Below are 57,671 nucleotides of genomic sequence, written 5' to 3' on the forward strand. Positions count from 1 at the left end.
GGTTCACACCAACGGTAAAGTCAGATTCGGTATAGCGGATTTCAGTGGTGCCGATTTCTTGAGTGATTGCCTCAAGTACCAGATTCATATCACCACTGAAATCTCTTGGCGGCATAATCACTAAGTTATCCAACTGGCTTGGATCTAATTGCCACTCATAGGTAGGGTTTCCATTGAACGTGCCGCCATCTGCGCCATTGTTTGGAACCAACTCATAAGAGTCTCCCACTTTTATCGCAACCACGGCACCTTCAGGTACACCTTTTAATGCCAAAGACATGTTCTCAGAGCCATCCTGGTCAATGAGCTCTGCACTGAGTGAGGACAATGAAATGTAAGTGTCTTCATCACCGATAATGTCTTGTGTGACCAAATTAGCCTCATCCGCGACTGGCTCAACCGTGATAGTCACAACCGTGGTTTTATCTTGCGTATCGGTTTCAGTGACACAATCCGCTTCATCAGTAATATTGGCTGTCACAGTCAGGGTTATCTCACCACTGTAATGTTCGGGAGGCGTGACTAACACATCGCTCAATCGGCTAGGGTCTGTAACCGTCCATGTACCGTTACCATTATCAACCAACAAACCTGTATCTGAAGGACTTTCAGACAGCGTACCGCCGTTTGATACCGTGATGGTCAAAGAATTAACGGTCTCTTTACCAGTCGCACTATTACCCTCACCAGTGATTAGCTGACCGTCTTCGACACTGTCACTTAACACAAGCTCGAGATTAAGGTCTGTCGCTGTGTCTTCTTGAATTGTCGTGGAGTCAGCTTCCACCGTAATGTCATCAACAACAGGTAGAACTTGAATACTAATTGTCTGCTCTGTGGTGACGGTTTGACCGTTACACGGCGAGGTTTCAATGGTCTCTATCGTAAAGTCGATACAACCAGCAAAGTCTTCATCCAATCCGGTTAGGGTTAGCTTTGACAAGCCATCAGCAGTTATCGAGTAACCAACAATTTCACCTGATGCATCGTATTCTGCAATCACACCATCACCAGAAATCTCTACGCCTTCTGGTAGTGAATCTGCTGGAATATAGAAAGAATTTTCGTTGTCAGGTTCACTCGCTACATCGGTATTTAGCAAGCCCGTTAAGTCGATATCTTCACCTTCGGGAGTCTTAATCTCTCCATCAGGTTGGATTGGGCTAGGTGGTCCCACAGGGTCACAAGAGCCTCCACCGCCATCATGTCCGGTGATCTGAATTTGAAATGAGGTATTAATGTACTTCGAGTCTTCGCCATCAATAACTCGAGCTCGAACAACGATATCTAAAACTGGTGTATCATTCGGGCTAGAGATTGTCATACCACTCAGGATTTCTTGAGCCAGTTCTTGAATAGAATCACTCGTCAGCCCATTGGCCGAAATAATCCAGTTCCCTGAACCGTCTTGGGCTGAACCATTAGGATGATCGATAATCAAAGAATAGCCATCAGGCACGTCGATCAAGATATAATCTAAGTACTCTGAACCATCGATATCAGCATCCACAAAAGTGACTGCGTCCGATACATTAACTGGAGAGCCATCATCGCTGATGTATATTTGCCCAGAACTTTCTAAACGAGTATCTAATTCAACTCTCGCATCGACAGTGACACTGATTGTGCCTGAAATGTCTTTTACATCCGTTGCCCCTGTTGGCGAAGTGTCAGTCACTTCATAGGTAATTGGTATTGTGAACGTGCCACTCAAATCTTCGGTTGCGGTTACCGATAATCTGCCACTGTTTAAAAGCTCTGAAAGTGTTGGCGTTGTACTATCTAATAGGCTCTGTAAATCTAAACCTGAAGCAGGCACTTCAATCACACTGCCATCAAAGTAAAGAGTCAGCTCAGCAGGAAGACTGTCAATCACATATCCTGTCAAGGACTCACTGCCGTCTACATCCTGATTCACCGATGGCTCTAGGTTCAAACCTATTTGGCTGTCTTCGATGCCTTGACTGCTAACGACTTGACCATCTTCTTGATCAACGACAGGTGCTAGCTCGACCTTTAAGGTCATCGGAAATTCACCCGAATCACCATCAGGTTCCGTTGAGATAGCAATGACTGTAATCTCTAATTCACCACTGAAGTCAGGTACTGGCTTGAGGTACAAGTCATTGAGTTGAGCATTAGAAACTTGGAAGACTGGCCCTGTAATATCATCAATGTACGCAATCGTCAGCGATACTGGCTTTCCCGAAGCATCCACCAGCAAAGTGCCTTCAGGGATGTTAGTAAGCAGTATGTTCATCTCTTCTGAAACATCGTCGTCCGAAGTTTGGACCACAAAATCCAGTCGAATTAAACCATCTTCGTTAAGCACCGATTGATTGCTGATAACTTTAGTTTCGCTATCGTATTCCCAGTGTGCGTTGCCCCCGTCTACAACGATCGGCTCATCTACCACACCTTTAAGAAAAATATTGATGGTTTTAGTGTCGCTAACCGCCGTCACATTAATAGGCGCTAGCGAGTCAATCGTCGATTCATAAGAGACGGCCGTTACCTTAATGTATAGGTCTTCTGTAAATGAACTGATGTCTTCTTTTGGTATTAGATAAGCAGTACCGTTCTCGATCGCTTCAGCGGATACCAGGTATGTGTTGGGACCAATTAGATCAAATAACCCACCTTGAATTGACCAACCGTCTTGTACTTCAATTTGATAGCTTAAGGACTCGGAACCATCGGTATCAGTCAGCGCACCACTGATTACGTTCTTCAGGAAAATGTTCTCATCTTCGAGACCTTTGTAATCTTTGAGGGATAGAATTGGTTTATCCGCATCAGGAGAAATCTCTACGATGACAGTATGAACATTATCAGCCGTTTTATCGGCAGGGTCAGCGAAGGAGTTTCCGGATTCAGTGGCAATCGCAGTAATTTCAAATTCAAATCGACCCGCTAAGTTTTCATCAGCTCTGATTTCCATTTTGTCGATTTGATTCTGAGTGTACTCCTTCCCCTCTTTAACGGCATTTCCGTTCAAGGTGATATTCAGACCATCTGGAATACCACTTATCGTATAAGTTAGTGTTTCCGACGAATCTTGGTCAACGAGTTGAGCGGTAATATCAAGCTTGATAGGGTCAGCGTCATCTTCTACAGATTGATAGGTGAAGACCGAGTCAGACCAATCAGGTGCGTCAGCTACAGGCAAAACAGAAACCGAAATATCGGCGGTGAGCTCTTTTGGTACCGTGCCGGTACTAATGATAGCATTGATTGCCAATATAACCGTCGACGTAGTATTGGATTCATGAAGCGCAGGGCGATAGGTTAACTGCCCATTCGGCCCCGTAAACTGACTATCAATCATCGTCAGTTGGCTTCCAGATAAGGTGACCTTGCCATCAACAACTTGAAGCAATACCCCATCAAGATACAAGCTACCGCCATTTAATGATACTTCGGAGAACTCGATAGCGGTAACGGTTTCACTTTGGTCAATATCACCGGTTGAAACACTAACGACAATTATTGCATCGTTATCTTCCGTGGTTTCTGAGTCTTCATAACGAATGAAACCTTCGTTATCGTCCAAGACAAGCTCTGCGTTACTGGTGACTTCATCGCCATCCGCATCTCGCACCAAATAATCAATGTCATCAACGATCTTTGGATCAACTGGATTAGTCGTTACGTTAGGATTCGTAGTGAGTTGGTAGCTACCATCAGGTGAAAGCGTAAACTGTCCGTAAGTCGACCCACCATCATAATCATTAATCAGGTTGATCGTGATTGGCGTGACTGCGTTATCAAACGTATAAGTGACATTGCGATAAGTGAAGCTAATGATTTCTGCACCGTCGGCGCCTGCGAATTCTTCGGTTAAGAATTGCCCAGTAAGGTTATCACCCTCAACCATTTCAATAGACCCATCTCGAGCAGTCGGCACATCATCTTTTACGTTGACGGAATAAGTAGCAGGATCTGAGCTGTCTCCATCCGCATCGTTCACCACTAACTCAAAATTAAGAGCTAAGTTATTCTCACCATTATTACCATATGCATGATCTAGTGGCGCATAGAGATCAAATTCAGTGGTCCCGTCAGTATTAAAGCGAATCCTAAATACGTTATTGGCGTCAGTGTCTTGCCCGTAATACCAACCATCAGAATCAACAGCTTGAAGAGAGATCGCTTTCCCAGCGCTAGTGTAGCTTAGTGCATCAAATGCAGCGGTGTTAACAGTGACAGAGACAACATCATCAGAGCCCTCAATAATACCCAAAGATGGGCTGCTATCTTCTACTCCAACTTGCTGACCATCCCCTAACAAGCCATCTTCATCAACTGAGATGCTTCCAGTCACCGAGATTTCAGGATCTTTACCGTCATAGATTTTTATATCAGACGCTTGCGTGTCTCTCGAGCCATCGGAGTCAATGGTGACGATAGAAGCAGGAATCGTCAGCTCCGTGTCTTTAGAACCAGAGCCATGATCAACGGACTGATAAAGCTCAATAACGACATCAACGTTTGTGGAACCATTGGCTTCAAGGCTGAAGCTATCTGGTAATTTGATTCTGAAAACAGCATCGCCATTACCAAGAACCGCATCAAAGGTACCATTACCATTATCACGCCAAGTCAGCGCTTCACCATTGCTGGTGACTGCTACACCATCGCTATCAAGAACAGCTTGGTCCGTGGTCACATCCAAACCTAAGAAAACCAGCGGGTCATTACCTGCGGTAACGGCTAAGCTCACCTTTGCTGTTGACCCAACTCCCGATTGAGTACTATCAGCAACAGGAATTTCACTCAATTCAACCATTCCAGAACCAATCGTGGGCTCGCCGCCATCAGTCACTAATACATTCAGGGTTAACTTGGTTTCATCGTTGTCATCATCTCTGGCGGTAACAACGAATGGAAGTTCATCTGTAATGTTATCTTGGTCGAGTCCCTTAAAGAGTTCAAAGGTATAAGTAACATCACTATCTGCTTCACCTGAAGGAGAGGTAAAGCTCAGGGTGAATGCTTTATTGTCAGCACTTTCAGAACCAACGTAGCCAATAAGTTCACTTCCATCCGCAGAGACCACATAAATGATCTGTACACCGCCACTAAATAACTGCGGCTGATCTGCAGAATCGAAAAATACGGACTCGACAAAGTCACTCCCGACGTTGAGATTAAACATACCAGTATCAGAAACACTACCATTAATAAGATCAGATTCGTCCACAACAGCATTGCTAGTTGAAGTTAGCATCGGATCGACCCCATCCTGGATAATCCAATCAAACTGTCCTTGTTCTAAAGCAGTACCATCTAAGTCTTCTCCATCAATGATAAGCGGCAGGGTAATAGAATCGTTGCTGATCAGGTGGTTTACAGGCTGCTCTAGGACTAATGTGACATCTGCGAGAACATCAATACCACTAGCAACTGCACTCAACGTTAGTGTGAATATCGTTTCACCATTTGCTTGTGCGGCCATCGTTTTACCATCATTGGCTAACGTGTAAGTTAGAGGAAACTCCTCGTCGCCAGTCGTGAAGCCCAAAGCGTCTAGCTGCACAAGGGTATTGGCATTAAATACAATCGAGGCGGGATCTGGATTGTCTGAACCTGCGGAAACAGTAAACTGACCTACTACAGTTTGGACTCCATCAGATATGTCACCTTCCGTACTGGTCGTTGTTCCATCTACCACTAATCCCGGATCACCATCGAAAATATCGATAACCGCGGTGCCATTTCCGAAGTCGTTACTGCTATCGCCAGCGACATAGTTGAAAGTGATGTTTTGAGCTACTGTGTGATCTAAGTTTCTGTTGGCGACAAACGTCCAGTGACCATTTGCAAAGACGGTTAAAACACCTTCATCAAGAGTAAATGAAACTGGAGCGCTGCCTGATATTGTTTGTGTCGCCCCATCAACTTCAACGCTTCTTATAGTTAACTGGGTATCAAGATCGATGTCGTTATTGAGTACATTGCCAGATACCACTTCACCTTCAATAACTTCATAAGATTCATCAAAAATGAGTGGTTCAGAATCTTTAATAACAATAGGTAGGTGGCCAATAACGAGCTCTGTAGTGCCGTCCGCATCCGTTTGTAAACCCTCAATAACCAGCGCGGTCTGAATTGAATCTAAACCAGCCTCTTGGTCGATCGCCCTATAGAAGTTGAGGTTTACGTTACTCCCGGAAATAGCCGCATCGAAGACAACCTGACCATCGCTTCGTGTTCCAACCAAGCTTTGCTTGTCAGCCGATAAGGCGACAGTGATCGTTAAGCCTTGAGAGGTTAATGACTCAGCTAGACTTTGATCATCACCAAATGAGAAGTCTGCAAAGTCAATACGGATATCGGATGTTTGTGTTTCGTCGCCAAAAATACCGATGATATTTTCCGAAAACAACACAGACTCAGGAAGAATAATCGTTGGCATGTCATCGATGGCTTCATTGCCAACTGTATTGAAAACTTTTGCGTCAATCGTCCATTCCGCAGAAGAATCAAGGGCAGAAATATCAATATTCTCCACTAACCAGTTACCCGAGGAATCAACAATGCCTTCAAAAACTAGGGTCTGAGTTACATCGCTTACTTCAATGTAAACTGGCAACCCTTCAGCAACATTGGTTGTACCCTGCATGGTGGTAAGTTGGCCACTACGAAATGCCAAAATACTAAAACCATCTAGCGTATCAATATCAATAACAGGCGAAACGGTATCAATAACAATGACCCCTGAACTATTTACTGCACTCGCTGGGTTACCAGCGATATCAATAGTGTCAGCCTCTATGGTAATACTGCCATCTGCAAAGCTCGTTAAATCGACGCCTTCGACAGACCAGGCACCATTCACAACCGTTGCCGTTAGAACGATCACGTTGGTGATGCTATCTGAAATTCTGATGTTGACCGTTTGGCCATCCTCAACATTTTGTACAGTACCGAAAAATTTAGCAGATTGGATTTCGAAACTGTTGAGAACACCATCCCCGCCATCATCAACACTTGCAGTGATACTCGCTAACGTATCTTTGATTATGGTGTCAGTCGCTGTGGTTGGGTTTCCGGCAATATCGATGGTGTCAGCAACAACCGTCAACTCCCCTTCCGAAAAACTTGAGTAGTCTTGTAGAGTGAGAGTCCATGTACCACCCGATACGCTCGTTGTGTATTCTCGGGTGAGACCTTGGTTGTCGGTAATAGAAATGCTTATCGTCTGACCATCTTCAACATTGGCAACGGTGCCGACTAGCGCTCCGTTGGCAATTTCGAACTGGTTGTAAAAATTATCACCAAAACCATCAAAATCAACATCAATTGTGGCTAGGGTGTCTTTGATTGTAGAGTCATTAGCGGCAATGCTATTGCCAAACTCATCAGCAATCACCGCATCGACCTTAAGATCCCCCTCAGCCAATGAAGAGAGATCAACGCCGTTTACCACATAGGTTTCATCGCTTGTCGTTGCCGTTGTGGTTACCGTATTACCATTAATGTCAGTGATCGTTAGAATCACGGTACGCCCGTCTCGAACATCAACAGCGGTCCCCATTATCGTGACTGAAGGTACTTCGAACTGGTTTTCATACCCATCACCACCATCTAAAATATCAACGGTTAATGCAGCACTCGGGAAAAGTATGTCGAGGTTGCTTCCATTCGATGTTGTGTCATCTTCAAAGTATTCTGTTGGTCGAGTATCAAAACCGGCTTCTGCCAGAGTTTCATCTAATGTCGAGCGAACGTAAGCAATAAAAGAGGCGCTAGCGCTAGGTTGGTCGTTTAAAGCACTCGGCTGTTCTGGCGAGCTTTCAATGTTGTTTACAAGCTGTGTCACAACCTTTTCCAACTGTTGTTCTACAGCTTCTATTTGTGGTTCTGTCAGAGGTTGACTCTGGTCCAAGCTCTGAGGTTCAATACTCACAACTTGAACACCATCGACCTTCGCTTGCGCAGCAGGTAATGGCAGCCAAGTACCATCAGGAAATACCTGCCAAATTACCCCGCCAACCTCGATATATAAAATAGGATCCATCCTAAACCTCTTCCTTACAAACGCTGACGTTGAGGGCGTCAATACACTCAACAAAAGACTAAAAAGTCAGCAGAAACACTGTAACCAACACTAGAAAACAACAAATCTATAACATTTAATTAACTACCATTGATGCGCTGTAAAGTAAACCGATATGCTGTGATTTTCATTCAGTTATATTTAACGTCACAAAATACATTTAGTGAATGTGTCATAATGTTGAAATAACTGGTTAATTTTCAAGGAATGTCATGACGGCAACGAACTACCTCAACCAACTGAATCACAAGTATCTTGCAACTCACAAAACCAAAGAAGACTTCTTTTGGGATACCTACATGGGCATCAGTGACGATCATGATGGTTCAACCCTCGCTCAAACTCAGTGGACCGAGTTTCTAAGCTCTGCTGAACAAATAAAGGCTATCGAAGCCCAACTAAAGACCGTCGACCAAATTCAAGATCCTCAAGAAAAAGAGAGCACCTTAACCGGGCTAAATGGTTGGTTAGCTACGTTCAAATCGCATGCTATTGAATCGCAGAATTCACAAGCGCTAAAGGCAGACCTCATCAAGTTTGAAGGGGAACTGTTTGAGAAAAAGCAAAACCACGTAATGACTTACGTAAATGAAGCGGGACAAGAAACAGAAGGCTCGCTTCCTGTCCTAGGTTCAGCGGTGAGAAGTAACAGTAGTGAGCAAGTTAGGCGTTCAGCACACCAAGCCTTATTGGGGCTAGAACAATGGCTACTTGTGAACGGCTTTATTGAACTCATCAAAAAACGTAATAAGTTTGCCCAGTCTCTAGGGTTCAAAACGTTTTTCGATTATTCCGTCGTAAAAACGGAGCAGATGACCACTGAGCAACTGTTTACGATTTTGGACGACTTTGAGGCGCGTACCCGAGAGAGTCACCAAAAAAGTCTCACCAACTTGGCTGCGCAAAAGGGTCAAGGGGCCCTCGAAGGCCATAACTTCACCTACTCTTTTGCTGGTGACGTGATGAATGACCTCGACCCTTACGTCCCTTTCTCAAAGTCATTGAGACGCTGGGTTGAATCTTTTGGGCGATTAAATATCGAATATTCTCAAGCCATACTGAAGTTGGATCTGCTTGATCGCAAAGGCAAGTACCCAAATGGTTTTTGTCATGGACCTATTCCTTCGTTCTATGACCAAGACACTTGGGTGCCAGCTCAAGTCAACTTCACAAGTAACGCTAAGCCCGATCAAATCGGCAGCGGCTATGATGGAATCAACACTCTGTTTCATGAGGGCGGGCACGCGGCACACTTTGCCAACGTCAAAATGAATGCACCGTGTTTCTCTCAAGAGTTTGCACCGACCTCAATGGCTTACGCAGAAACTCAGTCTATGTTCTGCGATAGCCTATTAAATGATGCCGATTGGCTAAAACAATACGCAATCAATAATGATGGTCAGCCGGTACCTAATGAGCTCATTAAAGCAATGATTGATAGCAAGCAGCCATTCAGAGCCTACCAAGAACGCAGTATTCTTGTGGTGCCTTACTTTGAACGGGCGTTGTATGAGATGACTGATGAAGATCTTACGCCTGAGAACATCACGGAGCTCGCTCGTCGTAGCGAAAAAAACATACTCGGTTTGGATTGCAGCCCACGTCCATTAATGGCGATCCCGCATCTGTTGTCAGACGAGGCCTCTTGCGCATATCAAGGTTACTTGCTGGCTCACATGGCTGTGTATCAAACGCGAGCTTACTTTACTGACAAGTTTGGTTACTTAACAGATAACCCTGAGATCGGCCCTTTATTGGCTAAGCACTATTGGTATAAAGGCAATAGTGTTAATCACAATGGAACAATAGAAAGCCTGACTGGAGAGGGTTTCAATGCCAAATACCTTGCTGATGAGTGTAACTTAACACCAGATCAAGCATGGGCAATTGAAGAGAAAAAGATCAAACAACTGGCTTCTCGTGAACGTGCACAAATCACCGATTTAAATGCGAAAATATCGATCGTCGACGGCGCAACTGAATTAGCGAATAATGAAGAGTCGAATGAACAAATGTGTGATGATTTTGAGCGTTTTATTGTTAAAAAATACGGACGATAACGAACGTTCACTATCACTCGTTGATTAAACCTTAGAAAGTAAAAAGGACGATATCAATCGTCCTTTTGTTTACTCGCCAATAAGAAGCAGTAGAAAATTAATCCAATTTACTTTACGCCGAAGTCTGCAAGCACCAGAACACAGATTGATAATTCTATTTATCTTGTTTTCCGCTACTCATCAGTTACTCTTTGCCTTCACTTAACGCGAACTTTATCTCATCCGATGAAAAACCTTTACGACAGAGCATCGCATAAGCCTTGGAGCGCTCTTTATGGTCATTAAGATCGTAAGACTTTTTCTGTAATTGTTCTAAACAAGACGAGTAGAAGTCCAGTTGCTCTTCGTTGATTAATCGGTCGATTAACGCTGATAACTCGCTGGTGTCGATTTGTCGCTGTTTCAGCTCTTGCTGAATGGCAGTCAACCCCTTCCCTTTTCGCGCGTATTTCAACACCTCTTTCTCCAAATCAGCCTTCTCGGCCTTGATCTGAAGATTACTCTTGAGCTTATGGGCTTGCGGATGCTGATCGATAGCAACCTTGATTTGTTGATAGCTGAAGCCACGTTTTTGCAGTGTCGCTACAAGCTTTTCACGGCTCATGGTAAAGCCTGAATAGTAATGATTGATTCGATCGATCAAGAGTACTTGTTCATCGATGTTTTTATCGGCAGATACCTTATGAATCGCATCCGAAATGACCGAATCGGTTAGCCCTTTCTTTTTCAACTTCTCAATGATGTATCGCGAGCCAAATTCACCAAAGAAGGCTTGCTCAACAAATTGCTCTGCAAAATCCTGATCTGACTTTAGATAGCCGTAACCTTTCAAGTTCCTTAAGGTTTCGTCAATCCAATCTTGATTGTCCGTTTTCACTTTCAGTTTCGCAGTCAACTCGCTCTCAGTCATATCCCTCTGAGTTAAATGCCACATGGCAGAGTTCATGACGCTTTCAATTCGTCGCGCTTTTCTTACCGTTGCTTTTTTAGTATCCGGGTTTTGCTGTGAATCATCCATTCAATTTCAACTATCAAGATTAAGCCTGCCCCATGATAACGTAATTCTGAGTCGGGCGTTGTAAAATCAAAGAATGAACCTTAAGCTAAAAAAGTAAGCTTAGATGGTTGTCTTGCTTTATAACACCAACTTCATCACAACTCCTATCATCATCAAAAACAACACAACTCAGATTAAAATAGATGACATTACAGTGGGTAAAATAACCTCTGTGTTTCGAATTAAATAAACACCAGCTCGTAACCAATGTTGATAGTTCCAATCCATCGCCATTATCTGTAAAGTACTACCCCAATAACAAACCTAAGTAATCCAGGCCCTAAGCACATACAGTTAAGCGCCTTAGTCCCAGTAAGAGAATGAAAAATGAATAACGAACTTGATGTAATTAAAACGCTTGAAGAACTCGAGCAATTCCTTATTGCAGTAGAAGCTGGTGGTTTAGGCCTAGAAGGCGTTGAAGGCGTTGGTATGGCGACCAATAACTCTGACGGTCGTCACTTTGTTGCTGTATTCAATAGCAGTCACCAAGTCCTACTTGCTCGTTGGATCACTGACGAAGTTTTTGAAAATGGAAAAGACTTGGTACGTAATGGCTCACGTCGAAGTCACTAGCATGACTAATAAAAGTTTGAGAATTATCTCCCTCTAACGTCGTAAACATAACTTAAAGAGGCCCAATCAAGTCACAGGCAATGATTGGGCTTGCTTTCAACATAGTTTGTTACAAGCTATGATTGCGAGACTATGTTTGGATGAGACTATCGGACCCAAGCTATTTTTCAATTTCGACCAGCTTTATTTTGTAGAGTTTCACGCATTACATTAATGCTAAATGAACAGAATCTATCCTTTTTAGCTAACCTCTCTTAAAATCATATCAATTCACTAATAAATCAGAGGCGACGGTAAATGATTTTAATCGAACTTTTAAAATATAACACACTCTATTATATAGATATTTATAATTTATTAAAACAATTGTAAATATCACCCCGCAAAATAATTAAAAATACATTCTATATCAACAACACGATAGGTTTTTATTTTCTTTATAATCCAAACAAGGTTAATGATGTGTCGATAAAAAGAACAGCTACCGGTAAATAAAAGTACTATCACATTTCGACAATGTTGTTTGTTTAATAATATTAAGAGTTGAACAAGATCTTGGTTCATTACCTGACATAACTACCCGTATAGAAATATTCACTAGAAGTTTACTACGTTACTCTTATTTTTACTTTATTGTAATAGTCATTTACTTTTTATCCTATTGTTTATATTGCTAATAATGAGAATATAAAAATGTTGATTGTCTATAGGCATTAACAGTTAGTAGTAATCATTTGCTATTAATTTTCACATTAACTGGCTAATAGCTCTAGTCTCAAAATAAAATGGAAATAATATGAAGACATTAACTGAGAAACCTGGTATCTCCCTGATAAAGTCTGGCTCTTTTAATCTTAATGATCTAAGTAAACTACTTAATGTCGAAGGGTTACAAAGTGATATGGCTGAAGTTACCGTGACAAACAAAGCTGCACCATTAACAATTGGTCATTTTGTAATGTCTCCCGGCGAAGAATTTGAGTATTTTTATGATTCAGTCGAGTATAAAGTAGTAACAAAAGGTAAAATCGTTATTCGCGATATAGAAGGCAATAAGTACGTTGCTGAAGTTGGTGACGTTATTATTTTTTCAGCCGATGTTAAAGTCATATTTGATGGAGAAAGCAATGGAGAGGCTATATATACTGCACACCGAAAAGCTGATGTAGACTTTCTACCAAAGAATAAAATCTAATTTCTCAAGTAACCAAAAAGTCCGTTTCTAAACTTTCGACTAATTAAAAGTTTGAGAATATTAAAATAAAGAATATTGGTAATAGAATTTAAGGAAGAAATAATGAAGAAGCGATTTATTGCATTTTTATTATCTAGCTCAGCTTTTTATACACAAGCTAACACATGCGATAACTTACCTAACTATCAAGAGCTAACCAGAGCCTTAAAAAGTGTAGTCGCAACTACTAGCCATGAGGCAAATGGAGGCTTGGAGTTAAATATGTGGGGAACCATAGTAGCAAGGGATGGTAGTGTTTGCGTTGTAACTAAAACAGGAGAAAACTTTGGCGACCAATGGCCAGGTAGCCGTGTGATCTCAGCACAGAAAGCAAATACAGCCAATGCCTTTAGCCTACCGGAGCTATCGCTATCCACAGCAAACCTCTGGAAAGCCACACAACCAGGAGGGAGTTTATTTGGCTTACAGTTCAGTAACCCTGTAAACTCAAAACTAGCATTTAAAGGAAAATCTAAATATTTCGGTCAAAAAAACGATCCAATGGTTAGTCACCGAATCGGTGGTCTAAATGTCTTTGGCGGTGGCCTCGCTCTGTATAACAATCAAGGTGAAATCATAGGTGGATTAGGGGTAAGTGGTGACACCTCATGTGCAGATCATAATATCGCTTGGAAAACTCGTCACGCTCTCAAATTAGACTATGTTCCTAAAGGGGTTTCTAATACTGGTGATGACAATATTATCTATGATATCGATAATGGGTTTTCTCATGTCAATTGTGGAAATGGTGAACAGCAAATAGCTGATAACTTGCCTAATAGTTTCCCTCTATCTAAGAGAAAATAAAATAAACTAGGCCTGGGGCGCCCTTAAGTACCTCAGGACCTACACTGCCTAGAATTATTGAAGTTCTTTTTATGGGATAGGCTTTGCCCTGCGGTGACGGACTGCATAAAGTCTACTAGCTAAGTGTTCCAGAATATCGGAAATTCAATACATTATGAATGCTAAAAGCTCTTCACTAGCTCTAATTCTTTGAAAGGCCTCGTTATAAGTTTAACCTTTCTAATCAGGCCCTCAGCAAATGTTTCCAAACTCTTGGATAGGACTTTCAATAACATCGTAAAATGAATATTTCAAAAAAACAAAATTATGATGAACTTAACTCTAATCGCGGTGCCCTAACATTTAGGTTTGGTGATAGTACACCTGTGGGCTTTGACAGTTTTATGACTTGTAGCACGAAGCAAAGTTACCTAAGCTAGCCGCCGTGAAACGAGCTGTTTGATTACTCCGTGAGTAAACATAACTCGTCAACTTAAAGACCAAGACCCGATACTAACTGACTCTATTACTGATTGATTTGCTAAGCACACCTAGTTTCTTTTTAACTCCACAAAACCGCCAACAAAAGCAATCGCTTTGGGCGCTTTTCCTTACCGGACTGGTTATCATAACTTGTCTGGCGAGCACGCTCTCTGCAAATAAAGTTACGTTTTCCAACTATTCTATTAGTCAATCAACGCGTCTTGGTACTGAAAGCAGTGATCCGCAAGCCTCTATGGCTTCGTCTGAAAAAATGTCTGAGCTTTATTCCAGCGTATTCGGATCAAAAGCATCTAAATCACTGTCTGCGCCAACTTCTAGTGCCTGTGACCTGAGCTCTAAAATGCTCACCTTCGCGACACCTAAAACTGGCTGGCTGATCCCTTTTATTCTTCTGATCGCTGTAGCATTCAGCCTTCCACCTCACATATCGAGATTATCCAGAGACAATCATCGCTCTGCTCGACCAACAAAGCACCGCTTACACTTAAAGCACTGTATATTTAGAGAATAAATAACCGGGCCATTACACCCTTTTATTTATTTTTTGGAGATACATTTGTGTACAACACACTTCTAACTAAGTTTGCCGATTGTTTGGCATTCTGCATGCGTACATGCGCGAAAACTATAGTCACTGCCCTACTGGTAATGACGTCATTTACAGCTCTGGCACAAACGACCGGCTGGCTGAGTGTGCCTGAGCACCCGCCTGTAAAGATGCGAATGATGTCGACTGGGGAACAATCCGATGACGGCTCTCAAATTCAGACCGTACTCGATGTCGTGCTCGATGGAGACTGGAAAACCTATTGGCGTAGCCCTGGTGAAGGAGGCATCCCGCCAAGCTGGGACTGGTCTGGCTCCACCAACATCGAATCAGTTGAGTGGCATTGGCCGATCCCTAAATATTACGAGCAGCTAGATGTAATGACATTGGGCTATAAAAAGCATGTCAGTTTCCCAGTTACGCTCACATTGAAAGACAACACCAAGCCTGCAATATTTAAGGCGTCTTTCACCTTTCCGTCATGTACCAATATCTGTGTTTTAACCGATTACGACATTGAATTGCCGATTGATCCACAAACATTGGAGCTCGATGAGAAAGCCATGTTTTTGTTCAATCAGGGCATGAGTCAGTCTCCACGCGAAGCTAATCGAACTTCTGTGAATGGCCTTTACTGGGACAAAAGCAAACAACAATTAGTAACTCAGCTGACGAGTAAAGATGGCTGGGATAAACCTATGGTACTGATTGACGGCGAAGAAGTAATCGACGACTTCTTCTCTCAGCCTACCGTTCATATTACCGACAATACAATGACCGCTGTGTTTGACGTGAGCAACTGGATTGGTGAAGTCGATCTAACCGATCGCACGGTAAGTGTCACTGTCTCAGATACCAACTTTGCTGAAGAGATGACAGCTAAAGTAGGCTCAGAGTCAATCGCTTATCAAGAGAGCAACAACGGCTTTATTGCGATGATCGGTTTCGCCTTAATTGGTGGTTTAATCCTCAATATCATGCCATGTGTGTTACCCGTATTAGGAATGAAACTAAACAGCATCATTCAAAATCAAGGTGCCTCTCATCGTCATATCCGACTTTCGTTCCTGGCTTCTGCTGCAGGTGTGATTACTTCATTTGCACTGCTAGCGCTTGGCATGACACTTCTAAAAGTAGGTGGCAATGCGATAGGCTGGGGAATCCAATTCCAGAACGTTTGGTTTATCGGTTTCATGCTGATCATCACCTTGCTGTTCTCAATTAACCTATTGGGTTTATTTGAGTTCCGACTGCCTTCAGGTTTAAACACCTGGATGGCGACCAAAGGTGACGATTCACATTCGGGTCACTTCGTTCAAGGTATGTTTGCCACACTCTTAGCAACACCGTGTAGCGCGCCATTCCTTGGCACAGCCGTAGCTTATGCACTTGGGGCAAGCTACCAAGAACTATGGGCCATCTTCATTGCACTTGGCATTGGTATGAGTGCGCCTTGGCTAATCTTTGCGCTGTTCCCAAGCCTAACCAAATTGCTGCCGAAACCGGGCGCGTGGATGTTCAAAGTTAAGTTGGTATTTGGCTTAATGATGTTCATCACCAGCTTATGGTTAACAAGCTTACTGACACCATTCATCGGTAAGTTCCCGACCATCCTGCTGTCTCTGTTTATTGTTGTTTCGGTATTGATTTGGATTGGCATGAAACTAGGTCGAAAGGTGCTGATTCCTATCATGGCTACCACGACTCTAACGTTTGGTGCTGCGCTTATCATCGGTAGCGTGACCGCTGATAACTGGGCGACCCCGATTGTCGATGACCTACCTTGGGAGAAGTTAGATGCTAAACAAATTCCTCAGTTAGTTGAGGAAGGAAAAACGGTCTTTGTCGATGTGACAGCTGAGTGGTGTATCACCTGTAAAGCAAACAAGATCGGTGTGATTCTCCAAGACCCAGTGTACAGCCACCTGCAGCAAGAAGACATTGTTTTAATGAAGGGCGATTGGACAACACCAAGCGAAAGCGTCACCCAATACCTGCAAAGTAATGGGCGATTCGGTGTTCCATTTAACATCGTTTACGGCCCAAGCTACAAACAAGGCATCCCTCTACCCGTGATTTTAGACAGCGACACGGTTGTTCAAGCTATCGATGCAGCGAGGTAATCAATGAAGACTCCCAACGCTAAAGATACAACTGGCACAACGGAAAGTGGCGATGCAAAGCACGAAGTGAAAAAGCAGAGCCGTCTTAAGAAGTGGGGAAAAGAGCTCATCTCAATGATCTTGATCGTAGGCGTTGTCTCTTTTGCCATGGATTTTTATCACAGTAGAAACATGCCTCAAGGAGATGCCATTCCAATCGTGGGTCAATCGATCCAAGGTGAAGATATTGACGTTATTGAGCTCAGTAAAAATGGCAAACCAGTGATTGTCTACTTTTGGGCTACCTGGTGTGGTGCTTGCAAACTAGTGAGCCCGACCGTGAATAGCTTCAGCGATTCACATCAAGTCGTCTCTGTTGCTTTGTCCTCCGGGTCAGATGAACGAGTACAACGTTTCATGAATGCCAAAGAGTATGATTTCCCTGTGATCAATGATCTTTCTGGTTCGATCAGCAGAAGTTGGGGCATCAATGTCACACCAAGTATTGTCATCATCAAAGATGGAAAGATAAGCAGTATCGCAACGGGCGTTACTTCTCCAATCGGACTTTGGCTAAGAACTTACTTTGCATAATATATCTGCAAAATAGATCGTTAGGTCAATTTAAACCAACTAAAGAACATTAGCGCGAGCGCAACTCAATTGGCGCTCGCCATTACAAGAATTTGAGATTAATAACATGAAAAAACTTCTAATTAGCACACTGATTTTAGGCTCAATGATGAGCGCAAGCGCTTTCGCAGAACTAAACAAAGAGCAAGTACAGCAACTTGAGGAGATCAACCAATTCCTCAAAGAGAACCCTTCCACAATTTCAGGGTTACATACCAGCTTAGAGCAGTATGTTGCAGGGCAAGCGCAAGCAAAGAAAGCTCAAGCAGAGAGCCATGATTGGCTGTACAACAACGATGCTCATCCCATTACCGGAAACCCTGATGGTAAGTCGGTGATCATTAACTTCACTGATTACAACTGCCCATTCTGTAAGCGTTTAGAAAAAGGCTTGGTTCAACTAGCCTCAGAAGACAGTGATATTAAGATCATCAATGTTTACCTGTCGTTCAAACAGCAACAAGTAAGCGGCCTTGATACCAATGCGGCGTTATATGCGATGAAAGTTTGGAAGGATAAGCCAGAAGCATTCCCAGAAGTCGACAGATTACTGATGGCGAAAAGTGGTATTCACACCAAATCATCATTGCAAGCAGTCGCGAAGAAAACAGGAACAGAAGCACAATTAGAAACGACGCCGGACCAAAGTCAAACACTGCTAACCAACCACCAAACGTTTAGTGCACTCGGTTTAACAGGCACACCAACACTGATGATGAATGGGAAAATATTACCAGGGTATGTTCCTTACGATCGCTTGAAAGAGATCGTGGATGAAGCGTTTTAATCTCGCTAATAAGTAAAGGCAAAGCCACCCAGTAAAAACCAAAAGCCTATTTGTTTAGTTCACAGTAGGTTTTTTGTTTACCAGTATTTTCACTGCGGTTTGAAGTCATGACTGTAAGGTCATCATTTTGCAATAGAAAAACACTCTAAGTGTCACCACTACGCAATGGGCTCTTAATCTAACCTCGGTAGCTTAAAAACAGTTCTGTCGAGAGTGCGAAGACGTGTTAACTCTAGACAACTGTCCTTTGACCGAGCTTAGCTCGGTCTTTTTTTGAGTGTTTCAAAGGTGATAGAGCAAGTGCCTAAAGGTGAAACTCGATAGTACTTAACTCAATAAACGACATACAAGCGCACCAGGCTCTCTCAACGCATCCACGTTGTAACTGAGAACGCGCCCCGCCGATGGCGCATGATAGCGGCGGCACTCATTGCCAAACGCATCATATTGAACAGCCAACAAGTCTTCCTTTTCTACACTTTGTAGAAGTTCAACTTGAGGAAGGACAAATCCGCCAATATCAGCACGAATCGACACCACGTTGTTGCCTTCAACCCAATCCATTCCAGGTAATTGCTTATTTTCGAGGTCAGATGCTTGAGCAGATTCAAACATGTCATAGTAAGAGAGCATATTAAAAACGCCGTTTACAGCTCTTTGAATCATATCCGGTTGAGTGAATTTACCCATCCCTACTTCGACCGTAATACTTGGGATTCCACTTCGATTCCAAACCGTTTCTAGAATACCGGGATCGCCGGGATCATTGAGCACGCAGTCCGGTCGCATCAGTCTTGCCATTTCTAAACATTGATCAATTCTGTAATCCGCGAACACATACAGCGGGTATACCGCACCACGAGTCTGGGTATGTAAGTCGACGGCAAAAGTAGCATTGTGCTTGAGTAAGCGTTCCCATAAAGAAGCAACAAAGCGCTCGGCTGCTAAGCCATGCGGGTCTCCAGGGAAAAGTCGATTGAGGTTCGCGGGGCAAGAACCAGGGTCCGAAGAGATGAAGTCTCGGCTATGGTTTAGTAAACCTGACAGATTCACCGTTGGTACAACGGTCACGGTTCCTTTTAGCTCTTTCCCCACTAAGTCTCGGATAATTTGTTGTGCAGCTAACACGCCATTTAGCTCGTCGCCGTGGATACCAGCGGTGATCATCAACTTAGGTCCATCTTGGCTACCTTTAAAAACAGAGACAGGCATATTTTTTGGTTGTCCTAACCCATCACTGGTGACTTGAAACCAAAACTGATGCTCTCCAATCGGCAAGTCTTTAACATTCAAAGAGCCAATAACCTGCCTACCTTGTAAAACATCCCCTAAGTACTCTGTTCTCATCCAACTTCTCCATGCTTTTGAACAAAATCTATTCTGTTGCCAGTTTTTGCATCATAGAGGATATCGTAATCAGTACAAGCAGTTAATCAGTCCAAGAGACGCTACTCGCTTGCTCTCCCTTCCCACTTCCTCAATTTATCTTTCAGATTGAGACCAACCCGGTGACTACTCTCCAATTACTTTATTTGGATAACTATTCACTAATCACTCAACCAATTGAAATAAAAGTACAATAAAATCAACACTTAAAAAAGTTCCCTATTCACTGAAATGTAATTTTATAGAAATGAAAGCTTAATTTAGCTGCACTAAATTAGCTTCATATCGAAACGGAGAGCACTTCGCTCACGGATTTTAAAATACAAGGTAAGTGATTATGAAAAAGGCAGTTCTAGCTTCTGCAGTGGTAGCAGCACTAGTTTCAGGTTCATCTCTAGCAGCAACAGTTTACAGCTCTGACGGCACTGAGCTTAAGATTGGTGGTCGTGCGGAATTCCGTGGTGACTTCATTGGTTCTGGTGGTGCTGAAGTTGAAGGTACAATGGAAGATAAGACTCGTTTCCGTTTAAACCTTGGCGGTAAAACAGAACTTACCGATACGGTTACTGCATTCGGTTTCTACGAAGCAGAGCAAAGCACTGGTGATAGCGAGTTTGATAACCGTTACATGTACGCTGGTGTTGATTTCGATGGTCAAGCAGTCTCAGTAGGCCGCCAAGACATGGCTTCAGTCATCGTATCTGACTTTACAGATATCACTGAATTCTCAGGTGTTCAGCAAGTAATCGACGCAGCTTCAGATAAAGAGGATAGCGTATTTGCATACCGCGGTGGCTTTGATGCCCTTCAGTTGGAAGCAACTTACCAAGCAAACAGTGAAAAAGACTCTGATGGTTACGGCATCTCTGGTGTTTATTCATTGCCAATCGGTCTGGATCTTGGTCTTGCATACTCTGGTCAAGATCTAGGAGCAGGTAAAGGAAGCGCAAACCAAATCCTTGCTGGCCTAGCATATTCACTAGATAACCTTTACCTAGCAGCAACTTACTCAACGGGTGACTTAAACGATAAAGCCGTTGGCCCTATCGCTGAGTCATTCACTGCAATGGAATTCTCAGCACAATATAAAATCACTAAGCAGGTTTCTGCTGCAGCAGTATACACATACCAAGAAAAAGAAACGGCAAACGGTTCTACAGCCGACTCTGTTGATGGTATCGAGCTTGTTGGCTACTACAAACTAAACAGCAACTTCCGCACATACCTTTCTTACTATATCAATGGCTTAGATGAAGTGAAAGACGTTACTACAGGACTAACAACTGAAGGTGAAGATACGCTTCGCCTAGGTGTTCGCTACGACTTCTAATCTAAATTTACTTTAGGTAGATACTAAAAAAGTTGGGCAATTGCTCAACTTTTTTCAAGTTCGAATATTCTGACCAACTTCATCAATGCTTTTTTCTGGTTAAGTGGTGCTAAATCCGTATCATAGGCAAATCACATTAAATAATTAGAAACATCATGTCACAACACCATCCGATCCAAGGCGCTAGCTGGATGCTTACTGCAGGCTTAGCCTTTACCGTAATTAACAGCCTGACTCAAATTGCTAGCATTCATTTCGGACTGACTTCTACTACCGTTGCCGTCATTCAATACGCCATCGCTTTATTAGTCATTCTTCCCTACTTGAAAACACTAGGCATTCACCGTGCACTCCAAACCGACAACCTCAAACTGCACGTGTTTCGTGTTTTTTTGTCGGTTATTGGTATCCAGCTTTGGATATGGGCGCTCGCTTACCCTGTGCCAATTTGGCAAGGTATCGCACTGCTGATGACCTCTCCGTTGTTTGCGACCATAGGATCGGGGCTGTTCTTAAAGGAGAAAGTTGGTGCTGCACGTTGGGGAGCAACATTAGCAGGCTTCATTGGTGCGATGATCATTCTTGAGCCATGGGCGGAAGACTTTAGCTGGGCAACCTTATTGCCTGTCGGCGCTGCATTCTTCTGGGCCTGCTACTCGCTGATGGTGAAGAAACTGTCATCACAAGATAGCCCATCAACCATGGTGGTTTATCTACTACTATTGATTACACCTTTCAACATCATGTTAGCCGTGCCTGACTGGCAAACACCAAGTGGCAGTACCATTTGGGGTATTCTGGCTGTAATTGGTGTGTTAACCGCCCTCGCACAATGGGCCATTGTAAAAGCCTACTCAGTGGCTGATGCATCCTTTGTCCAACCGTTTGACCATGCAAAGCTACCTCTAAATGTGCTGGCTGGCTGGCTGGTATTCAGTTGGGTACCGCCAGGTCGTCTATGGTTAGGTGCGGCAATCATTATTGCGTCTGTTGCCTTCATCACTCACTGGGAAACAAAAAAACCAACTAAAACGCGGAAAATTTAGAAGGTTTGAAATAAATAGTTCTGCTGTCCGTTCTATATTGATACGAGAATTTGAAGCGAGGTCGTAACCATGAAGAAACGAATCAAGATTACACTGTACCGTTGGGCAGGCAGCTGGGGTCCATTTAAAGTAAACATCCCATGTGGAGAGTGTACCCTTACCAAAGACATTCTGAAGGACACCTTTGAGAATGAACTGACAGATGTCGATGTCGAACTAGAAGTGAAAGATTGGTTGTCTCACTGGTGGGAGCCTTTAAAACTTGGGGCTTGGCACGCTCCTATCTTAGTTGTGGAAGGTAAGGTAGTCAGCCAAGGTGAAGCGCTTAACCGTGGCGTGCTCGTACAATCGGTAATCCAAGAGTGGACGAAACGAGATAGCCTAAAAGGCAATATTGTTTACGGCAAAGCGACCTGCCCATACTGCGTAAAAGCAAAGAAAATGTTGGATGAAGCGGGTGTCGAGTATACCTACCATGATGTGGTTAAAGACAGTGCAGCTCTATATCGCATGATTCCTGAGGTCAAAGCCTACATCGGTCAAAAAACCCCCGTAACCGTGCCTCAGATCTGGCTTGATGGTAAGTACATCGGCGGGGCTGATAACTTGGAAGCTTGGATGAAAGAAAACGGTTTAGACAGCATTCCAAATAACGTCATCGACTTATCTAACCAATCAACAGGCTAATCTTCCTTAAAGAATTTCAGTCCCCCATTAATGTTTTTTTGTCCATCCACAATAGAACAAAGCGATAAAATCACCTATCGCGCATACGAAAAAGGCCCTAAACTTCAAAGAGTTTAAGGCCTTTTAAAACTCCGTTTGGAAAATGGTTACTTAGCCATTTTCTTCATCATTCGCTTGATGAATGATGCTTTTTTCGGCTTTGACTTGCCGTACATTGCTTCGTGCATCATGTTTTTTGCTGCCGTTTGACCAAGGTATGCGTGGCCTAGTTCGTAGTTCATGCTTATCTCCGCACATAATCAACTTTATTGTGCGCGGATTCTACACTGAAAACGCCTAAGAACAAGATCGACATCACACTTTATTGCAATTCACCAATTTTAATTACAACACACCTTTTATGCGTAAGAACGGCTTGAGATATTCACAAAAAGAGCAGCTCAAGTGAGCTGATCTTTTTGTGAATGTTTTACTTAACAACAGCCGTTTCAAACTATAGCTGCTAGCGACAACAAACGCTTAGCTACGCTTTGGCTGTCGGTAAGTTTTACCAGCAATCTGGTAAGTCTCTTTTTGCTTTAGTTCGAACATTGTTTCAAAGAACCAAGCGGCAAATTTGATCAAGTCATCGCCTTCATTCATAACATGCTCGATGTACTCTTGCTCTTCACCCTGTTCGTTGTCTTGAAGTGTCACGTGATAAATACGCTTTTCACCTTCAACTTCAGCTAGTGCAAATTGACCAGTCAGTGATGCGGCAGCCTCAGCGACTTCAGTATCTTCATTGGATTTCAATAGCTCAAGTGCCTGTGGTAGGCCATCTAGTGCACAGATAGCTTTTACCAGTACTTCAAATTCATTTTGCTGCATGTTTTATTACCTATTAAATGGACGCCGGTATTGTAGAAAACCATCTATCCAAATACAACGTCTTAAAGGCCGCATACACAAACATCAGCACAACACGCTAACTACATTCGACTTCTGTATCGCCAAGCTTCTTTTTTATTCGTGTTGAAGACCACAGCACCGAGCCCATAGCCGCACCAATCACTAAATAGAATACCCCAAGCTGCAGATGGTTCGTCACCCAACTCTCTACCAAATAACCGCCTAATAGACCTGCTAAACACATTTGGATCGAACCAGATAATGCAGAGACAGCACCCGCTTGTTTCTTATGTGGTTCCAACAACATGCTAATAGAGAGAGGGAATGAGATACCCTGTGCAATAGTCAGCCAAGTAAACGCCCATACCAAGTTAAGGATGGTTAATTCATGTGTCAGCAACCAAGCTCCAGACGCTAAGATAATCAAGATTGCAAAGCTCATTAATTGAGGCGTACTAAAGCGACGATTCAGAACATTCAATACCACACTGCCAATCAGCAAGCCCGCCGAAGGCACAATCATTAATGAGCCATACTCCGCAGCTGTCAGCCCCAATTGCTCCTGCATTAAGAATGGGAACAAAGATAACGACACCAAACTTGCCATATAGCTCATCCAGTTGTAACTGGCACTACTCAACACTTGTCGATTCGTTATCAAACTTCCGTAGTTCCTGACGACTTGGCTTACCTGGAAACGACTCTTGCTATAAGGGAGCGTCTCGTGAAGAACAAAATAGCCCAGAGTGAATATCGCGAGTAGATAGAGCAAAACAAACAGGAACACCGCTTCCCAACCAAGGTGGAATGAAATCCAACCACCAAATACAGGGGCTATGATCGGCATGATCGAAGCGGTAATTGAGATGTAAGACAAGGCCTTAGTAAGTTGTGCGCCATCATAACTATCGCGAAGCACGCTACGCCCGAGCACCGAAGCACTACCCGCGCCTAAGCCTTGCAACAAGCGACCAATCTCTAACGCTGTCATGTTGTCAGAAAAGACGACACAAACAACAGTACCAATCAAATAAACACCCTGACCTAACAAGAAGATAGGTCTTCGTCCAACTGCATCTGACATCGGTCCGTAAAATAGTTGAGATAAGCCAAAGCCCACTAAAAATAGTGTAACGAGCAACTGTACATCAACTTGAGTGATGCTTAAGTCAGCAGCAATCAGCGGCAGTGATGGCAGGTAAATACTGACACCCACTTGCCCAGTAGCAATGATCATCATTGCCAACAGTAATGGTGTTTTTTTAAAGGTCGATTGGCTCAAAAAATTTCCTTTTCGTTTGTTATTTGCTCAAAGATGAGTTTACATTCAGAGCCAGCAATTGATAATTAACCAAATTGGAATTTGATTAAGTCTCAACAGGAAATAATATGGATTGGATACTTAACGTAAAAAGTTATGTAAAAGTAGTGGAAGAAGGCAGTTTTAATGGTGCTGCACGTAAGCTTAATACCACCAGCTCGGCGATCAGTAAAAGGGTTAACTGGCTTGAAGAGCGTATCGGAACTCAGCTACTTAAGCGTACAACTCGCTCGATTAGCCAAACAGAAGCAGGCGCACTCTTTTACCAACGAGCCAAAGATCAACTCGATAACTGGCAATCGATCATTGATGAAACCCGCTCGGTTAACCAGACCCCCGCAGGCCTATTAAAAATTGGGGCAACCATCGCGGTTGGGTCTAAATTTCTAGTCCAACACATGGACGATTTCTTAGAAAAGTATCCAGACATAAAAGTACAGCTGATTACCACCACTTCAGGGCAACTGCCTGAACTTGGCTTAGATCTGGTGATAAGTCGCGAGCTCGAGCAACTCAACTCGTTAAGCTTTAAAAAAACACCTTTGTTCGAGCACAAAGCGGGGTTCTACGCAGCTCCAAGCTACTTGGCGAAACATGGCTACCCAAATTGTGAGCAAGATTTGGAGCAACACAATTCGCTGATTTGGGGTGAGCGCCCTACTCGTGAGGTTACGTTAACGAAAGGACAACGAATCACATTGAATGGAAACTTTGCAACAACCAACCCTGAGGCTCTATTTCACGCTGCCAAGCGAGGCATGGGCGTGTTATTGACCATCAAAGCCATGATCAAAGAAGATCTAAAACAAGGGACATTAGTTCCAGTATTGCCAAATATCACCGCTGATGAGGTGATGGTTTACGCTTACTACCCTAAGCTTGATTACTCGCATACACGAACCAAACTGTTTCTGGATCACCTCAAAGATCGGCTAGACAAAGAACGTAGTACTCAGATTTTGTGAAACTAGTCACAAATAAATTTGAAAAAAGATGCAGCGAGGACAATAATAAACAGGACGCATATCACAATTGTACGCGGTGATTCTGGTTAACTATGGATGGTGACTATGACTCAACACACACAGAACGGCGTAATAAACACAGAGCGCATAGGCCGCTTATTGAAGTTGGAAGGTGTCGACCTTCTTGAGTCTGCTGCACTCACCTTGCACCAAATCTTTGATACGCAGTATACCAGCATCATTGGGAAGAAGTATTTTCCTGACCAAATTGTTCCTCTCGTTATCGCGCACTCTGATCATGTTTTACACGATAAGATAAACGCTCGTCATGGGCATATCTACCAGCAGGCCGTTAATCAAAAACACCCGGACTGTTCGTTTGCTCAATATGTTGTTCAATCTCTACCGACATCCGCCTTTCGACAGGAGATCACTTCACAGAACTCTATCGCGATCCCAACTCGTACTCAGAGTGGTGAAGTAATGGGCGTACTGTTTTCCACTTTTACATCACCGCTTAGCCCAACTCAGCAACAAGAGGTCATCAAACATCATCAGCTATTCGCCGATATCATTATCTATACACTAAGGGAGATGTGGTTCAACGACCGTTCTGAGCAACTGGTTAACCAGCTCAGTTATGAAGTTTCACACGACAGCTTAACAGGCTTACTCAACCGTAGCTGCTTGTCAGATACCTTAGAGTCAATCACTCAGCAAAGCGTGACGCCCTTCTCTGTTGCCTTGCTCGATATCAACAGTTTTAAAGCGATCAACGACCAACACGGCAATTATATTGGTGACAAAGTACTACAGTTCGTTGCTGAAACGTTACGCCGCACCTTACCCGAAAACAACCTTACATTCCGTACAGCAGGCAACGAGTTTGCTTTCATTACCTACCACTCCGACCCAATCGCCATTTGTGAACAAATACTAGCGAAGATCAAACAAGGCTATTCAAGCGTCGACATCAAGATCGATTTTGAGGTCTGTATTGGTATTGCCCGCTCAGAAGGAGACAACAAAGATGTCGAGCAGATCATCTTCAACACCAGCTTGGCATTAAAAGAGTGTAAACAAAGCCCCGATACCCACATTCAATGTTATGACACCCATCTAAGATTTCGCTACCAAAGAAAGGCGGAGCTCATTGCCGCACTGCGAAGTGAACTTGAAAACCCTATTTCCAATTACCTAACGCAAAATGGTAATGGCATGTACGTGGTTGCCCAGCCTATTGTTAGCCTGGTGGAAAAACGCTGGGAATACTTTGAAGTGCTGACACGCTGGAAAACCGCTCAACATGGCGATATCTCTCCAGTGGAGTTTATTCAATTAGCAGAAGAGTCTGGATTGATTGTTGAACTGGGTGAGCGCATCATCCAGTTAGTGTGCCGTGCAAAGAAAACGTTAGAGCAAGGGCTAGGCTATAAAATCAAGCTCGGGATAAACTGCTCTGCCCACGAGCTTACCGACTCAAAGCGTTATATCTCTTACCTTACTCGGGCCATTAAGCAACATCACTTTGCAGCAAACGAGTTTGTTATTGAGTTAACCGAGACCGTACTGCTATCACCGACCCAAGAAACGAAAGCCGCACTTAACTACCTCAGAGAGCAAGGTTTTACTATCGCTTTGGACGATTTCGGTACTGGCTACTCCAGTCTGAACTACATTCACAGCTATCCGATCGACTGCATTAAGATTGATGCTACATTCATTCGCAATTTGCTGACCAACTCCACCTCGGAGAGCGTCGTTTGGTTGATTGTCCAACTGGCACATAGACTCGATGTGTCACTAGTGGCTGAGGGTGTCGAGAAACAGGAACAGTTAGAAAAGTTACACGCAATGGGATGCGACAAGATCCAAGGATATTTCTACTCTCCACCAATGAGACCAGAAGCTATTGTCAGCTACGTGACACACTCTGAGCCTCTCGCTTGAGCATGACTAACGCCGAAAAAAGCCCCTAGTTAAGAGAACAAAAAAGCCGTGATGCCTAGCCTTAGAATTCTAAACTAGCCTCACTATCGCGGCTATCTCAGCAGTGTGGTCTTAAACAACTTATTAATGACAACTAAACGTCACTCATTAACTCTTGTTTGATTGCGCTTCTAGTTCTTGCTGTAGCAAGGCATCCGCTTGGTCTCTCGCCGCGATAAACGTTGATTTTTCCTTTTTCGGTACAGAGTCTGCCATTGGAATATTCGCTTTCATCGCATCGACAGGACGACCACGTTCAATCAATTCGTAATGAAGGTGTGCCCCAGTAACTCGACCCGTTTTCCCTGATAATCCAATACGTTGGCCACGAGAAACTGTTTGTCCTTTACGAACCAGAATCTTGCTCAAGTGCAGGTAGCGCGTTTTATACGTACTACCGTGTTGAATCACTACGTAGTTACCTGCATAAGGGTGTTTACGCGTCATGATCACTTTGCCGTCGCCCGTTGCCTGAACTGGCGTACCAATCGGCGTTGCGAAGTCAGTGCCATTATGCGGTGAAATTCGGCCTGTCACAGGGTGCAAACGCTTAGGGTTGAATTGAGAGCTTTGACGCCAGCTGCTGCTTACCGGATAACGTTGGAAAGCACGTTGCAAGCTATCACCGCTCGCATCGTAGTACTGCCCATCAGTATGTAAGTACGCAGAGACAACGCGGTTCTTGTTGATGATCTTAATCGCTTCAATTTCGCGTTTGCCGGTGGCAACACCATCGACAAACTGTGCTTTCTGCAGCACTTCAAACTTATCGCCAGCACGTAGGTCACGGCTAAAGTTCACCTTGTCTTTTAACAAGGTAACAACGTGGTCAATCTCAAGGCCATTTAGACCCAGTTTATTTGCTGATACAGAGAAACTGCCTTGAATGTCACCCACTAAAGGTTTTTGTCTCCACTCACCTGGAATAGAGATGTCTTCAAATTCGTAAGAGCCGTCTTCAAGTAGTCGGTAAACCACTTTGTCAGCAACGCTGAATTGAAGTTCCATTTTGGATAGATCACCTGTCGCCTCATCACGCCAAAAACGGAGCGTATTACCAGGGCGGAGCGTATCAAGTGCAAGGAAGTTTAAGTCGGTTTCCATCACATTCATCATCGATTTGTAAGAGAAACCAAGTTGAGTGAAGATGCTACTTAGGTTGTCACCCGTTTGAATTTGATACTCAAACGTTGGCGGTTCAATAACCATGACAGAAGAAGATGACAAAATAGACTCAATCACGGTTGAATCAGGTAGGTTCAAATCGATCGTTTTCGTCAGATTCGATTGAGATGATTGCAGAGCAAGGCCGATTGCGGCAACAAGTGGCAGACCTAAAATCGCTACTTTTTTTACAGGTGAAAGCTCAGCAAACGGAGAGGAAAATATTTTTGAATACACGGTAAACAGGTCTTTCTACGACATAAAGACATAGGATATGCTTTTCAAACGCATAAATCATCAACGCATTGTCATAATATGACGCGAATCTTACTGGATATACCCAAGTCATTGAGTTGTCGAGGCTGGAACAAGGCATCCCATTAAATAAAATTAACCGCTAAATTTAAAAATAGAAAAGCAGAAACGGCTAGCCTCTGCTTTATATTGATTTACGTTATTCCGTTTCGATTAATTAATAACCGAAGCGAATTAGTGAGTAATTTCATCAAGCCACGGAGTGGACTTCGAGTAACTCAACCAACTCGCGTTTAGTAAAAAGTGCTTAGTTTCTGGGGGCTACGGTTAAGCGCTTACCGTTGATACCAAGCAGTTATCCTCACCAAACTCATTAGGGATGTAGCGATCGGCATTAGCATCGTTTACCCATTGCTGATCGTCAACAAGGTAACGGAATTGAAACTCGCCACCTTTAGGCAGGCGAGTTTTAAACTTATATACTTTCCCTTTCGCCAACTTTCTCATTGGCGTCGCTTTCCAATCAAGGAAATCTGCAACGATAGACACAGAATTCGCTTCCTGAGCTTCCAGCTCAAAAGTCACTTCAACTTCATCTTTCGTTTTAAAAAAACGTTTATTAATCATTAGCAAGCTCCATTTGTAAAGTAAGCAGACACAAGGCTATGAGTGTCTAAATTTCATTCATCTACGTAAGATAATATGTAAATTAGCTCACATAAACAACAGATCCTTACACTAACAAAAACGTTATTACTTACCAATTGATTGCGTATCAAAAGAAAAGCTCATTAACACCTTTTCAGAGGGCGCTTCTGCAAATGATTGTTCCGCAGAATGCTGAGTAAAGCCGATAAAACCTTCCCCGCTTTGTTTACCTTTTTTTTGAGTGCCCTCCTGTTTAGCGACCTCTAGGGTTTGGATCTCAACACGATCACCGAGGAAGAGTTGATCCACCAGCACCACACGGCTGCGCTGTTGGTCATGCTTAAACAAACCTAGATAATAAAAGACACCGCTACCTTGGTTAGACACCGACATTGGCGCAACAAAAAAGTGAGTTTCTCCCAATTTGGCAGCGAACAGTTTTTGAGTATCAACGGTTACCACTCCGCGCTCCACGCCCGAGTCGTAATGTCCAGAAGCGAGCGATTGATGCTCGTCTACTTCACCAATAAAAGCGTAAGCATTCGTTTCTGGCACTTTGATTGTCCATGGGTTGGTTGTCTTCAAGTCAAATACAGTTTCCACAACCGAGTCGTAACTGACCTGAGAAGACGGAAACTTCGCCAAGATTTCTTCATCACTAAGACTGAAACGGTAAACACCCGCTACGATGACAACCACCAACATCACAATGGGAATGAGTAAAATCAGCGGAATCGGTAAGATTTTCTTTTTCATGAGCCATTTTATTCTTTTGTTTTCATCCTGTTGTGCAGACCATAAAGGGCTTTAGTATAATTATCAATACAGGGCTAATCAGAACTGGAGCACGGATGGATATCAATCATAGTAAAGATAAAAATATCAGAAGTTGCGAATGTCGCTGCGGTGCAGTCAATCTTGTGTGTAGAGGGGAGCCTCAACGAACCTCTGTCTGCCACTGCTATGAATGTCAAAAACGCACCGGCAGTGTGTTTGGTGTACAAGCTCGATTCCTAACGGAACAAATCTCTCTGAGTGGAGAGGTAACCTCATTTTCGCGCATTAGCGATACTGGCAATGAAGTGACCTATCAATTCTGCCCCAAATGTGGCACCACCATGTTGCTACAATCCGTTGCTGCCTCAGATTTTTACATCGTCCCGCTTGGATTGTTTAAAGAACAAGATTTCCCGCTGCCGAGCTTTTCGGTCTACGAAGAGCGCAAACATGGTTGGGTCAAATTTGACCATCAAATGAGTCACTATAATTAGTGTCTGCTATCCCCAAGTATCGTGACAATGCTTGTCGGAATACAAACTGCAATACTGTTGCCTAAGATCAATTATCGATGCTCTACAATGCTAGCGAAACTTTTTGCTAGCGTTACAATCTGCCTCTCTTTTTAACCCTGGGTGAACCCCATGATTTCTAAGCTACCTTGCTGGTTGAATACGGTGCTCTCCTGTTAGCAGGCCTTGCTGGCAGCGTAAATACTATCGGTCTACTTGGTTTCCAACACCAGGCGCTCTCACATATTTCAGGCACAGTCTCTCTACTAGGGAGTAGCTTACTTACGTCTACCTAAGCTTCTTTGCATCTATTAATCGTTATCATGAGCTTTATGTTGGGCGCTGCTTTTAGTGGTTTTTTCATCGAAAACCAAGCACTGAAGCTAGGGATCATGATTGGTACACGCCTAAAAGGTACCCTCTTTGATCGCCGAAAAGCAAAGTTGCTCATGTTCATTGTCGTAGGCTTTCTATTTGGTGACTTAACGGGCGCATGCTTTTTCCAACGTTTTGAGATTTTGGCTCTCGCTTTCCATGCCTCCTTCGCCTTTATTATTGCGTTTAGCTACTGGCTTTATTTGACGTATCGAACAGACACCCCAGTAATTTTATAAAAAACTGGCAATATATCCTCAAATTACGTAACATCCGCAACACTTTATTCTAAACTCTTAATGTATAGCAAAATAACTCGCATGAATATTTAGCGATATTTGATGAATAGTATTGCAAGCAATATTAATACTGGGTAATCTTGCATCCAATAAGAAAATACGGACGTTTAGTGAATAAAAATGCCAAGGAAACGGCTTTTTCACGTGTAGAAATTCGAGAACAATAACATGTCTAACAACACGAATACTGCTCAACCAGAGAAATCTAAAGGCAGTTTCTGGGTTTTCCTAATCCCATCATTAATTGGTTTATTCCTTTTCATGGCTCCAATTAGCTACCAAGGCGATCTCACTATCCCTGTTGCTATCCTAGCCAAGTCAATTCAAGCGGTTTTCGGTGAACACCTAGTCTCTATCATCACTGCGATCATCGCTTTCATGTCTGTAGCTTCAATTTTAAGCACCATTTTCAAGCCTACATTCATTACATCGAATTCGTTTTTGAACAACCTTTTCAACCCTTCTCCACTATGGCTGGCGGTTCGTCTAATTGGTGGTGCCGCTGCATCTATGGCGTTCTTCCAAATTGGCCCTGAGTTTATCTGGGAGGAGAACACCGGCGGCTTAGTATTAGAAGGTCTACTTCCAACACTATTCTCAGTGTTCATTTTTGCTGGCCTGTTACTGCCTCTTCTACTTAACTTTGGTTTACTAGAACTTTTTGGCACACTATTAAGTAAAGTTATGCGCCCTATCTTCAACCTACCTGGTCGTAGTGCTATTGACTGTATGACTTCTTGGTTAGGTGATGGCAGCGTTGGTATCCTACTGACAAGCAAACAGTACGAGAAGAAATTCTACACTCAGCGTGAAGCTGCAGTTGTGGGTACTACCTTCTCAGCAGTATCTATCACGTTCAGCCTTGTAGTTATCGCGCAAGTAGAACTAGAGCACCTGTTCTTGCCGTTCTACGCGGCAATCTGTCTAGCAGGCATCGTGGCAGCGGTAATCATTCCTCGCCTGCCACCTTTGAGCACGAAAAAAGACACTTTTATTGATGGTAGCAAGCCAGAGAAAGATGCAGATGCAATCCCTGCAGGTCACTCAACGTTCTCTTGGGGCCTTGAGCTAGCAGTAAACAAAGCATCACAAGTTAAATCTGTTAAGTCTGTATTTGGAGAAGGCGTTCGTAACGCAGTGGACATGGTATTTGGTGTACTACCTGTAGTTATGGGTCTTGGTACGATGGCGTTGGTCATTGCAGAGTACACTTCTGTGTTCTCATTCCTAGGTCAACCTTTCATTCCGTTCCTCGAGCTATTAGGCGTTCCTGAAGCGGTTGCGGCATCAGAAACCATCGTGGTTGGTTTTGCAGACATGTTCATCCCAGCGATCCTTGCAGCGTCTATTGATAACGAAATGACTCGCTTTGTGATTGCAGCAATGTCGGTAACTCAGTTGATTTACATGTCTGAAGTTGGTGCTCTACTTCTAGGCAGTAAGATCCCTGTAAATATCGCAGAACTATTTATTATCTTTATTCTGCGTACATTAATTACACTTCCTGTTATTGCTGGCGTTGCTCATATAATATTCTAATTTAGATACTGCTTATGTGATTAAACCGTTTAAATTAAAAAGCCCCACTTTGTGGGGCTTTTTAATTGGACAAAATATGGACACCAGGTCACCTTATATTCAGATTCTTAGTTAACAGGCATATCAGTTAATTTCGTATCTTTTCTCTAAGCCCCCTCTTCTATATAAAAAACAAAGTGCATAAAAGTAAAATTAATACATTTTTAATTTCACCTTAAAGTCCGAAACTTCTAACTCCTCAACTCATTGAAGCAATTAATAAAATTAACAATTATGTGATTTAGTGAATTTTGTATTGTTTAGGTTGTTGTGTTTTTGTAGTCTATTTTGTGAATTTACATTCAAGTAAATTGCCATCCTGTCGATATATATAAATACAAAAACACAATTAACTTTAGTCTTCGCAAAGCCTGTGAGAAGGGGAAAATTCAATGAAATTTAGCCATAAGGTGGTTGCTGCATCATCAGCCTTGCTGCTAGTGACAGTATCATTGCTTTCAATACAACAACTTTACACTGTGAAAAGTGCTGTACAGAACAACGTAAATGCGAGCCTAGAAGAGATGGTATCTGGTGTTAAGAACACCGTGGTATCAGAAATGGACGCTAAAAAAGCATTGGCGCAGTCGACGACTGAAGTCATCGAAATTAACCCTCAAAATCGCACCTACGTTAAAACTATTCTTGAAAAGTCAAAGCTTAAAAACAGCTTCCTAGCCGTTGGTTTTGGTTATGAAGCAAACGGTTTCGTTATCGAGAATGATGACGGTTGGGAAGCGGGTCCAGATTACGACCCTCGAATTCGCCCTTGGTATATTGATGCTAAATCCAAAAACAGTTTAGTAGTCACCGCTCCTTATGTGGACGCATCAAGCAAGAAGGTGATCATCTCAGTTGGTACTCCAGTTAAAGACAACGGCCGCTTCACAGCAGGTATGTTCTACGATTTGGAACTCACTAACCTGGCGACATTGATCAACCAAGTAAACCTATTTGATGCAGGCTACCTATTCCTTGTGACTGCTGATGGTACAACGATCGCTCACCCGAACGCGAAAAACAACGGTGAAGTGCTTTCAAGCTACATGCCACAAGCAACCATTCGTGAGGGCTCTCAAGAGATCGAAGTCGACGGTAAGATGTTCCTAGTTAACTTCACTCATATCCCAAGTGAAGATTGGTACATTGGTGCCATCCTTGATGAAGAGATCGCTTACCAAACGGTTGAAGACTTGAAACACAGCTCAATGATCTATTCTTTGATCGCTGTGGTTCTTAGTATCGTTGCACTCACGGTTCTGATTCGTGTGCTAATGCGTCCACTGGATGCTCTTAACGAAGCGATTCAAGACGTAGCGAGTGGTCAAGGTGACCTGACTAAGCGTCTAGATACCAACACAGACAAAGAGTTCTCTGACTTAGCAAAAGGCTTCAATACCTTCACTGAAAACCTACAAAATCAAATCATTCAATCGAAGGCGATTGGTGTGGAGATTAAACGTGGTACTGAAATCACAGTAAGAGGTGCTGGTGAGTCAGCAAGCGCTATGAGCACTCAACTGCAAGAGCTAGAGCAGCTTGCGACTGCAATGAACGAGATGGCGGTAACGGCAACTGAAGTAGCCAATAATGCTCAAGGTGCAGCAGCTGCGGCTCGTGAAGCGGACGAGGCTACATTAGACGGCACATCGGTCGTAAGTGAAACCACACAAGCGATTGATCACCTATCAGAGCGTATCGACCAAGCCGTTGCTGAAGTACAAGTTCTAGAATCAGCAACAGCGAACATTGAAACGATTCTTAAGGTAATTAACGATATCGCGGATCAAACCAACCTATTGGCACTAAACGCAGCGATCGAGGCAGCGCGTGCAGGTGAATCTGGTCGTGGTTTTGCTGTCGTAGCGGATGAAGTTCGTACTCTGGCACAGCGTACTCAAGAGTCGACAACTGAAATACGCAACATGATTGAACAACTTCAAGCCGGTGCGAGCTCAGTATCGAATGCGATGAACCAAAGTAAAGACACAGCTACTGACGCCGTTGAACGAGCTCAGCAAGCCAACTCTTCACTAGACCGCATCCGTGACGCCATTCAACGCATTTCTGATATGAATATTCAGATTGCATCAGCGGCAGAAGAGCAGAGCTTAGTGGCGGAAGAAATCAACAACAACACGGTTAAGATCAAAGACCTTTCAACACAAGTGTCTACTGCTGCTCAAGAAGCAAATGCGGCAATGCAGGTGCAAACCGACAACGTTCGCCAACAAGACGAACTACTGAACAAGTTCACGGTTTAGTCACCTTTAGGTTTGAGCAGTTAGATTCCTAGCTTCAAAACAAAAAGGCCCACTTACTCACACGAGTAGGCGGGCCTTTCTTTTAATCTTTTCTTAAAGTGAGCCGATTAGCTGTTCACAAGCTCAGGGTCATTGATTGTCAGCATCATGCATTGATTGGATTCAACCTTGATCGTTACTTTACTATCAATGCAATCAATCACTTTGCCTGAAAGCAAGTCCATTACTGGTCCAGTCCAAGAGAGCGATACCGTTTTACTTCGCTTAGACTTATTGATCACTACAATACCTTTGTCCCCACGAACAAACACCATTAAGTCATCATTAGCCTCAACCACACGCATCGCTTCACCATGAACATAATTGTGAAATTGAATCATGCTTTTCATATATGGCGCTTGCCAATCATTGAGCCAACGAGGCTGGCCATGTTGATCCAGAATACCACTGGTGCTCAGCTCACTGTATATAAGCGGCACACCACCATCACGACCAAGAATGAAAGCGTGAGCAAGACGCTCATCAACTTCATCCATGATGTGTTCCAAGAACACATCATTGTTTGGGATATCATGGGTCACAGCAAAGGTGATAGCTCTCATGTTCGATAGAGCTTGGCCAAAGCAGTAAGGGTTGATCAAAGACTTAAAACTGCCATGCTCTTCAAACGCTTTGTAGATAGTATTAAACAGTGGAAAATCGTAAGCGCCTAAACGAGTGTGCTTTAGATAGGGCTCGAGAAATAGTTGGTACTCTTCCTCCGTCGCGCCACCATCAGTGATGATTTCACCAAAGATATGCATTTCTTCACATATATCATCCGTCCACACTTTTCTAAGGTGTGACAGTGTCATGTGTTTTGCTGCATCGATACGAAAGCCTTTCACACCAATCGCTTTTAGAGCTTTTAAATACGCTCGCTGCTGCGTGACCACATTGTCGTTGTGGAGCAATGTTGGCAGGCCCGGATCACTGGCTCCCCCTGTAATGCGCCCGTTTTGAACTTCCCACGTATCTTTCCAGTTTTTGATGCCGAACGCTTCTACAAAGTCATTTTCATTAAAAAGTGGCTTAGACAGATCACCAAACAAACGAATTGATTCATAGTATTCATGAGCATTTTGATAAGACGTCAGATCCTGTGCGTTTGGATACGTTAAATCGCTGCGGATACTAGATTCATTCGCCATGTGGTTGAATACCACATCGACATAAGTACGAAGGCCGTGCTGCTTTAGTGCCTTCACCATCGCAATAAAATCGATCGTATCACCGAGTTGGTTATCAATCATACGATAGTCTTGTGGTTGATAACGTTGCCACCACTGAGTTCGAGACGCTCGACCGCTATCTTTGGACGCGCGTAGTGATTTCATCGCTGGTGAAACTAAAACCGATTTATATCCCAACTCCTGAATCAGTGGGGCGTTCTTCATTACGTCAGCATAGCACCAGTCAAAAGCATGCAAGATAACATCTGTCGCTGGGTTGCTTAACATAGCTGAACTCTCCATGTTGTTCTCCTACCAAACTCGTTTACAGCTTTCTAGACAAGCTAAAGGCAAAGCTGTTTAAATGTCCTCAAGAATGGCATTTATTATATGAGTTACTCATTAAAACCCCTCCTCCTCCTCGTAATTACTCGTGGTGGATGATGAAGGGCGTAGCATTAATTATCGCATCGCGTCTGGGATGAACACTCAGCCATAATCCAATTAAATTCATCAAAAAGTCACAAAAAAGGAGCATATATACGCTCCTTTTATTCCATCTAATACATATCTTACACTAGGTTCTATAAAGAACCTTAACCACGTGCCAGCCAAATTTCGTTTTAACAAGATGTGGGATCAGCGTCTCGCCAGAGAAACAAACCTTATCAAACTGAGGCACCATCTGCCCTTTACGAAACTCACCTAAATCGCCGCCCTTTTTACCAGATGGACATGTTGAGTACTTCTTTGCTAGCGTTTGAAACTTAGCGCCTTTTTTAAGCTGCTTGATGATGTCTTCTGCTTGTTCTTTGTGCTTCACCAAAATATGAAGCGCTGCTGCTGTTCTTGCCATGATAACTCTCAGTTTGTTGCAGTCTGCTTGCCGACTTATTTCATCGACAGCGGGTATTTCGCGTGATTTTAACCCAAGCGCTACCATTCTTCACTCAATAACCGAAAACAACCACCTTAAAGCCCCTAAAAACCGTATAGTTACTTGCCGCGGCTGTTATTTACCTTTAAATTATTCGTTATAAATTAAGCGTATAGTAAACAGGAGCCACTTATGGCCAAACCGATAAGTAAAGCGAGTCAGTCACAGGGAATGTTAATGTTTAAGCTGTCCCTCACTCAAAGTTTTGCTATTGGCACGCTTAAAGTCAGGGAAATTGTTCCTTTTCAACCAATGACCCAAATCCCCTATTCTCATCACCATGTGATTGGCACCGCGACCATTCGCGACCTTACGGTTCCTGTCATTGATATGTCTGCCGCGATTGGCTTTCGTCCGATCACTCCAGCTGAATACCAAGATTGTGTACTCATCGTGACGGATTGCTTGAGAACTGTAGTCGCATTTTTGGTTCGCTCAATCGATAAAATCATCGAATGTGATTGGAAGAGCATTGAGTCGCCACCAGCAAGCGTAGGGCGAAATGTGTTTGTGACAGGCATTACGCGCTTTGAAGATCGTATCGTACAGATGCTCGATGTCGAACTTCTGCTCTCCAAGATCTACCCAGATTATGAGAACGCACAAATTCCTATGCTGACGGATGTTGAACGAGAGCGTCTAAAAGCACTGAATATCTTATTAGTGGATGACTCTTTAATTGCGCGTAAGCAGTTGTCTGATGCTCTAGACAGCATCAACATTCCTTACAGTATTTGTAACAACGGATTAGATGCGATCGACCTAATGAGACGCCAAGCTAGCGTCGGAAATGCGGTCGACCTACTGGTGAGCGATATTGAGATGCCAGGACTCGATGGCTACGAGCTTGCGTTTGAGGTTCAAAATGACAGCGCACTAAGCCATGCTTACTGTATTTTGCACACTTCACTATCGAGTGAGATCTGTGTGGATCGTGCTAATCAGGTTGGTGCCCATGAAGCACTTGAGAAGTTCAATGCAGGTGAGTTAATCGAAGCCATGTTGCGTGGCGCAAAAGTTTTAAACAACGCCTCCACGACCGCTTAAACGCTATCTTAGACTTTCATCGATTAATCAGAACAGGGCTAAACGTTAGTCTTTCTTTTTAGGCATAAAGCTTTTTGGCATCGAGTAACTCTTACTCACAAACTCCACTTCCTCAACCTCATTGATATGATTGGTATAAAACGCCAAGGCATACAGTGTATTTGCAACTAAGTTAGCGTATTTAAATAGAATTGGATCTGGAAACTTTTTGCTTTCATGGTGCTCAATACTCACCAAAGCGCGCACAACTTTCTTAGCCTGGCATGAAGTTCGCTCGATACCCGATGCCCGCCAGGCAAAACAAACCCTTTGAAGCCACCCTCTAGCTACTCGCGAATACGGTGGTAATCTTGCTTAAGCTCGACCAATTCGGACTCAGAAATCGCTAGCTTGCCACGCACCGAGCCATTCAAGTGGTAGATATTCGGCTGCAGGCGTTGCAGGATCTCACGAACATGTAGTTCCAACTCTAGAGACAGCACCAATCCAATTCGGCAACAGAGTTCATCCGATAGAATCTCAAAATTACAGATAGGACAGTCTTCATAAATAAATGGATAACAGAACTCGTCCCAATCTCGAGTCACTGGTTTCACGTAGCGATCCTTACACATAACTATTAATCAGACGCCAATATAGCAAACTCTTTAGTTGAGTCTGCTTTTATCATCTCAATGGCACTCAATTTCTTAGGTTACAAATGAAATAACAGAGACAATCAAACGAAAAAAGCCCTCCAAAATGGAGGGCTTCTTAGTAATCCTTTAAATGGGATTACTCGTTCGATACTTTTTTGTGACCTTCTTGCAGGTGAACAAAGTCAACTAGGTCATCACCAGATACTTGGTACGCTTGACCAAAACCTTTAACGAACAGGCCGTTCTCTGCTTTCAAGTTGAATAAAGAGAAATCTTGAAGCTGGCTCAAGCCATCAATGACCTCGCCAAAGCGCTCTTGCATCTGGCCAATCACTTGAGTCCAAAGCTCAGTTTCACGCTCAACAACACTTGCTTGCGCATCAAACGTTAAACGCTTACGCGCGTATAGCTGCTTTGAGCTCTCTTCATCTTCAATCATCATCAAAGAAACTTGTGGGTTCGCTTTCAAGTTACGAGCGTGACGAGCAATATCAGAAATTAGAACAAAGTAACCTTCTTGGTTTTGAACGAAAGGCGCGTAGCTCACGTTCGGGCGGCCCTCTTCATCAACCGTTGCCAGTTGAAGGGTACGGCGCTCTTGGCGAAACTCTTTAATTTCTGGACCTAGGCGACCTTGTAGACGTTCTTGTTTTACTTGTTGTTCCATGGGTAATTCCTTTCTTCGCTTTCTCTGATTTATTATGTTTGATCGAGGCTGAGCGACCCTAGTGGCGATTTACAACGACCATTAATCTATGTGGTCCTCGAGCATGAATGTTTTATTAACTGCTGCTGATTTTTCTTAAGCTTGTTCTTTTAGTGCTTTAAAGCGTTCTACTTGGTCGGCGATAAGCTCACGCTTTTCATTGCGGCCTAGGTAAATCTTGAAAATGTTCTCACCTGTTTCACTAAAGAAACCAAAGTAATGACTTTCACGCCCCATGAACGCTTTGCTCACCAAACCGATGTGTTTGATATTGTCTAACTTAAGGTGACCGTGAAGCTCGCCATCTTTACCCATCAAATTGTAGTAGCCACGCGCTACTTTACCTTTAGGGAATGGCGCTTTTACTTCAAAGATAGAGCCAAATGAGTGCACGATCGTGGTGACTGGTCCCCAACCCACTAAGCCTTCCAAAATTTCTTGAGCACGGCTGCCATCTAGCATCACTGCCATGTCGTTTGGAAAAGCAGCGACGACTTCAACCTCTGAAACGCCAAGCTTCTCTGCAATAGCAGTTGGCAGCAGTTTTGGTTCTTCTTCTAGGATGTGTGCGACACGTTGCTCTAGAGTTTCTGTTACTTCTAATGTTGTATCTGTCATTGAATATATTTCCGTATAAACATGTAATTACGTAAGTTAAAAAATGAAAATTCTATATTAAGCGTACTTCAAACTCGCGTGTGGATGAACACCCGTTGCTGCTGCTTTCGGAGCGGGGTTCGCAGCTTGATACTCGCCGTTAAGCACTTGAATAACACTCTGAGCTAGGCTTACTGCCCAAAAGCTGCCAGCAATAGTAAGACTCAGATAATCTTCTGAAACCTCAACTAAACCATTCTGTTCCCAATGTCCGAATAGAGGTTTCAGGTAATCGAAGGTGTCTTGTCCCATGAAGCTTGGAAGTGTGCTTCTTCTAACCACACCAGAATCAAAGCCGGCCTTTAATGTGGAGAACGTCGATTCCAAGGCACTCTGTTTGGTCATCATGGCTATTGGTAATTGCCCTTGCTTAATAGACTCCATGTAGCTGTCTAAAGTTCGGTGTTGCATCACACCATGACCACCGATATTGCCACCAGCACCACAACCAATAGGCAAAACCTCGGCATAAGTTTTCGCTAAACTGTTGTAAATACTGCGTTCACGATTGTCGCGAGTCCAGTGATTAACGCTCAGCTGTTTAACCTTGTGCTTAGCCATGAACTCAACACCCGCTAAATACATGCTTGCTTTATCTGGCGTATTAGCCGGTGGTGGGATCTTCCCTTTCTCAACCAGATTAAGCATAGGAGCACTGCCCCCAACAATCAGTTGGTAAAGGTCAATACCGTGTGCTCCCGTCGACATGTAGTCTTCCAGATCTTGTTGGAACACATCCATAGATTGGTATGGTAGACCATACAGTAGATCGAGAACGATCGGTGCTTGCTCAGTGCGGCTTAAAGAGCTGATACGTTCTAGAACCACTTCACGGTCATCTAAACGTTTCGCGCTGCGTCGTACTTTGGTGTTGAAACTTTGAATACCAAATGAGAATCGGTTGAAGCCACCTTCAAGTGCACAATCAAACATGTCATCACCGAATCGGTTGATGCGCCCTTCTAAGGTCATTTCAACATCATTGGCGAGTGGGAAGTACTGGCGAATAGCCTTGCCTAATAGCTCGACTTGTTTAGGCGACAAATCGGTTGGAGTTCCCCCACCGATATAAACGGCATTAAACAGCCCAGACTGTGCCCATGGTGTTTTGGCTTTTTGCTTTAGTTCGACCATCAATGCATCGAAGTACTCGTCTACCAATTTGCGACTTGCCGCATTTTGGAAAAAATTACAGAAAGTACAACGCACGCGACAAAAAGGAATATGGATATACAAGCAACGCTTATCGTATTTTTTCCCTTCACTCAACATCAGTTCATCAAAGAGCTCCAACTTCTTGCTCGGATCAACCGGAATTGAGCTTCCTCCGGCGTGTGCAGAATGCTTTTTGGCAAACGCAAAACGAAGCGGATCAGGGCTAGAAACGCCCAAGATTGATTCGTCAAATTTATAAATATCAAGACTCATATAATCTCTCTAAACACTTACATAGCAAAGCCTGGAAGACTATTCGCTAAAAACTGAGAGAATCATAAATAGCCACAAATGATAATGCAATTGATAATTGATCTTATTTAGATTCTAAGCAATAATCCGGTACAGAATTTAGATTTGGTAAAGGATTGAAAGTGAACGTTCCTAGGTATGTTATTGCAGGCGGTGCATCGTTAGTGATTCATGCGGCGCTATTATTTGTCGCTCAAGAATCCAAAGTATTTGCGATGCCTGCAGGTAGCCAATCGAACACGGTATCGATCAACTTCACTCCGAAGAGCACACCTTCTCAAGCTCAACAAAAAACGGTCACTGAGTCCGTCGAACCAGAACCAATCAAAGAACCTGTTTCAAAGGCAGAACCTAAACCAGTCGAGCCAAAAACTGTTGAGCCAAAACAGGCTAAACCAACACCGAAGAAAAAGGCGATCACCAATAAGCCACAGCCAAAAAAAGTCGAAAAGAAGATTGGTAAAAAGAAGCCGGTTCAAAAAAAGTCAGTTGCTGAAAAGAAGGTCTTTAAGAAAGAGCGCCCTGAGCCAAAAGCAAAGTCAAAACCTACGCCACAACCAGAAAAGTTAGCCGACAAGAAAGTCGATAAGAATATGGACGAGTCCGCCAACCAGTCTCAGGAAGTAAACCAAGGCCTATCAAACAAAGAGCCCGTATTAATCACGAAGCCATCATTTTCTTCTCGCCCTACACCGCCGAACTACCCTCGCCAAGCACGACGTCGAGGTATAGAGGGTGTAGCAACTTACGAGATCTGGCTAGACGCTGAAGGTAAACAAGTTAAACAAGCATTAGTAAATTCATCAGGCGCACTGATGCTCGACAACGCCGCATTAGAAGCCATTAAACAATGGAAGTTCTCACCTCACACTGTCAACGGCCGAGCAATCGCTCACCGTGTACAAATACCTGTTCGTTTTAGGTTGGATTAATCATGCAACAAATCAGTTACTTACAAGATCAACTTGGCTTAATGACTTGGCCGCTTCTCATCTGTTCAGCACTATCGGCAATGATCATCGCTGAGCGAATCTTCCAAGTTATGTTCAGCATTGGTGTTGGGAAACGTGCTATTCGCCGCGAGCTAAACCAAATTTCACCAACTAATAGCCAAGAAATCGAAGCACTTGCTCATTCAATTTCAGGCAAAAGACCTTTGCTCTACAAAGGTGTATCTATGCTGCTCGCTCACCACTCATTTGCAAAAGGGTTACGTGAAGATGCCGCTGGTATTTGGCTTCAAGAAAAACGCCACCAACTGCACGCAGGATTAAGACTGTTGGGGTTGATCGGTGTTATCAGCCCACTTATCGGCCTACTTGGCACGGTACTTGGCCTTATCGAGATGTTTAAAGGTGTTGCAGCGACAACAGGCAGCATCACACCCAATGATTTGGCAGATGGACTTGGTTTAGCAATGAGAACGACCGCTGCTGGCTTGATGATTGCTCTACCTGCTATCTCTGGTGCGCAACTGCTCGGGCTATGGGCGGATAGAGTGCTAGCGCAACTTGAACATACTCTGAATTACGTAAATGTGTGGCTAGAAGGCATGTCCATCCAAACAAACCAGTCTGGCGATGTAAATCATTCGTCTGCAAGCCAAGCCTCTGTGGGTGATGTGAGCCAAGCATGATTAAAACGCCAAACTCGTCCAATACACAAAGCCTAACTCCTGACTTAACACCACTGCTCGACATCATTTTTATCGTGATGGTTTTTCTACTGCTTACGGCTTCAGTAAAGCTGGAGTCGCTTGAAGTTGACCTACCAAGTTCAGACGTCAAAAACGTTTCAGAAGTCCACAAAGATTCGATTAGCGTCAATATCTTAGAGCATGAACCTTACTGGGCTATCAACGGAAAAGAGTACATTGAATGGGAAAACTTCAAGATCGCCTTATTGGAAGAAACAGGCTCAACGGATAAAAAGCCAATCATTATTGGGGCCGATAAAGCTGCCAACGTTGAGAACTTAGTGAAGCTATTGTCTTTCCTTCAAGAAAACGGAATTCCTGCGACTCAGTTGCTCACTGACGATGGCTAGAGCTACTCGATAACTTGAAACAAACACGATAGTTAGAACAACACATTATTCAGAAGGCTTGGCCCTTGGTTGCTTAGACCAAACGGCCGGAACCGAGCCTCTTTATTGATTAGAAACTCACAATGCGAACGAACTGCTCACTGAGAATCTTCGCGAAACAAAAAGACAGTATAAAGACACTATTATGAACAATTTAAACGTGCTAAATAAATTAAAGACCAAGGCTTCTCTCTTTTCATTGGCAGCAATGAGCTTATTTCTTAGCGCACCAACCACAATGGCCAACGACATTGAACAACCGCGAATCATCAGTGCTGGCAGCGCCGTTACAGAATTGGTTTTAGCGCTTGGCGCAGAAGAACAATTAGTTGGCATTGATGTGACCAGTCGCTTCCCTCAATCTGAAAAACTGCCAAAGATCGGCTACCACAGAAACCTATCTGCGGAAGGTTTGCTTGCTTTAGAGCCAACAACACTGATTGGTTCTGATGAGATGGGGCCGGACAATGCGATCTTTCAACTCAAATCTGCGGGCGTCAATGTCGAAATCGTAAACACTGAGGCTAACGTTGAAGGGCTACTAAAACGTATCGACCAAATCGCAAAGATCACCCACACCGAAGATCACTCAAAGCAAGTCAAAGCCGAAGTGAATCAGAAGGTTGCGGCACTTAAAGCAAATCAAGTACCAAGCAACCAAGCCAAGAAAGTACTGTTCCTATTGCTGCACGAAGGTCGCCCTGCCAACGTAGCGGGTGGTGAAACATCACCAAATGCGATCATTGAATTGGCTGGCGGTATCAACCCAGCAGCTCAAAGCCTTACATCTTACAAACCATTATCAATGGAATCGCTTGTAGAGATGCAACCTGATGTCATTTTAGTGAGTGGTCGCAGTTACCAAAAAATGGGCGGCGCTGATGCGATTCTTAAGTCGTTACCTATGTTAGCGGCAACCCCTGCAGGTATGAACAAGCAAATCATCACTGTAAATGGCAGCGCTTTAGTGGGCGGACTTGGTCTGGAAAGCCTTTCAGAAGCGAAACGACTAAACGCACTTATCTATCCGCTATAACTCGACTACCTATTCCAACTATTGCTGTAGCCTGGCTCCATCACCAATCCTTAGAACCATGTTGGTTATGCGCCTTCTGGATAGCAATAGACATTGAGGCCATTTATGTTGCTACGATCCGTCCCCCTAAAAACAACGATGTTAGGCCTAGGTGCAACCCTAGCCTTTGTTGCGCTGTACTCAATCACTGTTGGGCCAATGAATATTAGTTTAATGGACAGCACAACGAGCTTAGTTATTCCAAACAATGACTTAGCGCCTCACATCAATTTAGTCATTCAAGAGATTCGACTGCCTAGAACCATATTATGCATGCTAATTGGTGCCATTCTTGCACTATGCGGTGCTGTTATGCAGGGGCTATTCCGTAACCCACTCGCTGAGCCTGGCATCATTGGCGTGTCTGCCGGTGCGGCCTTAGGGGCTGCGCTAGCTATCGTTCTGTTCTCTGAGCTTTCGCTTCAATACTCGGCATTCATGAACTTTGCCGCAGTACCTGTCTTTGCTTTCTTGGGCGGCGCTCTAACCACATTGTTGGTTTACAAACTTGGTACTGGCAAATTCGGAACTTCAGTAACTATCATGCTACTAGCAGGTGTCGCGATCAGCGCACTTTCAGGTGCAGGGATAGGCTTCTTAAACTTCATCGCTGATGATCAAATGCTGCGTGACCTTTCGCTATGGTCGATGGGCTCATTAGCTGGCGCTAAATGGTCAGGGATTATACTTGCTGCAATTACGCTCGTTGGACTGTTCGTCATTTTCTACCGACAGGCGATGTCTCTGAATGCCCTACTCTTAGGTGAATCAGAAGCGCAACACCTGGGTATTCCAGTTCAAAAACTGAAACGACAGCTGATTCTACTGACAGCAGCTGGTGTGGGTATCACGGTAAGCCTATCTGGCATGATTGGTTTTATCGGACTGGTTATCCCACATTTAGGTCGCATGCTCGCAGGCCCTGATCACCGAGTTCTGTTACCTTTATCAGCGGTACTAGGCGCACTACTATTAACAGCAGCAGACATGTGCTCACGCGTTGCTCTTGCCCCAGCAGAGCTACCAGTAGGAATTGTCACCGCGATTATTGGCGCACCCTTCTTCTTGTACCTACTATTCCAACAGAAAGGGAGAATCCTTTAATGTTTCCTGCAGCGCTAAAAGCGACCGATATTGAAGTAAAGTTCGGCAGTAAAAAGATACTAGATAGTGTATCCATAGAGATTGAAGCAGGAAAAGTAACCACGCTGCTTGGCCCAAATGGAGCCGGAAAAAGCACTCTGCTCAAAGCCTTATGCCAGGAAATATCCAGTACTGGCGACATTCAATATTTTGGGCATGGTAAAGACAAATGGCCTTCACACAAGTTGGCGAAACATCTGGCTATGCTTCCTCAACACAGTACGTTGACATTCCCGTTTCTGGCGCACGAAGTTGTCGAGCTTGGTGGCATACCACTGCAAGAGTCAAACAAGACACTGACCAATATCGCGAACCAAAAGATGGACATCGCCGATGTATCTCACTTAGGAGAGAGACTTTATCCTTCTCTTTCCGGTGGTGAAAAGCAGAGAGTTCATTTGGCTCGAATACTCACTCAACTCCACCACTCTGGCGACCAATGCATTTTGATGCTTGATGAACCCACCTCTGCATTGGATCTCGCCCACCAGCACAATACGCTAAAGATCGCGAGAGAACTTGCAGACAATCACAATGCAGCCGTTATCGTGGTGTTGCACGATCTAAACTTAGCGGCTCAGTATTCCGACCGATTGGTGGTGTTGAAAGATGGCAATTTAGTGTGTGATGGCAGCCCTTGGGAAGCTCTCAGGCCGTCAATGATTGAGGATGTTTATGGGTATAAAAGCATCGTAGAAAAACACCCTACGATGAGCTTCCCTCAGGTACACCCGGCACAATAAACTCGATTTAGATCCGGCTCATTTTTGACATTGCCACGAATGACAATCAAATCATTAAAAGCCTCAATTTTATCGAGGCTTTTTTATTGGCTCATCACCTCTCTCCCTCCTTAAACTCAATTTTACCACTAACCATAGCGATGCTCCCAAAACGTATCACCTAGAGCCTTAAAGGCGCTAGAAATAAACACTATCAGTAGACACTCGCCAAGTTAGATTGGAAAAGGTGAGCACAAGGCTGATGTAAGCCTATAAAAAGAAATATCGCTATTAGAGACACGAATAAACGAGCTGCTTTAGAGAGTGACAAAAGAAAGAAGTGAGAGATGTAAGGCGATAGGAACAAAAAAAGCTCCCTCAGGAGCTTCTTTAAGTACGTATTGATTATTGGCTCATACGAATCAGTGATTTACCAATCAACCACTCAAGTTCTTTACCGCTTGTATCACCAAACTGAGTCTCAGTTAGCTTGTAAAGACGATCAATACCGTTTGCCGCAAATTCGTGTGCGTTTTCAGCTGTAACGATATGGTGGAAAAGTAAACGTAAGATTGCTAGGAACTCAGCGTCTTCAAGCGCTTTAACCCAGCTAGCTGAAAATGCATCAAGACCATTTTCGAAATCAATATGCTCCATGAACATCTTAAAGATTCGACCGTCTAGAGCAGCTGTAAAATCTGTTTTCTTTGGAAAGTGGTGGCTTATACCTGTACGAGAAACGCCCGTTTGCTGACTCAACGTCGTGTATGACATCTTGTCGTAACCCAACCTTAGTAACTGGTCTACAACGGCATCCATAATCTTCTGGATTGTGATTTCTGTATCTTCTTTACTACGCTTTGGCATATTCAGGCTCTTCTCTTTGTAAATCCATCTAACTCAATAAAATGAAGTCAGAATGAAAATTGTTATCAGCATTATGTGAGCAAGGCATTTTTTCGCAAGCATTTCCATTAAAATACCCGCCAGTACTTCGCATAAACAACTTTACAGTGCTGCCTCTTTGGGCACTTTGTCTAATTATTCTTCGAAAGTAACCCTACCGCTCTAAGTGGTTAATCAAAAATAACTACTTGGAATATCAAATACCCAACAATAAATTCATTTTATACATACCTATCAAGCAATAGATAGTCTTATAAAATTAGTCACGACGCAACTAACTGAATGATATTATAACAAATTAATGACACTGCTTTTCAAAAAAACATGAGATAGATCACATACATATTTGTCGGCATGAATGTACGTATTCATTTAACCCCACGACAAACAACATAGCATACCAATACAAATTAGTTCAAAGATTTTAATTTTTGTAGATACAGTTCAAATTGCTCGATAGAATAACCTCAGATTTTGTAGGAGGATTATTTATGAGCCAAGATATGGGTAACAACGACGTATGTGAAGCTTGCGGCTGTGCAGGCGAAATCGGGTTCATCATTAAAGAAGGTGACGATGTTGCTGAAGTAACTGTATACGGCAACTCGAAAGCACTAATTGAAGCTGAATTTGCAAAGTACGTAGAGCTGGCAAAGCAAGTATCTAGCAATGTTGAGTATGAAGCGTCAGAAATGACCGAAGAAAGTACTGAATTGCATGCACGCTTCAAGTTCGAAGTAAGCGCAGAAAAGATTATTTTCGAACTTAAGACTCGCTCTCTAGCGCGTTAACATAAGCATTTATGCTCTTATATAAAGACGAGTAAAATTACTCGTCTTTTTTTATTTGTATCCAAGCAAGTGCCCCGTTCGTTTCAAAATTGTTTTCCGCAGCACACTGAATCACAACACCAGAGACTTCGAGTACCGCTCCAATGCTGTATGCCTTGTCATCGTAATAACAAACTCGTTGTTGTTGACCGCTTTGAGTAACGACCACCGCAGCCTTCCCAGGTGTTGAAATTACTTTATTCGCACTGGCAGACATTGAGCAAAACATTGCACTTGCTACCAAGACGCTCTTAATTATTTGTATATTTACTCTAGTCATCAATTTACCTGCCATTGTCGCTGAATTTCTGATTAGCCAAACGATTTCTATTTTATCTACCGCCAAATAGGTAAAACACTATGCGAGAATAATTTTTCCATTATAGTGTTAGCGTCTATCGTAATAAGAAGCCTGTTATGCTGAGAATGATTGCACTTATTATTGGTTCTTTAACCATAACAAATATCAGTGCAGAACCAATCGATCACTATCAAATATTGAACCATCTGGACAATTACGGAAACTTATATCTCCGAAATAAGCCTTACACAGCACTTCCAACCGGTTTAGTGGTCGATGGTAATCTTAATATCGAAAACACCTCGATCACACGTTTACCCAAAGGGCTTGATATTAAAGGCAGCCTCAAGGCTTTTAATAGTCAGCTAACCAGAGTAGCAAGTGGTGTAAAAATCAAAGGCTACGCCGACTTGATGGGTAGCAAAATCACCAGTTGGCCAAAAGGCGTCAAAGTCGGCGGGTTCATTAATTTCACTGACACTCCATTGCAAAGACTGCCCAACGGCCTGCGAGTGAGAGGCGACCTCAGTGTGATTCGTACCCCTTTAACCGAACTACCGAATGGCATTGTGATTGACGGTGACCTATATATCGGCGGCTCAGCAATTACTGCATTCCCAGAGACGATGACGGTAAAAGGCAATATCTATTTAGGTGGCAACACCGTCAAGACTTGGCCAACAAATTTGGACCTTGGCGGTGCAGTGGCGCGCTAGCCTTCCCCGCAGCTTTGCCTCTTTCCATCAAAAGTATAAGCAGAAAAACAAAAAAAGGAGCTCAAGGCTCCTTTTTCAAATCAATCAATTAAACGAAATATTCACTAACCAATGTTCTTCACGGGGTTCGCATAGCTGTCGATCAAGTACTTACGCGCACCTTTTGGCAACGTCGCTAACTTATCTTCGAATTCTTTCTTAACCGCAGCTGTAATTGAGTCATCTTCTTTCTCTGCCGCCAGTAGATTTACTGGAAACAGCTTATAGTGGTCATGGATCTGGCGATCAATCTCTTCAGCCAATGCTTCTGGAGTCTCAAAGTCTCGATCGATAACCTGCCCAAACCCAACGTGGATGCGGCCTTTATTGCCCACAATACCTTGGATAATGCTTTCGATATCTTCAAATTCGCCTTTTTCATAGCTGCCGTTTACATCTTTTTCAAACAGCTCGATCGCTTTCGCCGTATCACAGGGATCATTTTCATATGAGATAGCAACAGGAACAATCTTCAGTGACTTCACGTATTCAGGAAATGCCACCTTCTGCTTACGTCCTTCAACATGGAACATTTTAAGGATGGCAGGATCAGTGAAGTCATTACCGTCTTTTGCACGGCCTTCTTTCTGAGCGATCCAGATAGAGTTACCAGTATCTAAAGAGTGCTTAATATAAGAAGAGAGCTGGCCTAACGCTTTCATCATCTCACGTGGCCCTTTAAGAGAGCGCTTAACGATAAAGCTCTTATTCAAGCGCATCAGTTCTGTCGCACACGGCTTCTTCAGAAGGTTATCACCAATCGCAATGCGACAAGTTTGGTGATTTTGTTGATGCAATGCGTAGTTCACCAACGCCGGATCCATAGCAATGTCACGATGGTTTGATACAAACAAGTATGCTTGATTCACATCCAATGACTCTAAGCCTGTGTACGTCACACCATTTGTGGTGTTCGCTAGCGTGTCACGTAAGTAATTTTTCACTTCAATTTGAATGGATTCAACGCTAGTCAGCTTGCTCCACTTCATTTTTAAGTAAACACGCAGAATTGGGCTCATTAATGCTTGGAACCAAGCTGCGTGATTCGAAAAACGGTAGTGCAGAATCGCACTAATGAATTCTTCATCATTAATAAGACGGTTTAGTGCCGCTGGAATTTCATCATCGCCGTAAGGACGAATATCAACATATGGATCGGTTGGAGAGGTCATTTTTTCATTCATATAATAAAAAGCTGGTTCATTCTACGCGTTGTTTTGACTTCTCGCAGCTACAGAGCCCATACTTTTGACAAGGTCAGACCAGAAACAGTGAAAATAGCCTGTTATTGTTGGCATTCTTTGAGATTAACGGTAATCTTGACGCCCCAAAATTAAGGTACTATCTATGAACTTCGCTATTGAATATACATCGGCTTACTTTTCACACCTGGTGATCACACCACGCAAGAAAGTACTAAAACATAGCCTTGTATCGGTTCAAAGTGGCTTAGTTTTGATCAAGCTGGGTAAGCAAGAGTACGCTGTTGAACCTGGCCAAAGCGTATGGATTCCATTGGACTGCTTAACTTCGTTGACCTACTTCCCTAATACTCAAGTTAGCCGTGTCGATTTCTCTGTTCGACTGACAGATGCTTTTCCACGCCAAGCAGGTTACATCACACAAACTAACCTCTCTTTGGCGTTGCTAGAGAAACTAGAGCTGACTCACGGCCGAGCTTCAGGTGCTAACAATACCGAGCAAGCGTGCAAAGATATGCTTTCTGTACTCAAGCAAGAAGTGTTGGCATTCAAACCACTGCTTTGTGAAAGTGCGTTGTCTCAGCGATTCAATCAGTGGAACATTGATGACTCTAACCTGCCACAAGAGCACACCTTGGTGATGGTAATGCGCGAGGCGAAAAAGCGCATGCAATCAGGTCAGAAACGTGCTGCCGTAATCGATGACCTATTCTCAGGTAAAGAAGACGAGTTTGAACAACTGTGTATGCTGGTGTTTGGTGACGACCTGTAGTCGCTCAGAAAAGCTAAAACTTAAATACTAAAAAGCCGCAAAAACTGAGTTTCTGCGGCTTTTTTAATTCTCAGTACTAATTCAGGATAAATAAAGGCTAGGTTAACAATCTTATAGAACGATCGCATTTGTCTAAAACGGTAACTCGACTTGCATCATCAAATCGGCATCTCTTGAATCGTGCCAACGATAATCAAAGCGCATACGTGGTTGCCCTTCTACTTTCTCACCGAAGCCAATACTCAATTGCAAACCGTGATTCAATAGCCACTCTTCAGTCGACATATCATACTGTTCGTCTTCCAAGTCTTCAGGGAACCACATTCCCAATCCAACATAGTTAGACTCGAGGCTTTGAGTTAACATAGGCGTGTCCTTGGTTTGAAGTACCCAGTCGGACCAATAGTCAGGTATGCTATCGGCTTCTTTCTCACTCATACCAGTTATTTCTAGCATGCGCTGACCGAAAGAACCGATGCTCGTAGAAAAATCTAGACAGCTATTTTCATCATCAGAAGCCAGCATGATTGAGTCTAAGCTAAAGAAGTCACATTCAGCCTGTGCAGGTAAACTGCATGCTGCAATGATCATCGTCGCTGGTATCGCGCGCTTTAGCATAGTCATGAGACCTCTTTAATTAGCGAATCTACATTATTGTATACAGACCACTATCTTGCAACATCTTTGTAACTGACTTTGTACTCAGTTTTGATACATCACTTCCACTTATCAATGCATTACGAATATCTGTGCTGCGGATTTTCACTTTCTCTGGGCAAGCCATTACAGACCATCGCTCGGTAATCTCTTCTGACTTATAGAAAGATGAGAACTTAAAAAAGTTGTCCGGCCCAATCACAAACGTAAGTTCAGCGTCACCATGTAACTTTTGCAATTCACTAAGTACAGCATAAGTTGTCACACTGTCACCGGGCGTAAACAAGCGTTTCTCAATCAATGATAGCTCAACTTGATCCAGTGAAAGATCGCTAATAAAAGCGTTAACTAACTGACATCTCGTATCAAAGTCTAGCATCTCTTTTCCCCAAGCATGGGCAATACTTGGTACCAGAAAAATCTTGTCAAAATGAGTCAGTGAATCAATTACACTTTTATGCCCTAAGCTCGGCGGATTAAACGCACTGCCGAAAATGGCTATTTTTTCCATTGTTAATTACTGCCTTCTCTTTCTATGCTTGTGCAAAGAGGTTTTTAAATCGAATGATTTAGGTATGATAACACTAGATTTTTAATTTGCTTGCAGGAAAGGAATACGAATGGAACAGTTAATTCGTGACGAAATGCGCGTACTACCTTCAATTGACCCTCACTTCGAAGTGACTCGTCGTGTGGACTTTATCAAAACGAAACTTCAGCAGTCTGGTTGCAAGTCCCTGATCCTTGGTATCAGTGGTGGCGTAGACTCGACTACCTGTGGTCGACTAGCACAACTGGCTGTTGACAGCTTGAATGAAAGCACAGGTAGCAATGACTACCAATTCATCGCAGTTCGCCTTCCTTATGGTGAACAAAAAGATGAAGATGAAGCACAACTGGCTCTCTCTTTTATCCAGCCTTCTCAATCAGTTTCTGTAAACATTAAAGCGGGTGTTGATGGGCTTCACGCGGCGTCTCACGCTGCACTTGAAGAAACAGATCTACTACCAACAGACTCAGCGAAAATCGACTTCGTAAAAGGTAACGTAAAAGCTCGAGCTCGTATGATCGCACAATACGAAATCGCAGGTTACGTTGGTGGTCTTGTGATTGGTACTGATCACTCAGCAGAAAACATCACTGGCTTTTATACTAAACACGGTGACGGTGCCTGTGATTTAGCGCCTCTATTTGGCCTAAACAAACGTCAAGTTCGTGAACTTGCAGCAACATTAGGCGCGCCAGAGTTGCTAGTTAAGAAAGTGCCAACAGCCGATCTCGAAGAGCTTGATCCACAGAAAGCTGACGAAGCAGCACTGAACCTAACTTATGATCAAATCGATGATTTCCTTGAAGGTAAAGAAGTGCCTCAGGACGTATCAGACCGCTTGGTGAGCATCTACAAAGCAACACAACACAAGCGTCAACCAATCCCAACAATCTACGATTAATGCTTTAAGTTAGTCTCAAATTAAAAAGGCTGGAAGTTCAACTTCCGGCCTTTTCTATTTATGAAAGGAGTGACTTAATTAGCCATTAATCCACAACTTCGATATCGGTTTGAGGCACACTGCAACATGCTAAAATCTGGCCCATGTTACGTTCGTGCTCCTGCAGCGCTGGTACATCCGGTTGGTGAACTTGCCCAGACTCAAGCGTCACTTTACAAGCACCACAAAAACCCGCACGGCAGCTTGATGCAATAGATACCCCCGCCGACTCAGCTTGCTCTAATAAGGTAGACTGGTTGTTACCTTCGAATAGGTAGCCATTAACACTTAGCTGCAGCTGCTTAACTGTCTCTTCCGTTGATTGTGCGACACCAAATGTCTCTTGATGATAGTGCTGAGGATTCAAGCCCATTTGAATCAGTAGCTTCTTCGCATTATCCATGAAACCATCAGGACCACAAACAAAAGCTTGGCGTTTATGAAGCGCTTCAATTTTCGCTACATGTGACACGCTCAAACGACCAGACAAACCATCCCAATCTTTCGTTGGTTGGCTCAATGAATAGATCACACGTAAGCCTTCGTGCTCTTTGGCGATTTGGTCAATCTCAGCTTGATAAGGAATATCTTCTTCGCTGCTGCATTGATGATAGAAAACCACATTATTAATCTGACCATGGTCTGCTAAATAACGAAGCATCGACAGCATAGGCGTTATACCACTGCCTGCAGAAAGCAATAACAATGGGTGCGTTGGGTTCTCTTCTAAGTAGAAAGCACCATCAGGGTTCTGCGCAACTAAGGTATCGCCAACTTGGAAATGATCGTTCAACCAGTTGGAGATCTGGCCATCATTAACACGCTTCACTGAAATCGCTAAACGACCCGCGCGAGATGGGCTTGAAGATAGCGTATAACGACGAGACACTTTTTCACCATCGATAACCATTTCAATCGGCAGATGCTGACCTGGTTGGTAACTTGGCAAAGAGTGGTTCTCTCTCGCTGGCTCTAACCAAAATGTCGTAAAGTCTCTAGCGATCTCTTCACGCTCGACGCAAGTTAGATGCAGCGACTCTACCCATGTGTCTTCGTAATGTTCTTTTTCTTTGGTTTCGAGTACTTCAACCACATCACCTGCTCTGACTAAGCCTTCATTTTTAGCGACTAGATTTTGACCAAAGAACACGCCACCACGATCATTGGCTCTGAATTTAGAGAAGGTATTCAGTGGCTCTTTTGTCGCTCTTAACTCACCACTATTAATGTCCACAGTAGTTAGAACACAACGTTCACAAGGCTTCACCGCCTCGAACTCAACCTCACCAATTCGAATGCGCTTCCAACCATCTTCAGCAAACGCTTCAGTGTTTGAGACCACGAAGTTAGTACGGAACTGATCCATGGAATGCGTTTCAGGACTACGGCGATTCAACTCATCAAGCGAAGCTTGGCTGATGACTAACATCGGGTAACCGTCGGCAAAACTCACGTTATGGCCCAACTTTTCACGAACACGATTCGATTGTTCACCAGAGAAAAGCAGCTCAACACGTACACCCAATACATCACTGAACCAGTCATCAGCTTCATCACTCGTTGTGTAGGCCATGAAGCTGTCTTTCCACACTGTTGCTGGCGCCTCTTGCATCTTAAAGTTCGCATACTTAAGGCGCAGTGGCTCTTTATCTTCATAAGTAAAGATCAAACCATCTGGCAGCAAGCAGGAAGACACTTTGACCATTTTCGGATATTTAAGCGCCGTAACCATTGAGCCATCAGCCAATGCCAGCATGAAACGTCTGTCAAAAGTAAGGCCTTGTTTTTCTACCCAAGCAGAAGAAAGCGCAATGCCGCCCACTGATTTAACCGGAAACACATTGATTTGAGATAAGGAAGGAGCTTGCTCTGAAGCCTTTCGATCTAGAGGTGACTGCGACATAACGATTCCAATGTTTTGTAGTTTGTGCCAATGCTAACAAATGGTTACAAATAGATAAACTGCCAGCCATTGAACGCTTTATACTGAGCGAATATCTTGAGGTGTTTAACTCATTGTCTTCTGTACACATTACGGCAGCAATGCATCAACACCCTCCGGACCTTCTATACTTTGGATACTGTTGATGCATTGAACTTTCATTGAATAAAAAGGATTTATCATGAGCAAACTCGTCATTATCATCTTATGTATACTGCTTCCTCCTTTAGGTGTGTTTTTCGCACGAGGCGCAGGAAAAGACCTTTTGATCAACATCGTCCTCACTTTCTTTTTCTGGATTCCGGGAATGATACACGGGTTGTGGGTAGCGACTCGATAATCCATCTTCAAAAATAAAATACACAGAAAAACAAGCTCCTAACTTTGAAGAGCTAAAAATAGGATGAAATGAAAGTGCTTTTCCACTATCATCCTGTCGCCTAAATGTAAGCGATTGCTTTCACAGATTTCGCCGAGTTTAGGCTCCAACTACATAACATTTCAAATGGTGGGAGCCTTCAATGACACAACTTACGATCACTCGTCCTGACGACTGGCACGTTCATCTACGTGATGGCGATGTATTAAAAGATACAGTGCGCGATATCAGCCGCTACAATGGTCGAGCGTTAATCATGCCAAATACCATCCCACCGGTAACTAATACCGAAATGGCTCTAGCTTACCGTGAACGCATCATGGCAGAGCAGCCAAGCGAGCAGTTTCAGCCTCTAATGGCGCTTTACCTGACAGACAACACAACACCTGATGAAATTCGCAAAGCGAAAGAATCTGGCGCTGTTGTAGCTGCGAAGCTTTACCCAGCGGGCGCAACAACCAACTCTGACTCAGGTGTAACCTCTGCGAAGAATATCTACCACGTACTAAAAGCTATGCAAGAAGTTGGCATGCTACTTTTGGTACACGGAGAAGTAACCACGCACGATGTTGATATCTTTGACCGTGAGAAAGAGTTCCTAGATACCGTTCTTGCGCCAATCGTGAATGACTTCCCTAACCTAAAAATCGTTCTAGAGCACATCACGACTGCAGATGCTGCGAATTTCGTAAAGAACGCTAACGACAACGTTGCTGCGACAATCACAGCCCACCACCTGCTTTACAACCGCAACCACATGCTGGTTGGCGGCATTAAGCCACATTTCTACTGCCTGCCAATCCTTAAGCGCAACACTCACCAAAAAGCGCTAATTGAAGCAGCGACAAGCGGCAGCAAGAAGTTCTTCTTAGGTACAGACTCAGCACCTCACGCAAAAGGCGCAAAAGAATCAG

At 43.5% G+C, this 57,671-nt stretch carries 48 protein-coding genes and 2 pseudogenes (1 of these 50 running past the window's edge); 29 read left to right on the forward strand and 21 right to left on the reverse strand.

Features of this window, described 5'->3' with window-relative positions:
* Nucleotides 1-8,023: T1SS-143 repeat domain-containing protein (locus tag A3712_RS24195; protein ID WP_063525265.1), on the reverse strand; the 8,023-nt coding region annotated here is incomplete at its 3' end.
* A gap of 251 nt (nucleotides 8,024-8,274) precedes the next feature.
* Between A3712_RS24195 and A3712_RS24200 the strand changes: the two genes are divergently transcribed.
* Nucleotides 8,275-10,122, forward strand: a complete 1,848-nt coding sequence (locus A3712_RS24200; protein ID WP_063525266.1) for a M3 family metallopeptidase — start codon at nucleotides 8,275-8,277, stop codon at nucleotides 10,120-10,122.
* A 184-nt stretch (nucleotides 10,123-10,306) separates the two neighbouring features.
* Here A3712_RS24200 and A3712_RS24205 read toward each other — a convergent pair whose 3' ends face one another.
* Complete coding sequence (locus A3712_RS24205) at nucleotides 10,307-11,140, reverse strand: regulatory protein RecX (protein ID WP_063525267.1); 834 nt, start codon at nucleotides 11,138-11,140, stop codon at nucleotides 10,307-10,309.
* 366 nt (nucleotides 11,141-11,506) lie between these two features.
* On the opposite strand from A3712_RS24205, the gene A3712_RS24210 reads away from it, so the two are divergent.
* The 6 genes from A3712_RS24210 to A3712_RS24235 all read left to right on the forward strand — a co-directional run bounded on the left by A3712_RS24210 (nucleotide 11,507) and on the right by A3712_RS24235 (nucleotide 18,348).
* The gene (locus A3712_RS24210) at nucleotides 11,507-11,755 is read left to right on the forward strand and encodes a hypothetical protein (protein WP_004737787.1); all 249 of its coding nucleotides are present in this window, start codon (nucleotides 11,507-11,509) and stop codon (nucleotides 11,753-11,755) included.
* 796 nt (nucleotides 11,756-12,551) lie between these two features.
* Complete coding sequence (locus tag A3712_RS24215) at nucleotides 12,552-12,950, forward strand: hypothetical protein (protein WP_063525268.1); 399 nt, start codon at nucleotides 12,552-12,554, stop codon at nucleotides 12,948-12,950.
* Nucleotides 12,951-13,052: 102 nt separating this feature from the next.
* On the forward strand, nucleotides 13,053-13,796 hold the full coding sequence (locus A3712_RS24220) for a GlcG/HbpS family heme-binding protein (RefSeq protein WP_004737785.1): 744 nt from the start codon (nucleotides 13,053-13,055) through the stop codon (nucleotides 13,794-13,796).
* Nucleotides 13,797-14,885: 1,089 nt separating this feature from the next.
* Nucleotides 14,886-16,949: a protein-disulfide reductase DsbD family protein gene (locus A3712_RS24225; protein ID WP_063525269.1), complete on the forward strand. Its 2,064-nt coding sequence runs from the start codon at nucleotides 14,886-14,888 to the stop codon at nucleotides 16,947-16,949.
* 3 nt (nucleotides 16,950-16,952) lie between these two features.
* A complete protein-coding gene (locus A3712_RS24230; protein ID WP_063525270.1) occupies nucleotides 16,953-17,522 on the forward strand; it encodes a protein disulfide oxidoreductase in 570 nt (189 codons plus the stop codon).
* Nucleotides 17,523-17,628: 106 nt separating this feature from the next.
* A complete protein-coding gene (locus tag A3712_RS24235; RefSeq protein ID WP_004737782.1) occupies nucleotides 17,629-18,348 on the forward strand; it encodes a DsbA family protein in 720 nt (239 codons plus the stop codon).
* 327 nt (nucleotides 18,349-18,675) lie between these two features.
* Here A3712_RS24235 and A3712_RS24240 read toward each other — a convergent pair whose 3' ends face one another.
* Entirely contained in the window at nucleotides 18,676-19,695 is a 1,020-nt protein-coding gene (locus A3712_RS24240) for a succinylglutamate desuccinylase/aspartoacylase family protein (protein WP_004737781.1), read from the reverse strand.
* 376 nt (nucleotides 19,696-20,071) lie between these two features.
* On the opposite strand from A3712_RS24240, the gene A3712_RS24245 reads away from it, so the two are divergent.
* The 3 genes from A3712_RS24245 to A3712_RS24255 all read left to right on the forward strand — a co-directional run bounded on the left by A3712_RS24245 (nucleotide 20,072) and on the right by A3712_RS24255 (nucleotide 22,797).
* Nucleotides 20,072-21,064, forward strand: a complete 993-nt coding sequence (locus tag A3712_RS24245) for a porin (RefSeq protein WP_063525271.1) — start codon at nucleotides 20,072-20,074, stop codon at nucleotides 21,062-21,064.
* A 155-nt stretch (nucleotides 21,065-21,219) separates the two neighbouring features.
* Nucleotides 21,220-22,110 carry a DMT family transporter gene (locus A3712_RS24250; protein ID WP_063525272.1) on the forward strand — a complete coding sequence of 297 codons (891 nt, stop codon included), beginning with the start codon at nucleotides 21,220-21,222 and terminating at the stop codon, nucleotides 22,108-22,110.
* Nucleotides 22,111-22,179: 69 nt separating this feature from the next.
* Nucleotides 22,180-22,797 (forward strand): glutaredoxin domain-containing protein, encoded by a 618-nt coding sequence (locus A3712_RS24255; RefSeq protein WP_063525273.1) that lies wholly within the window; start codon nucleotides 22,180-22,182, stop codon nucleotides 22,795-22,797.
* Nucleotides 22,798-22,943: 146 nt separating this feature from the next.
* Here the strand turns inward: A3712_RS24255 and A3712_RS28660 are convergent, their stop codons facing one another.
* The 3 genes from A3712_RS28660 to A3712_RS24265 form a co-directional block, all read right to left on the reverse strand.
* The gene (locus A3712_RS28660) at nucleotides 22,944-23,078 is read right to left on the reverse strand and encodes a hypothetical protein (RefSeq protein WP_269451442.1); all 135 of its coding nucleotides are present in this window, start codon (nucleotides 23,076-23,078) and stop codon (nucleotides 22,944-22,946) included.
* A 238-nt stretch (nucleotides 23,079-23,316) separates the two neighbouring features.
* Nucleotides 23,317-23,667, reverse strand: a complete 351-nt coding sequence (locus A3712_RS24260) for a hypothetical protein (protein WP_063525274.1) — start codon at nucleotides 23,665-23,667, stop codon at nucleotides 23,317-23,319.
* 97 nt (nucleotides 23,668-23,764) lie between these two features.
* Entirely contained in the window at nucleotides 23,765-24,970 is a 1,206-nt protein-coding gene (locus A3712_RS24265; protein WP_063525275.1) for a multidrug effflux MFS transporter, read from the reverse strand.
* Nucleotides 24,971-25,077: 107 nt separating this feature from the next.
* Between A3712_RS24265 and A3712_RS24270 the strand changes: the two genes are divergently transcribed.
* Together A3712_RS24270 and A3712_RS24275 are read left to right on the forward strand one after the other, a co-directional pair.
* Nucleotides 25,078-25,974: a LysR family transcriptional regulator gene (locus A3712_RS24270; RefSeq protein WP_063525276.1), complete on the forward strand. Its 897-nt coding sequence runs from the start codon at nucleotides 25,078-25,080 to the stop codon at nucleotides 25,972-25,974.
* Nucleotides 25,975-26,079: 105 nt separating this feature from the next.
* The gene (locus tag A3712_RS24275; RefSeq protein ID WP_063525277.1) at nucleotides 26,080-27,924 is read left to right on the forward strand and encodes a putative bifunctional diguanylate cyclase/phosphodiesterase; all 1,845 of its coding nucleotides are present in this window, start codon (nucleotides 26,080-26,082) and stop codon (nucleotides 27,922-27,924) included.
* A 147-nt stretch (nucleotides 27,925-28,071) separates the two neighbouring features.
* On the opposite strand, the gene A3712_RS24280 is transcribed toward A3712_RS24275, so the two are convergent.
* The 3 genes from A3712_RS24280 to A3712_RS24290 form a co-directional block, all read right to left on the reverse strand.
* Entirely contained in the window at nucleotides 28,072-29,364 is a 1,293-nt protein-coding gene (locus tag A3712_RS24280) for a peptidoglycan DD-metalloendopeptidase family protein (protein ID WP_063525278.1), read from the reverse strand.
* Nucleotides 29,365-29,709: 345 nt separating this feature from the next.
* Nucleotides 29,710-30,009 carry an isoamylase early set domain-containing protein gene (locus A3712_RS24285; protein WP_063525279.1) on the reverse strand — a complete coding sequence of 100 codons (300 nt, stop codon included), beginning with the start codon at nucleotides 30,007-30,009 and terminating at the stop codon, nucleotides 29,710-29,712.
* Between the two features lie 126 nt (nucleotides 30,010-30,135).
* Nucleotides 30,136-30,786 carry a hypothetical protein gene (locus tag A3712_RS24290; protein ID WP_063525280.1) on the reverse strand — a complete coding sequence of 217 codons (651 nt, stop codon included), beginning with the start codon at nucleotides 30,784-30,786 and terminating at the stop codon, nucleotides 30,136-30,138.
* A gap of 32 nt (nucleotides 30,787-30,818) precedes the next feature.
* On the opposite strand from A3712_RS24290, the gene A3712_RS24295 reads away from it, so the two are divergent.
* The 4 genes and pseudogenes from A3712_RS24295 (at nucleotide 30,819) to A3712_RS24310 (ending at nucleotide 35,835) form a co-directional block, all read left to right on the forward strand.
* Nucleotides 30,819-31,301 carry a GFA family protein gene (locus A3712_RS24295; RefSeq protein ID WP_171367743.1) on the forward strand — a complete coding sequence of 161 codons (483 nt, stop codon included), beginning with the start codon at nucleotides 30,819-30,821 and terminating at the stop codon, nucleotides 31,299-31,301.
* Nucleotides 31,302-31,451: 150 nt separating this feature from the next.
* Nucleotides 31,452-31,933 (forward strand): annotated as a pseudogene (locus A3712_RS24300) (DUF1275 family protein).
* 228 nt (nucleotides 31,934-32,161) lie between these two features.
* Nucleotides 32,162-33,532 (forward strand): YjiH family protein, encoded by a 1,371-nt coding sequence (locus A3712_RS24305; protein WP_063525282.1) that lies wholly within the window; start codon nucleotides 32,162-32,164, stop codon nucleotides 33,530-33,532.
* 431 nt (nucleotides 33,533-33,963) lie between these two features.
* Entirely contained in the window at nucleotides 33,964-35,835 is a 1,872-nt protein-coding gene (locus A3712_RS24310) for a methyl-accepting chemotaxis protein (protein ID WP_063525283.1), read from the forward strand.
* Between the two features lie 107 nt (nucleotides 35,836-35,942).
* On the opposite strand, the gene A3712_RS24315 is transcribed toward A3712_RS24310, so the two are convergent.
* Nucleotides 35,943-37,349, reverse strand: a complete 1,407-nt coding sequence (locus A3712_RS24315; protein WP_063525284.1) for an alpha-amylase family protein — start codon at nucleotides 37,347-37,349, stop codon at nucleotides 35,943-35,945.
* 274 nt (nucleotides 37,350-37,623) lie between these two features.
* The gene (gene ppiC, locus A3712_RS24320) at nucleotides 37,624-37,989 is read right to left on the reverse strand and encodes a peptidylprolyl isomerase PpiC (RefSeq protein WP_269451443.1); all 366 of its coding nucleotides are present in this window, start codon (nucleotides 37,987-37,989) and stop codon (nucleotides 37,624-37,626) included.
* Nucleotides 37,990-38,115: 126 nt separating this feature from the next.
* Between ppiC and A3712_RS24325 the strand changes: the two genes are divergently transcribed.
* Nucleotides 38,116-39,030: a chemotaxis protein gene (locus tag A3712_RS24325; protein ID WP_063525286.1), complete on the forward strand. Its 915-nt coding sequence runs from the start codon at nucleotides 38,116-38,118 to the stop codon at nucleotides 39,028-39,030.
* Nucleotides 39,031-39,075: 45 nt separating this feature from the next.
* Here A3712_RS24325 and A3712_RS24330 read toward each other — a convergent pair.
* The 4 genes and pseudogenes from A3712_RS24330 to hutW form a co-directional block, all read right to left on the reverse strand.
* A pseudogene (locus A3712_RS24330) lies at nucleotides 39,076-39,626 on the reverse strand (ATP:cob(I)alamin adenosyltransferase).
* A 178-nt stretch (nucleotides 39,627-39,804) separates the two neighbouring features.
* Nucleotides 39,805-40,335, reverse strand: coding sequence for a heme utilization protein HutZ (gene hutZ / locus A3712_RS24335; RefSeq protein ID WP_063525287.1), 531 nt, complete (start codon nucleotides 40,333-40,335; stop codon nucleotides 39,805-39,807).
* A 135-nt stretch (nucleotides 40,336-40,470) separates the two neighbouring features.
* Nucleotides 40,471-40,992, reverse strand: a complete 522-nt coding sequence (gene hutX / locus A3712_RS24340; RefSeq protein WP_063525288.1) for a heme utilization cystosolic carrier protein HutX — start codon at nucleotides 40,990-40,992, stop codon at nucleotides 40,471-40,473.
* Nucleotides 40,993-41,049: 57 nt separating this feature from the next.
* Nucleotides 41,050-42,459 carry a heme anaerobic degradation radical SAM methyltransferase ChuW/HutW gene (gene hutW / locus A3712_RS24345; RefSeq protein WP_063525289.1) on the reverse strand — a complete coding sequence of 470 codons (1,410 nt, stop codon included), beginning with the start codon at nucleotides 42,457-42,459 and terminating at the stop codon, nucleotides 41,050-41,052.
* Between the two features lie 161 nt (nucleotides 42,460-42,620).
* Here hutW and A3712_RS24350 point away from each other — a divergent pair, with 161 nt between their 5' ends.
* The 6 genes from A3712_RS24350 to A3712_RS24375 all read left to right on the forward strand — a co-directional run bounded on the left by A3712_RS24350 (nucleotide 42,621) and on the right by A3712_RS24375 (nucleotide 47,544).
* Nucleotides 42,621-43,430, forward strand: coding sequence for an energy transducer TonB (locus A3712_RS24350; protein ID WP_063525290.1), 810 nt, complete (start codon nucleotides 42,621-42,623; stop codon nucleotides 43,428-43,430).
* A gap of 2 nt (nucleotides 43,431-43,432) precedes the next feature.
* On the forward strand, nucleotides 43,433-44,134 hold the full coding sequence (locus A3712_RS24355; RefSeq protein ID WP_063525291.1) for a MotA/TolQ/ExbB proton channel family protein: 702 nt from the start codon (nucleotides 43,433-43,435) through the stop codon (nucleotides 44,132-44,134).
* Nucleotides 44,131-44,544: an ExbD/TolR family protein gene (locus tag A3712_RS24360; RefSeq protein WP_063525292.1), complete on the forward strand. Its 414-nt coding sequence runs from the start codon at nucleotides 44,131-44,133 to the stop codon at nucleotides 44,542-44,544. The genes A3712_RS24355 and A3712_RS24360 overlap by 4 nt, the downstream gene beginning before the upstream one ends.
* Before the next feature lie 184 nt (nucleotides 44,545-44,728).
* Nucleotides 44,729-45,619 (forward strand): heme/hemin ABC transporter substrate-binding protein, encoded by an 891-nt coding sequence (locus A3712_RS24365; protein ID WP_063525293.1) that lies wholly within the window; start codon nucleotides 44,729-44,731, stop codon nucleotides 45,617-45,619.
* Between the two features lie 105 nt (nucleotides 45,620-45,724).
* Entirely contained in the window at nucleotides 45,725-46,762 is a 1,038-nt protein-coding gene (locus A3712_RS24370; protein ID WP_063525294.1) for a FecCD family ABC transporter permease, read from the forward strand.
* Nucleotides 46,762-47,544: a heme ABC transporter ATP-binding protein gene (locus A3712_RS24375; protein ID WP_063525295.1), complete on the forward strand. Its 783-nt coding sequence runs from the start codon at nucleotides 46,762-46,764 to the stop codon at nucleotides 47,542-47,544. The genes A3712_RS24370 and A3712_RS24375 overlap by 1 nt, the downstream gene beginning before the upstream one ends.
* Nucleotides 47,545-47,928: 384 nt before the next feature.
* Here A3712_RS24375 and A3712_RS24380 read toward each other — a convergent pair whose 3' ends face one another.
* Complete coding sequence (locus A3712_RS24380; RefSeq protein WP_004737753.1) at nucleotides 47,929-48,390, reverse strand: TetR/AcrR family transcriptional regulator; 462 nt, start codon at nucleotides 48,388-48,390, stop codon at nucleotides 47,929-47,931.
* A 530-nt stretch (nucleotides 48,391-48,920) separates the two neighbouring features.
* Between A3712_RS24380 and A3712_RS24385 the strand changes: the two genes are divergently transcribed.
* Nucleotides 48,921-49,220 (forward strand): YfcZ/YiiS family protein, encoded by a 300-nt coding sequence (locus A3712_RS24385; protein ID WP_004737752.1) that lies wholly within the window; start codon nucleotides 48,921-48,923, stop codon nucleotides 49,218-49,220.
* Between the two features lie 37 nt (nucleotides 49,221-49,257).
* Here A3712_RS24385 and A3712_RS24390 read toward each other — a convergent pair whose 3' ends face one another.
* Nucleotides 49,258-49,554: a YnjH family protein gene (locus tag A3712_RS24390; RefSeq protein WP_063525398.1), complete on the reverse strand. Its 297-nt coding sequence runs from the start codon at nucleotides 49,552-49,554 to the stop codon at nucleotides 49,258-49,260.
* 122 nt (nucleotides 49,555-49,676) lie between these two features.
* Between A3712_RS24390 and A3712_RS24395 the strand changes: the two genes are divergently transcribed.
* Nucleotides 49,677-50,276: a hypothetical protein gene (locus A3712_RS24395; protein WP_063525296.1), complete on the forward strand. Its 600-nt coding sequence runs from the start codon at nucleotides 49,677-49,679 to the stop codon at nucleotides 50,274-50,276.
* A gap of 104 nt (nucleotides 50,277-50,380) precedes the next feature.
* Here A3712_RS24395 and A3712_RS24400 read toward each other — a convergent pair whose 3' ends face one another.
* On the reverse strand, nucleotides 50,381-51,487 hold the full coding sequence (locus A3712_RS24400) for a 1-acyl-sn-glycerol-3-phosphate acyltransferase (RefSeq protein ID WP_063525297.1): 1,107 nt from the start codon (nucleotides 51,485-51,487) through the stop codon (nucleotides 50,381-50,383).
* A gap of 175 nt (nucleotides 51,488-51,662) precedes the next feature.
* On the opposite strand from A3712_RS24400, the gene A3712_RS24405 reads away from it, so the two are divergent.
* Nucleotides 51,663-52,289, forward strand: coding sequence for a hypothetical protein (locus tag A3712_RS24405; RefSeq protein ID WP_063525298.1), 627 nt, complete (start codon nucleotides 51,663-51,665; stop codon nucleotides 52,287-52,289).
* Between the two features lie 132 nt (nucleotides 52,290-52,421).
* On the opposite strand, the gene A3712_RS24410 is transcribed toward A3712_RS24405, so the two are convergent.
* Both A3712_RS24410 and A3712_RS24415 read right to left on the reverse strand, forming a co-directional pair.
* On the reverse strand, nucleotides 52,422-52,913 hold the full coding sequence (locus A3712_RS24410; protein ID WP_063525299.1) for a hypothetical protein: 492 nt from the start codon (nucleotides 52,911-52,913) through the stop codon (nucleotides 52,422-52,424).
* A 22-nt stretch (nucleotides 52,914-52,935) separates the two neighbouring features.
* Nucleotides 52,936-53,457 carry a nicotinate-nicotinamide nucleotide adenylyltransferase gene (locus A3712_RS24415; protein WP_063525300.1) on the reverse strand — a complete coding sequence of 174 codons (522 nt, stop codon included), beginning with the start codon at nucleotides 53,455-53,457 and terminating at the stop codon, nucleotides 52,936-52,938.
* A 109-nt stretch (nucleotides 53,458-53,566) separates the two neighbouring features.
* Here A3712_RS24415 and nadE point away from each other — a divergent pair, with 109 nt between their 5' ends.
* Nucleotides 53,567-54,397: an ammonia-dependent NAD(+) synthetase gene (gene nadE / locus A3712_RS24420; RefSeq protein WP_063525301.1), complete on the forward strand. Its 831-nt coding sequence runs from the start codon at nucleotides 53,567-53,569 to the stop codon at nucleotides 54,395-54,397.
* Between the two features lie 85 nt (nucleotides 54,398-54,482).
* Here the strand turns inward: nadE and A3712_RS24425 are convergent, their stop codons facing one another.
* Complete coding sequence (locus A3712_RS24425; protein ID WP_063525302.1) at nucleotides 54,483-56,339, reverse strand: hybrid-cluster NAD(P)-dependent oxidoreductase; 1,857 nt, start codon at nucleotides 56,337-56,339, stop codon at nucleotides 54,483-54,485.
* A gap of 220 nt (nucleotides 56,340-56,559) precedes the next feature.
* Between A3712_RS24425 and A3712_RS27215 the strand changes: the two genes are divergently transcribed.
* Together A3712_RS27215 and pyrC are read left to right on the forward strand one after the other, a co-directional pair.
* Complete coding sequence (locus A3712_RS27215) at nucleotides 56,560-56,718, forward strand: YqaE/Pmp3 family membrane protein (protein ID WP_082856308.1); 159 nt, start codon at nucleotides 56,560-56,562, stop codon at nucleotides 56,716-56,718.
* Between the two features lie 181 nt (nucleotides 56,719-56,899).
* A protein-coding gene (pyrC, locus tag A3712_RS24435) for a dihydroorotase (protein WP_063525304.1) crosses the window boundary here: on the forward strand, nucleotides 56,900-57,671 show its 5' portion. Its footprint extends 257 nt past the window's final position; the window shows 772 of its 1,029 coding nt (coding positions 1-772); its start codon is at nucleotides 56,900-56,902; the stop codon falls past the right edge of the window.

This window comes from Vibrio sp. HI00D65, from assembly GCF_001635455.1.
Classification (GTDB): Bacteria; Pseudomonadota; Gammaproteobacteria; order Enterobacterales; family Vibrionaceae; genus Vibrio.

What these genes read in the sequence shown, in the direction of transcription:
- A3712_RS24200 (WP_063525266.1), top strand. Translation starts at nt 8,275, where the DNA reads ATGACGGCAACGAACTACCTCAACCAACTGAATCACAAGTATCTTGCA.
- A3712_RS24205 (WP_063525267.1), bottom strand. Translation starts at nt 11,140, where the DNA reads ATGGATGATTCACAGCAAAACCCGGATACTAAAAAAGCAACGGTAAGA.
- A3712_RS24210 (WP_004737787.1), top strand. Translation starts at nt 11,507, where the DNA reads ATGAATAACGAACTTGATGTAATTAAAACGCTTGAAGAACTCGAGCAA.
- A3712_RS24215 (WP_063525268.1), top strand. Translation starts at nt 12,552, where the DNA reads ATGAAGACATTAACTGAGAAACCTGGTATCTCCCTGATAAAGTCTGGC.
- A3712_RS24220 (WP_004737785.1), top strand. Translation starts at nt 13,053, where the DNA reads ATGAAGAAGCGATTTATTGCATTTTTATTATCTAGCTCAGCTTTTTAT.
- A3712_RS24225 (WP_063525269.1), top strand. Translation starts at nt 14,886, where the DNA reads ATGCGTACATGCGCGAAAACTATAGTCACTGCCCTACTGGTAATGACG.
- A3712_RS24230 (WP_063525270.1), top strand. Translation starts at nt 16,953, where the DNA reads ATGAAGACTCCCAACGCTAAAGATACAACTGGCACAACGGAAAGTGGC.
- A3712_RS24235 (WP_004737782.1), top strand. Translation starts at nt 17,629, where the DNA reads ATGAAAAAACTTCTAATTAGCACACTGATTTTAGGCTCAATGATGAGC.
- A3712_RS24240 (WP_004737781.1), bottom strand. Translation starts at nt 19,695, where the DNA reads ATGAGAACAGAGTACTTAGGGGATGTTTTACAAGGTAGGCAGGTTATT.
- A3712_RS24245 (WP_063525271.1), top strand. Translation starts at nt 20,072, where the DNA reads ATGAAAAAGGCAGTTCTAGCTTCTGCAGTGGTAGCAGCACTAGTTTCA.
- A3712_RS24250 (WP_063525272.1), top strand. Translation starts at nt 21,220, where the DNA reads ATGTCACAACACCATCCGATCCAAGGCGCTAGCTGGATGCTTACTGCA.
- A3712_RS24255 (WP_063525273.1), top strand. Translation starts at nt 22,180, where the DNA reads ATGAAGAAACGAATCAAGATTACACTGTACCGTTGGGCAGGCAGCTGG.
- A3712_RS28660 (WP_269451442.1), bottom strand. Translation starts at nt 23,078, where the DNA reads ATGAACTACGAACTAGGCCACGCATACCTTGGTCAAACGGCAGCAAAA.
- A3712_RS24260 (WP_063525274.1), bottom strand. Translation starts at nt 23,667, where the DNA reads ATGCAGCAAAATGAATTTGAAGTACTGGTAAAAGCTATCTGTGCACTA.
- A3712_RS24270 (WP_063525276.1), top strand. Translation starts at nt 25,078, where the DNA reads ATGGATTGGATACTTAACGTAAAAAGTTATGTAAAAGTAGTGGAAGAA.
- A3712_RS24275 (WP_063525277.1), top strand. Translation starts at nt 26,080, where the DNA reads ATGACTCAACACACACAGAACGGCGTAATAAACACAGAGCGCATAGGC.
- A3712_RS24285 (WP_063525279.1), bottom strand. Translation starts at nt 30,009, where the DNA reads ATGATTAATAAACGTTTTTTTAAAACGAAAGATGAAGTTGAAGTGACT.
- A3712_RS24290 (WP_063525280.1), bottom strand. Translation starts at nt 30,786, where the DNA reads ATGAAAAAGAAAATCTTACCGATTCCGCTGATTTTACTCATTCCCATT.
- A3712_RS24305 (WP_063525282.1), top strand. Translation starts at nt 32,162, where the DNA reads ATGTCTAACAACACGAATACTGCTCAACCAGAGAAATCTAAAGGCAGT.
- A3712_RS24310 (WP_063525283.1), top strand. Translation starts at nt 33,964, where the DNA reads ATGAAATTTAGCCATAAGGTGGTTGCTGCATCATCAGCCTTGCTGCTA.
- A3712_RS24315 (WP_063525284.1), bottom strand. Translation starts at nt 37,349, where the DNA reads ATGGAGAGTTCAGCTATGTTAAGCAACCCAGCGACAGATGTTATCTTG.
- ppiC (WP_269451443.1), bottom strand. Translation starts at nt 37,989, where the DNA reads ATGGTAGCGCTTGGGTTAAAATCACGCGAAATACCCGCTGTCGATGAA.
- A3712_RS24325 (WP_063525286.1), top strand. Translation starts at nt 38,116, where the DNA reads ATGGCCAAACCGATAAGTAAAGCGAGTCAGTCACAGGGAATGTTAATG.
- hutZ (WP_063525287.1), bottom strand. Translation starts at nt 40,335, where the DNA reads ATGGAACAACAAGTAAAACAAGAACGTCTACAAGGTCGCCTAGGTCCA.
- hutX (WP_063525288.1), bottom strand. Translation starts at nt 40,992, where the DNA reads ATGACAGATACAACATTAGAAGTAACAGAAACTCTAGAGCAACGTGTC.
- hutW (WP_063525289.1), bottom strand. Translation starts at nt 42,459, where the DNA reads ATGAGTCTTGATATTTATAAATTTGACGAATCAATCTTGGGCGTTTCT.
- A3712_RS24355 (WP_063525291.1), top strand. Translation starts at nt 43,433, where the DNA reads ATGCAACAAATCAGTTACTTACAAGATCAACTTGGCTTAATGACTTGG.
- A3712_RS24360 (WP_063525292.1), top strand. Translation starts at nt 44,131, where the DNA reads ATGATTAAAACGCCAAACTCGTCCAATACACAAAGCCTAACTCCTGAC.
- A3712_RS24365 (WP_063525293.1), top strand. Translation starts at nt 44,729, where the DNA reads ATGAACAATTTAAACGTGCTAAATAAATTAAAGACCAAGGCTTCTCTC.
- A3712_RS24370 (WP_063525294.1), top strand. Translation starts at nt 45,725, where the DNA reads ATGTTGCTACGATCCGTCCCCCTAAAAACAACGATGTTAGGCCTAGGT.
- A3712_RS24375 (WP_063525295.1), top strand. Translation starts at nt 46,762, where the DNA reads ATGTTTCCTGCAGCGCTAAAAGCGACCGATATTGAAGTAAAGTTCGGC.
- A3712_RS24380 (WP_004737753.1), bottom strand. Translation starts at nt 48,390, where the DNA reads ATGCCAAAGCGTAGTAAAGAAGATACAGAAATCACAATCCAGAAGATT.
- A3712_RS24385 (WP_004737752.1), top strand. Translation starts at nt 48,921, where the DNA reads ATGAGCCAAGATATGGGTAACAACGACGTATGTGAAGCTTGCGGCTGT.
- A3712_RS24390 (WP_063525398.1), bottom strand. Translation starts at nt 49,554, where the DNA reads ATGGCAGGTAAATTGATGACTAGAGTAAATATACAAATAATTAAGAGC.
- A3712_RS24395 (WP_063525296.1), top strand. Translation starts at nt 49,677, where the DNA reads ATGCTGAGAATGATTGCACTTATTATTGGTTCTTTAACCATAACAAAT.
- A3712_RS24400 (WP_063525297.1), bottom strand. Translation starts at nt 51,487, where the DNA reads ATGACCTCTCCAACCGATCCATATGTTGATATTCGTCCTTACGGCGAT.
- A3712_RS24405 (WP_063525298.1), top strand. Translation starts at nt 51,663, where the DNA reads ATGAACTTCGCTATTGAATATACATCGGCTTACTTTTCACACCTGGTG.
- A3712_RS24410 (WP_063525299.1), bottom strand. Translation starts at nt 52,913, where the DNA reads ATGACTATGCTAAAGCGCGCGATACCAGCGACGATGATCATTGCAGCA.
- A3712_RS24415 (WP_063525300.1), bottom strand. Translation starts at nt 53,457, where the DNA reads ATGGAAAAAATAGCCATTTTCGGCAGTGCGTTTAATCCGCCGAGCTTA.
- nadE (WP_063525301.1), top strand. Translation starts at nt 53,567, where the DNA reads ATGGAACAGTTAATTCGTGACGAAATGCGCGTACTACCTTCAATTGAC.
- A3712_RS24425 (WP_063525302.1), bottom strand. Translation starts at nt 56,339, where the DNA reads ATGTCGCAGTCACCTCTAGATCGAAAGGCTTCAGAGCAAGCTCCTTCC.
- A3712_RS27215 (WP_082856308.1), top strand. Translation starts at nt 56,560, where the DNA reads ATGAGCAAACTCGTCATTATCATCTTATGTATACTGCTTCCTCCTTTA.